Origin of the sequence: uncultured Actinomyces sp., assembly GCF_963526355.1 — a bacterium.
In the GTDB taxonomy this organism is placed as follows: domain Bacteria; phylum Actinomycetota; class Actinomycetes; order Actinomycetales; family Actinomycetaceae; genus Actinomyces.
In genome coordinates, this window is record NZ_CAUROW010000015.1 from 1 (window position 1) to 48,490 (window position 48,490).

The following is a 48,490-nucleotide window of genomic DNA, read 5'->3' on the forward strand; positions in this document are numbered from 1 at the left end:
CGGCAACCATACCCGACGTGACCGGCAAGAGCGAGGACGAGGCCAAGAAGACCCTCGAGGACGCCGGACTCAAGAAGGGCAAGGTCATCCAGGACCACTCCGACTCCGTGGCCAGGGGGAGGGTTATCGCCTCCTCCCCCATCGCCGGGGCGTCGGGATACTACAAGGGCGACTCGGTGGACCTGACCATCTCCAAGGGGGCGGAGAAGATGACGCTCCCCGACGTGACCGGCAAGAGCGAGGACGAGGCCAAGAAGACCCTGGAGGACGCCGGACTCAAGGTGGAGGTCAATAGGCGCCTGGGCGGCCCGTTCGGAACCGTGCGCTCCACCGACCCCGCACCGGGTTCCAGTGTCAAGACAGAGTCCAAGGTCACCATCAACGTCTTCTGAATCAACGTCTTCTGACGACACCGCGCCAGCAGGTCTCCACGCTGGCCGGCACCTTCAGCCCTTGAGCATCTCGGCGATCTCGAAGGCGACCTCGAGGGACTGCTGGTGGTTGAGGCGGGGGTCGACGAGGGTCTCATAGTGCTCGGCGAGGCCTGCCTCGTCGATGTGCTCGCCCCCGCCGAGGACCTCGGTGACGTCGTCGCCGGTGAGCTCGACGTGGATGCCCCCGGGTACGGTGCCCAGGGAGCGGTGGACCTCGAAGAAGCCACGGATCTCGTCGAGGATCGTCTCGAAACGGCGGGTCTTGTAGCCATTGTCCGAGGTGATGGTATTGCCGTGCATGGGGTCGATGATCCAGGTGACGGGTCGGCCGTCGGCGTGCACCGCCTCCACCAGCGGCGGTAGGGCATCGCGGATGCGGCCCGCGCCCATGCGGGTGATGAGGGACAGGCGCCCGGAGACGCCGTCGGGGTTGAGCCGATCCACGAGCCGGGCGATGTCGTCCGGGGACGTGGTGGGGCCGATCTTGACGCCCACGGGGTTGTGGACGCCGGAGAGGATGGCGACATGGGCGCCGTCGGCCTCGCGGGTGCGCTCCCCCACCCAGAGCATGTGGGCGGAGGTGTCGTAGAGGCGTCCGGTACGGGAGTCCTCACGGATCATGGCGTCCTCGTACTCCAGGAGCAGAGCCTCGTGGGCGGCGTAGAAGTCGACCTGACGCAGGGCCTCGAAGTCGACGCCGGCGGCCTCCATGAAGCGCATGGCCCGGTCGAGCTCGTCGGCGAAGGACTCGAAGCGCTTGTAGGCGGGGTTGGCCGTGAAGCCTCGGTTCCAGGAGTGGACCTCGCGCAGGTCCGCGTAACCGCCCATCGTGAAGGCGCGGATGAGGTTGAGGGTGGTGCCCGAGCGCAGGTAGGCGTCCAGCATGCGCGTGGGGTCGGGAATGCGGGCCTCGGGAGTGAACTCGTGGCCGTTGACGGAGTCACCGCGGAAGGCGGGCAGGGTGACCTCACCGCGGGTCTCGGTGTCCGAGCTGCGGGGCTTGGCGTACTGGCCGGCCATGCGGCCGATCTTGACCACGGGCGTGGAGGCGCCGTAGGTGAGGACGGCGGCCATCTGGAGGATGGTCTGGACCTTGAGGCGGATGTTGTCGGCCGTGTTGTGGGTGAAGGACTCGGCGCAGTCCCCGCCCATGAGCACGAAGGCGTTTCCGGCGCTGGCCTGGGCGATGAGGTCACGCAGGGAGTCGACCTCTCCGGCGAAGACGAGCGGGGGCCGGCGGCGCAGGTCCGCCACGACGTCGGCCAGCGCGGCCTCGTCGGGGTAGGCGGGCTGCTGGAGGGCGGGCAAGTGACGCCATGCGGGAGCCTGGGCATCCGTGCGGGCGGCGGAGAGCTCGTTCATCACGCCCGTCAGCATAGGCCAGCCGGAAGTATCACCCGGCATCGGCGCCGCATGGCGAAACAGAGCGGCCGGCGCCGTCAGGAGGACGGCACCGGCCACAGTGCTAGGGGTGCGGGCTCGGCCTCAGTGCTCGGGGGCGACCTCGGCGGGCTCGACCTTCTGGCCCAACTCGGCCATGAGGTCGGTGAACCACTGCTGGGTGATGTCGAAGGGCTTGGCGCCGGCGATGCGCGGGAAGGCGATGGCGGTGAGCTCGTCGTTGTTCTCCTCGTCCTGGCCGATGACGCCGGACTCGCCGCGCAGGGCGCAGTCGACGGCCAAGTCGCACATCTTCTTGATGAGGGCGAGGTCCTCGGCGTTGGCGTGGGCGGCGCGCGAGTAATAGCCGGACTTCTGGACCATGACCTTCTCAGCGCCGATGAGCTCGGCGAACTGCTTGGCGAACCACTGGCCGGGGTTGATGGTGTCGAGCTTGACATGGCCGAAGGGGTCGCGCTGGACCTCCTGGCCGGCGGCCTCCATCTCCGCGATGATCTCGGGGACGCCGGCGCCCTCGGACAGGAAGATGTTGACGTTGCCCTGCTCGTCCATGATGGCCTTGAGGCGCTCGGCCTCGGCGGCGATGTCGAGCTTCATCTCGGGGACGAAGACGGCGTGGACGTCCCAGCGCTCCTTGGTCAGGCCGAGGGAGGGGGCCCACTGCTTGGTCTGGAGCAGGTCGTGGTAGCGGCGGGCGGTCTCGGCGGTGAGGTAGCCGCAGTTGCGGCCCATGCACTCGTGGACGATGAGCATGCGGGGGTTGGAGCGGTGCTCGCCGATGACGTTGAAGGCGAAGCCGGCGCCCTCATCGGCCGCGGTCCATGCGCCCAAGGACTGACGGATCGGGACGACGTCGTTGTCGATGGTCTTGGGCAGGCCGACGACGGTGAGCTCGTAGTCGTTCTCATGGAGGTATGCGGCCAGGTCCGCGGCGGTGGTGTTGGTGTCGTCGCCACCGATGGTGTGCAGGACATCGACGCCGTCCTTGCGCAGCTGCTCGGCGGCGAACTCCAGAGGGTTGACGCCCTCCTCGACGAGGCCTCGCTCGACGAGGTTCTTGGCGTTGGTGAGCTTGACGCGGGAGTTGCCGATCGGCGACCCGCCGAAGTCCCGCAGGATGCCGGCGTTCTTACGGGCCTCGTCGTCGATGACGATGTAGTTGCCGGTGAGAAGGCCGTGGTAACCGTACTGGTAGGCGATGATCTCGACCTCAGGAGCGACCTGTGTGTAGCGCTCGATGAGGTCGCCGACGGCGGCGGACAGACAGGGGGCGAAACCGCCGGCGGTGAGCAGTGCGACGCGACGAATCGACATCGGGAACCTTTCGGATTGTGGGTACTCGGGGTCAGCGCCCCGGCCGGATCGTGCGGCATGCGCCGCATCGCGCGCCAGTCTACGTGCCATCGACGGCGGCTGACAGGGACCGACGGGGATGGATTCGGACGAGGACCCGTCCGAGGCAATCAGCCGGCACCGACTCCATAGAGGATGCCCTGCATGAGGGCCGGGTCCCCCAGGAAGTGAGTCATGGCGTGAGCGATGAAGACGGGAGTGAGGCTACGGCCCCCGTAGACGTAGATGGCCGAGAGGATTCCGAAGATGACGAAGGAGGAGACCATGTAGGAGGGCCAGATGCTGTGTCCGACGACACCGTGATAGACGGCCATGATTGCCGCCGTCACCACGATCTGGAGGAGTCGGGAGGTGCCACAGCGCGCCAGCCGGTCCAGGATGAGCCCGCGCACCGCGATCTCCTCGGCGAAGGCCAGCACGAGGCCGATGGCCATCATGATCGGCCGCTGCCAGGGGAAGGCCAGCGGATCGCCCCCGCGCATGTAGCTCATCGAGGTCCAGGCCAGGCCGTAGACGACGGCGATGATGACCACCGGCATCCGGGCCGGGCGTCCCCACCCCAGCTCGGCGATCCCCTCGCCCTGTCGACGCTGGCGCCAGAGCACGAAACCGATGACGACGAGACAGCCGATCAGGAACACGACGTCAAGGATGAGAGTCGCGTTGAGGCTCTTACCCCAGCGATCATGGATCCACTGGGCTCCGAGGAAGAAGCAGGCCCCACCGAGCACCAGCCACAGGATGGCCGCGGTCAGTCCCACCTCACGCCATGCCGCGGCCTTGGTCAGGGGCGGGCGCTGCGGGCTCGACGTCGACATCATTCATCTCCAATACGTTTCGTTCTTCAAGTAAAGCGAATCGTAGCGGATGGACGCACCGATCGCACATTCCCAGCCTCATCGGCACCAACAGCATCCGCTGGGAGACCGCGCGAGAGACAATGGCTGACGTGTTCTCACCACAGCAACCGGCAGGAGGTCCACCTCACGGGACGTCGCGCGCCCATACGGCGACGGTGGGTTTCCTGTTCGGGCTGGCCGAGGTCCGCGAGCTCCCCGGCTCCTTCATCATCAAGGCGTTGCAGGCGCTCGGTCTGACGACTGCCGGCGCACGCTCCTACATCACGCGGGCGCTCAAGGAGGGGCGCTTGACCAGCCGCAGGCGGGGACGTATCTCCTACTACGCCATGGCGGGCGACTACCTGGAGCGCTTCGACGCCATTGAGCACCGTTTCGCCGTCGAGCCGGTCTGGGAGGGCTCTTTCCACGCCGTCATCTACGATCTGCCCGAGTCCCGCCGCTCGGAACGAGACAATCTACGCTCCGCCGCCTTCGCCCAGGGGTGGGGCTGCCCGCGGCCCGGCCTGCTGATCGGCATGGAACCGCCCGGTCCGTGGGCGCAAGACGGCTGGCGGGCACGCCTCGTCATGGACCTGACAACGGCCAGGCACCTGGCGGCGGCGAGCTGGGACCTTGACGACGTCGCCACCCGGGTGGCGCAGACCGTCGCCCATCTACGCACCAACATGGAACGTCCCGACAGCGGCGATCCATCTCCATCACGAAGCCGAGCGGTGTCGGCGCCAACCTGGGGACCGCTCATCCGGGCCCATGACCTTCTCAGCGACGCCATCTACCTGTGGGGCCTCATGCCTCCCCTGCCCGGCGAGCTCCTACCGGACGGTTTTCCGACGACGGACCTGACCTGGCTCAGTGCCCAGATGTCCGGGCCGCTCATGCTCGACGGAGTGTCCGCCGCCCGGACCCTCCTGGCCGCGGAGCTCGGTGGTCAGTGACACAACGACGAGACCCCCGGGAGCACGACCCCACGGGCTACTGCTCGGCGGCGGACACATCCTCGTCATCGGCGGGCTTCTTCTTGCCCTTACCGTCCCTGCCGCTCTTTCCCTCGGGCGGCTCGGGCACGGAGGCCTCGGGGGCAGGGCGACCACCGGGGGCGGCCACGGGCGCCACCGAGGGCCGTGCCTGCGCCTGGGCGGCGAGCATCTCGGCAACGACCTCGTCGGCGCTCTTCTTGTCCGTGTCCATGGCCTTCTTGACATCGGCGGCGTAGAGGTCCACGTACTCCTGACCGGAGAGCGCCATGAGGGCGTACATGATCTCGTCGGTGATGGAGCGCAGCACGAAGCGGTCGTTCTCCAGGCCCTTGTAGCGGGAGAAGTCCAGCGGCTCGCCGATAACGATGCCCACGCGGTGGCGGGTGGAGGGGATGGACTTTCCGATCGGCTGGGCCAGGTTGGAGCCGATCATGGCCACGGGCACCACGGGGGCGCCGGTGGCCAGGGCGATACGGGCCACCCCGGTCTTACCGCGGTAGAGGCGCCCGTCGGGGCTGCGCGTGCCCTCGGGGTAGATGCCGAACAGCTCGCCCGAGCGCAGGCGGTCGATGCCGGCCTGAAGCGCCGCCTGGGAGGCCTTGCCGCCGGAGCGATCCACGGGGATGGTACCCACGGTCTTCATGAAGTTCTTCACCGCCCAGCCCTTGACGCCCTTGCCGGTGAAGTAGTCGGCCTTGCCGATGAAGGCGACCTCGCGGTCCACCAGCAGCGGCAGGAAGAAGGAGTCGATGACCGCCAAGTGGTTGGAGGCCAGGATCGCCGCGCCCTCGGTGGGAATGTTCTCCTCACCGCGGATCCAGGGCTGATAGAGCATCTCCAGGGCCGGGCCGACTGTTGCCTTGATGGGTCCGTATCCCACGCGGGGCCTCCTGTGATCTGCTGACTGGGCGGCCACCGCAGGACCCTGCACCGTCGGAGACGGACGGCACCGGAGTCGGCGGTGCCGCTCGGGTATGGGGATGATTCTAGGGTGCTCGGCGCGCTGCCCGCACCGACTTCCCGACGGGTGAAGGCGATGCGTGTCATCACCGTCCTCTAGCCTGCATCAGTGAGCACCGCCAGTTCCCCGAGCGCCGAGATCGTCCCGGGCACCGTGGACACGGTGAGGACAGGCCGCACCGGCACCCAGGCGTCCTTCGCCGACATGGGCACGCCTTTGGAGAGGGTGACTTTCGTCGTCGTGGACCTGGAGACAACCGGTGGGGCACCGAGCGCACGTGCACTCACCGAGATCGGAGCACTCAAGGTGCGCGGCGGGACGGTTCTGGACGACTTCTCCACCCTGGTCGATCCAGGTGTCGCCATCCCCGCCCAGATCACGATGCTCACGGGTATCACCAACGCGATGGTGGCTGGAGCGCCCGACGTGCGCACCTGCGTGGAGGCCTTCCTGTCCTGGGCGGATCTGGTGGCCGACGACGTCGTCCTCGTGGCGCACAACGCCCGTTTCGACGTCGGTCACATGCGTGGCGCCGCGGCGGCCCTGGGCCTGGAGTGGCCCGAGCCCCGTGTGCTGGACACGCTGGGGCTGGCCCGCAAGGCCTGGACCCGCAGCGAGGTGCCCAACCACAAGCTGGGGACGCTGGCCGCCTTCGTGGGCTCCCAGACCCGCCCCACGCACCGTGCCCTGGATGATGCTCGGGCCACCGTGGACGTGCTGCACGCGGCCCTGGAGGTCATGGCGCCGCTCGGCGTCACGCACCTGGAGGACCTGGCCACCGCCTCCGACCCGGTCCCGGCCAAGCGCCGCGCCAAGAGCCGCCTGGCCGACGCCCTGCCCAGCGGCCCCGGCGTCTACCAGTTCCGCTCGGCGGCCGACCAGGTGCTCTACGTGGGCAGCGCCGTGGACCTCAGACGCCGGGTGCGCTCCTACTTCACCGCCGCCGAGAAGCGCCGCAAGGTGGCACAGATGCTGGACACCACCGTGAGCGTGCGGCACATCGCCACGCCCACGCTCATTGAGGCGCGGGTGCGCGAGCTGCGGATGATCGCCGAGCTCGACCCGCCGGTCAACCGCCGCTCACGGGCCCCGCGCCGCCGACCCTGGCTCCACCTGGACGAAGGCGCGGGGCCGGGCGCCGAGCCCCGGTTGGCACTCACCACCGTGCTGCCCACTGAGGAGGTCGGACGCGCGATCGGGCCCTTCGCCTCGCGCGGCCGCGGGCAGGAGGCCCTGCGCGCCGCCGAGTCGGTACTGCGTCTGCGCCGCTGGGACGGTCACGAGCTGCGCCGGGTGCGAGTCGACGACGTCCCGGCAGAGCCCGCGGAGGCACTGGCATGTCTGTCGGGCGAGGTCGATTTGGTGGCCACTCCCCTACTGACGCGCATTGCGGCTTTGTCGCGGGACGAGCGTTACGAGGAGGCCGGCCTCTGGACGAGTCGTCTGCGCCGCCTGCTGCGCGGGGTGGCGTGCGCCGAGCGGGTGCGGCCTCTCCTGACCTGCCCGCATCTCATGGCGGCCCGCCGGCGCGAGGCCGGCGGCTGGGACCTGGTGGTGGTGCGCTGGGGCGTGCTGGCCGGCTCCATGACGACCGCTCCGGGGGCCGACCCACGTCCCGCCGTCGAACTGTTGCGCACCAGCGCACAGGTCGTCGAGAGGCCGGGCCTCGTCGGTGAGGCGGCAAGCATCGAGGAGACCGCCCTGCTTGCCGACTGGGTCCTGGACACCGGTGCACGCATCGTGGAGGTCGACGGCGACCCCGCGGGGCTCACGTGGCCGATCAGAGCGGCCGCCCGCCATCGCAAGGTCCTGACCTCGGAGGAATGACGGCTTCGCTCCCTATAGGCTCAGCGCTATGAGCTCCAGTCATGTGTGGTCGGCGTACAGCGCTCGTGCCGAGGAGTACACGGAGGCGCTTGGTCACATGGCGGCGACGGCGCGAGAGGACAGGGAGCTCATCACCCGATGGGCGCGAGGTGTGCAGGGACGGATCCTCGATCTGGGGTGCGGGCCGGGGCACTGGACCGCTTATCTTCATGATCTGGGCCTCAAGATCGAAGGGGTGGACCCGGTCGAGAGGTTCATCAAGATCGCTCGCGAGCAGCACCCGCACGTGATCTATCGGCAGGGTTCCCTCACGTCTCTATCGGCGGGGTCCTACGGGGCCGTCTTGGCCTGGTACTCCCTCATTCACATCCCGCCTCAGGACCTGCAAGGAACGCTGACGTCCTTGAGGGACAGTCTCAAGCCACAAGGGAACCTGCTCGTCGGGTTCTTCGCCGGGGACCGGATCGAGAAGTTCCCCCACGGGGTCGCCCCGGCCTACTACTGGCCGCCACAAACCCTGGCCTCGCTTCTGGAGCGCAGCGGATTCAGCATCCTGGACGTGGAGCACCGCCGTATCCCAGATGCGCGCGACCACGGAAGCATCTCGTGCCGCACGATTCCGAGGCCACTTCAACGCATGCGGACGCAAGCGAAGCGGTGATGGCCGGGCAGAGATCCGCTCCCGGCCCTCTGATCAGGTGCCGATGTCCGAATCTGCCACAAAGGAGCGGATCCGCCTCGCCTCTCATCTAAGAGAACTGCGGAATCATGCGGTTTTCTCTCGTCCGAGTGGGGCTGGTCGAGAGCTTTGTGGCAGATCTGGACACAATGTCGCTTCCACCCTCGGCCGTGCCTGTGGCGGACCCGCTCCGGCTTCGGGCGGGTGCAGCAGGAGGCAGGAGTCCGGCTCAGCCGGCGGGGGTGACAGTACCGCGGCGGGCGGTGAGGGCCTTGGTGACGCCCTCTTGGAGGCTCAGCGGGTCCAGGGGCCGGGGCACGACGACCTCGGCCTTGGCCCAGGCGGCCAGCCAGTCGTCCTGGGGACGGGCCGTCAGCAGGACGACGGCGGGGCGCTCGTCGAGCTCGGTGAACAACTCGTGGGCCAGGCCCATGCCGCCGAGCTTCTTGGCCTCGGCGTCCAGGACGAGCGCGTCGAAGGGCGGCCGGCCCTCCTTCTCCCGGTCCTTGATGGCCATGCGCACGCCCTCGGCGGTGGCCGTCTCGGTCCAGGTCACCAGCGGCAGGCCCTTGGCCGGTCGGCGCCCGACGCCGTCGATGACCTCCTGACGCACGGAGGCGTCGTCGGAGAAGACGAGGAGCTCGAGGCGGACGGAAGCAGCCTGATCAGTCATGGCGGATCCTTCGTGGACGGGTGCGGACAGCAGTGTTTCCGCGGTCAGTGTAATCACACAGAGGCTCGCTACCCCTCCTCCGACCCTCCCGTCTAGCATGGACCATGTTCAGGACTTCAGTCCTATGAGCCCCTCTGAGACAGGACTGGAGCCACGTCACCCACCGAAAGGCAGTCCTTGATGGCCGTGTACACCCTTCCCGAGCTCCCCTACGACTACGCCGCCCTGGAGCCTCACATCTCAGGCAAGATCATGGAGCTCCACCACGACAAGCACCACGCCGCCTACGTGGCCGGCGCCAACGCCGCTCTGGAGGCCCTGACCGCCGCCCGCGACGCCGGCGATCTGGGCGCGATCAACCTGTGGGAGAAGAACCTCGCCTTCAACCTGGGCGGCCACACCAACCACTCCATCTTCTGGAAGAACCTCTCCCCGGCCGGCGGCGGCCGGCCCGAGGGCGAGCTCGCCGAGGCCATCAAGGACTCCTTCGGCTCGTTCGAGAAGTTCCAGGCGCAGTTCACCGCCACCGCCCTGGGCATCCAGGGCTCGGGCTGGGCGGTGCTCGCCTACGACTCGATCTCCGGTGGGCTCGTCATCTTCCAGCTCTTCGACCAGCAGGGCAACGTGCCCGTGGGCACCATCCCGCTGTTCATGGTGGACATGTGGGAGCACGCCTTCTACCTCGACTACCTCAACGTCAAGGCCGACTACGTCAAGGCCGTCTGGAACATCGCCAACTGGCAGGACGTTGCCGAGCGCCTGGCCAACGCGGTTGCCAAGACCCGGGGACTCATCGTCCGCTGACACGCAGCTCTTATAGAGCAGCGCCGGGGACGTGGCCCGCATCCTTCACGGGGTGCGGGCCACAGTTGCGTCTGGCGGATGCCTGTACGCCTCGGGCTAGAGGACCTTCTCAATGTCCATGACGAAGGCCGACGCCGGCGCCCCCGGCTGCTGACCGACCGCCTGAGTCGGCGGCAGAAGCACCACGACCCGGGACCCTTCCGGTACACCGATCAGCCCCGGAACCGACTGCTGAGCCTGCGCCATGTTGATCGTCTCGGCGGCATGCTGCTCCCAGGTGTTGGACGGCTGGGAGCCGTCCCAGTAGTTTCCAGCGATGTTCATCACGGCCGTGGAGGTCCCAGTGATGGCGGGACCGGTTCCCCGGGCCAGCACAATGACCTCGGACTGGGTCGGCTGAGCGGCATCGGCACCGATAGAGATCGTCGCCGGCTGGCCGAGCTCACCACTCACCGCCATACCGCGTTGGCTCACGGCCTCCTCGCCCTCCATCGTCGCCGTGGCCGAGGCGCCGGAGATCTTGCCGCTGACGCCGTCGACGATCTCGACGACGAACACGAGCGTCCCGGCCGGATTCTGCTGCCTCTGAGCACCGCCCGCCTGGGTGGCCTGAGCGTCTTGGGCCGCCTTGTTGCCATAGGCGAGCTCCGGAGGAATCGACATGAGCACTCGGTCACCCACGTGATGCCCGGCCAGGCCGCACTTCCACCCCTGAATGACGTTCCCCAGGGGGAAGGTCACCGGAGCGCCGCTCTTGAAGGAGGAGTCGAAGGGATCAGTGCCATCCCACTGCCAACCCGCGTAGTTGGCCTTGACCACGCCGTCGGCGTCGATCTCGGTTCCCGTTCCTTGCGTCAGTGTCTTGACGGTGAGGTTCTTGGGTGTCTGGGCATCCTTCTTCCAGGACACGGTGGGCTGCGTGCCGGCATCGCCGCCGATGGTCGGCAGTGACTCGGAGTCGGAGTCGATCGTGAGACTCGAGCAGTCCACGGGATCCGTGGCCGCCGGGACCGGGGTCTCAGAGGCGGCGGACTTGGACGCCGAGGAGGAGGACGACCCCGAGCACCCGGCCAGCGCGAGGCAGGCGGCCGCGGCCAGGGCGGTCAGGCTGATGGATGTGCGGCGCACATGGGCTCCTTGCTTATATGGAAGATCGCGGGGCGGGATCCGTAGCAATCAGTGGAAGGACTCACCGCAGGCGCAGCTTCCGGCGGCATTGGGATTGTCGATGGTGAAGCCCTGCTTCTCGATGGTGTCGGCGAAGTCGATGGTGGCGCCCGACAGGTACGGCACGCTCATGCGGTCAACGACGACCTCGACGCTGTCCATCTCACCGTCCCCGGTGGGGAAGGCGCGCACGGCATCACCGTCCAGGAGACGCTCGTCGAAGTAGAGCTGGTAGACCAGGCCGGAGCAGCCGCCGGGCTGGACGGCCACCCGCAGGCGCAGGTCGTCACGCCCCTCCTGGGCAAGAAGGCTGGCAACCTTCGCCGCGGCGGTCTCAGTGAGGATGACCTCGTGCTCGGGGGTCTCGGTGTCAGTGGTGTCGGTCAGGGAGGTCTCTGCCATGGTCATCTCCTGGTCTCTTGTGCCTGCGTTTGCCTGCGGTGCGTCGTGCGGCACCGCAGATGGTCCTACGGCGACTCTCTCAGCGAGAACCGAAGGGCTCCACCGGAGCCAACGCTCCAGCCAGACGCCTTGTTCCTGGCGACAACCCTACGCGGTCCTCACCCCAAGACCTCAGTGACGGGCCTCACCGTGTCTGAAGGCGTCCGCCTGTCCGGGCCCGGCATCAGGCCAGCGCCACCAGTTCCAGGTACTCCGGTCCCCACAGGTCCTCGTCGCCGTCGGGAAGCAGGAGGACCCGGTCGGGGTTCAGGGCCTCGACGGCTCCCTCGTCGTGGGTGACCAGGACGACGGCGCCGGCGAAGGTGCCGAGCGCCCCCAGGATCTCCTCGCGGCTGGCGGGGTCGAGGTTGTTCGTGGGCTCATCGAGCAGGAGCACATTGGCACTGGAGACCACGAGCATGGCCAGGGCCAGGCGGGTCTTCTCCCCGCCGGAGAGGACCCGCGCGGGCTTGTCGGCGTCCGAGCCGGAGAAGAGGAAGGAGCCCAGGACGCTGCGCACCTGGGTGTCGTCCATACCGGGGGCGGCGCGGCGCAGGTTCTCCACGACGGTCGCCGCGGTGTCGATGGTCTCGTGCTCCTGGGCGTAGTAGCCGATCTTGAGGCCGTGTCCGGGGATGACCTCACCGGAGTCGGGCTCCTCCACCCCTCCGAGCAGGCGCAGGAGCGTGGTCTTGCCGGCGCCGTTGAGGCCCAGGACCACGACCCGGCTGCCGCGGTCGATGGCCAGGTCCACACCGGCGAAGACCTCCAAGGAGCCGTAGGCCTTGGACAGCCCGGCGGCGCGCAGCGGGGTCTTGCCGCAGGGCGCGGGGTCGGGGAAGCGCAGGTGGGCGACCTTCTCCACGGCGGCCTCCTCCTCCAGGTCGGCCATGAGGCGCTCGGCGCGCTTGAGCATCTGCTGGGCGGCCACGGCCTTGGTGGCCTTGGCCCGCATCTTCTCCCCCTGGGCGCGCAGGGCGGCGGCCTTCTTCTCGGCGTTGGCGCGCTCACGACGGCGCCGGTGCTCGTCATCGGCACGCTGCTTGAGGTAGGCGTCCCAGCCCAGGTGGTAGACGTCGAGGACCCCGCGGCCGGCATCGAGGTACATGACCTGGTTGACGGTGTCGCGCAGGAGCTCGACGTCGTGACTGATGACGATGAAGCCCCCGGCGTAGGCACGCAGGTGATCGCGCAACCACAGGATCGAGTCATGATCGAGGTGGTTGGTGGGCTCATCGAGCAGGAGCGTGTCGGGCTGTTGGAACAGGACCCGGGAGAGCTCGACCCGACGGCGCTGACCACCCGAGAGCGTGCCGATGGGCTGGTCGAGGACGCGGTCGGGCAGGCCCAGGGCGGCGCTGATGCGGGCGGCCTCCGAGGCGGCCGCATAGCCGCCGGCCATGGTGAACTCGTGGTCCAGGCGCGTGTAGCGGTCCAGGGCCTTGGCCTGGGCCTCACCCTCGGAGACGGCGATGCGCTCCTCGGCCTTGCGGATGCGGGCCAGGAGCGCGTCGATACCTCGGGCGGACAGAATGCGGTCGCGGGCGATCTCACTCAGGTCCCCGACCTTGGTGTCCTGGGGCAGATAGCCCACCGAGCTGGTGCAGGTGATCGTGCCCTCGTGCTCGACGGCCTCCAGACCGTGGCGCTCATCAGCGTCGTTGACGGCGCGCCCGGCGCCCTGGGCCACCGAAGCAGCGGCGAGCAGCTTGGTCATGGTGGTCTTGCCGGCGCCGTTACGACCCACGAGACCGATGCGCATCCCCTTGTCGACCCGGAAGCCGGCGTGAGCGACGAGCTGGCGGGCACCGATACGCATGGTGAGGTCCTGGACATTGATCACGCGCGCCATCGTACGGGCCCGCCGCCGTAAACCGTCGCGTCGGACCTATCAGTCCCACCACATCCACCAGCCGACCCCACCGCCTGCCCACTCGGGGCGGGTGCGCACAATGTCATCAGGGATGCACCGGGCATCGAGCTCGTAGCGCTCCTTGACCCGCTCCCACAGCGCGGAGCACTGGCATGCGCGCCTGTGCTCAGCAAAGACCTCGTAGCCCTGCAGGTCGGCGTCGGCGACCCACAGGGCCTCGACACTCAGGCGCTCGTCGTCGCGCTGAGGACCGATCCCGTAGCCGGACAGACGTACCCGCCCGTCCGCACCGGCACAGGCCCTCAGCATCGTCTTCAGACTCGGGGAGAGGTTCTGGCGATCGGCTAGCGCCAGGGCCGGGAGGCGAGCGAGCAGATCGGCCGCCGTGGCGGCATCCATCCCGCGGAACGGCACGTAGTCGCTCATCGGGGCGCCGAGGGCGTCCGTACGCAACGGCGTCTCCCTCGGCAAGCAGCGCGGAGCATCGAGCCAGGGCTCGAGCAGGTGCCACAGGCCGATACGCACCGTCCACCCCGGCGGTCCGTAAAGGCGTTCCGAATCGGGAGCGCCCATCGGGGACGGGGTGTGAGACAGGGTGGTTGCCGACGGGCGGACCGCAATGGTCGATGCGGTCTTCGGTGCCGGTGACGCTGCCGGGGAGGTCTGTAGGCTCATGTCGAGCTCCTTGCATTTGAAACGGGCCGGGCTTCCAGCGTGTGAGAGCCTCTCGACCCACGCATCCGCTGACCACGTCTCCTGTGAATAAAAGGGGCTTCACCTGAGCGAACTCAGCACAGTGGCGCCTGGCGCACCGCGAGTTCGCAGGCAGTGGCACCTTGAACGGGTCCGACCGATATCCCGTATGCCCCTCACGCTCGTCACTCGTGCAAGCAGCACGCCGACGCTCGGCACCAGCCGGACGGACTGTTGCCTTTCGGTTCTGGGTCGTGAGGCAGTAGCCTCTTCCCCGAGCACCTCCACTGCACCACGCACGAGGTGACGAAATTCCCCCCTCCACCACCGAGAGCGAGCCCACCGAGGACCCGGAGCGCACCGACGTGCATCCATCGTCATCGTCCACCTCGCTCAGTAGGAAAGGGCCCGAATGGCAACCACGACCTCAACCCCTGAGGCAATCCTCGACGCCGTCGGCGGCGCCGAGAACATCATCCATTTCACCCACTGCGCCACCCGACTGCGCTTCGAGCTCAAGGACGCCTCCGGCATCGACAAGACCACCGTCGAGGCCATCCCCGGTGTCATGGGCGCTGTCCCCCAGTCCGGGGACCGCTACCAGATCGTCATCGGTGGTGCCGTACAGAGCGTGTACGACGAGATCAACAACCTGCCGGCCATGAAGAGCCGGGGCGGGTCCTCCGACTCGGGGCAGTCCGACGCCGACGTCAAGGCGGCCGCTCGAGCCAAGGCCCGCGGCAAGAACGCCCTGGTCGACGCCTTCTTCGAGTACCTCTCGGACTCCTTCCGCCCTCTGTTGCCGGCGCTGCTGGGCGCCTCGCTCATCATCGCGGGCGAGGCCATCTGTGAAGCCTTCCACCTCATCAACACCCACGCGGACGATGCTGACAAGCCAGCCATGCTGCTGTTCGTCGACGCCATGTTCCGCAGCGTCTTCTACTTCCTGCCGATCATGGTGGCCTATAACGCCTCCAAGAAACTCAAGATCGACCCCTGGGTCGGCACCGCGATCATGGCTGCGCTGCTCACGCCCGAGTTCCTCAAACTAGAAACGCACCCAAGCACCACCTGCGTCCAGAACGTGACGCTGAACTCCAAGCTGTGCACGGCTCATATCGCCGGACTGCCCATGCAGCTCAACGGCTACGGCGGTCAGGTCTTCGTCCCCCTCATGATGGTGGCCATCCTGGCCCTGGTCTACAAGGGACTGGTCAAGATCGTTCCGTCCAACGTGCAGATGGTCTTCGTGCCCTTCCTGTCCTTCGTCATCATGATGCCGGTAACGGCCTTCCTCATCGGCCCCCTGGGCGTGTGGATCGGCACCGGCCTGGGCACGGCCCTGTTCTGGCTCAACTCTCACGCCCCAATCATCTTCGCGATCCTCATCCCCATGGTCTACCCCTTCCTGGTACCGCTGGGCCTGCACTGGCCGCTCAACGCCCTCATGCTGGCCAATATCGCCTCGGACGCCACGCACCACACCGACTTCATCCAGGGCCCCATGGGCGCCTGGAACTTCGCCTGCTTCGGCGCCACCGCCGCCGTCCTCGTGTGGTCCGTCCGCGACAGGGACAACGAGATGCGCCAGACCGCCACCGGTGCCCTATTCGCCGGTCTGCTCGGCGGTATTTCCGAGCCGAGCCTCTACGGTATCCATCTGCGCTTCAAGCGCATCTACCCGTTCATGCTCGTCGGCTGCGCCGTCGGTGGCCTCGTCGAGGGCATCGGCAGCATGATCGGAGGCATCGAAGGCGTCACGACCAAGACCTTCGCCTTCACCTCGCTGCTGACCATTCCGGTCTTCAACCCCATGGCTCTGTACGGCATCGCCGTCGCTGCGGCCTTCGCCACCTCCTTCTTCCTCATCGTCTCCTTCGGCTACCGCACCAAGGAGGAGCGGGCCGAGGCGCTCGCCGCAGCGGGCGTCGTCGAGGCCGGCGAGAACACCGTCTCCGACCCGGCTGAGGTCACCAAGGAGCCCAAGTCCGGCAGCCCCACCTCGGCTGCTACTACTGAGGAGGGCGACCGGACCGCCAAGGCCCCCACGCCCAAGCCGGCCCTCGTTCCTGGCGCGGTCACCGAGATCGCCTCGCCGCTCAAGGCCACGACCATGGACCTGGACAAGGTTCCCGACCCGGTGTTCTCCTCGGGCGCCGTCGGCCAGGGCGTCGGTCTGGAGCCCGAGGGCGACATCGTCGTCACGGCTCCCGCGGACGGAACCGTCGTCGTCGCCCCCTCCTCGGGGCACGCCTTCGGCATCACCCTGGACAACGGCGTGGAGATCCTCATCCACGTGGGTCTGGACACCGTCAACCTGGAGGGCAAGGGCTTCGACGTCAAGGTCTCCCAGGGCGACCGCGTCAGCGAGGGCCAGGAGCTCGTCCGCGTGGACCGCTCCGTCATCGAGCAGGCCGGCTACCCGCTGACCACGCCGGTGCTCATCACCAACACCGCCTCCTTCGCCTCCGTTGAGGTCGTCGGCGGAGACTCGGTGAAGCCCGGCGACACCCTCATCAAGGTCACCGCGCCCGGGGCCTGATCCTGAAGTGATGCCGCCGACCTGATCGGCCATCGAGCAAGACGTCGGGGTCGGATCCGGGGACAGACTCGGCCCCCCCCCCCCCAAAGTGTTGACTGGGGCCCTGGCGGGGGGGGGGGGCACCCGCGGGGGCGGGGCCCCCCCCCCCCGCTTGGGGGGGCCCCCCCCCCCCCCCCCCGGGGGGTGCCCCCTCCCTCTGGCCCCCCCCCCCCGCCCCCCCCGACCTCGCGGGCGGGGGGGGGGGCCCCACCCACCCCCCCCCCCCCCCCCCCCGACACTTTGCTTTTCAGTCGCCATAGGCGGCGTTGGATCACCGCCGGATCATGGCAGCCGCAGCGCCCAGAAGGCCACGGCGGCCGCGGCCGCCACGTTGAGGGAGTCCACTCCCCCGGCCATGGGGATGCGCACCACTTCATCAGCCGCGGCAATCGTCCGGTGGGACAGCCCGTCGCCCTCCGTGCCCAGGACGACCGCGACCCGCGAGTCCGGTTCCGTACAGGTCGGCGAGGCCGCGAACTCGTCCAGTGCCACCGAGACGTCCGACAACGCCAGCGCTGCCACGGTGAAGCCCTGCGCGTGGAGCTCGTCCATGGCGGGCCAGCGCTCGATCCGGGTCCAGGGGACCTGGAAGACGGTGCCCATGGAGACGCGCACGCTGCGGCGGTAGAGCGGGTCGGCGCAGCGCGGGGTGACCAGGACGGCGTCGAGCCCCAGGGCCGCTGCGCTGCGGAAGGCGGCTCCCACGTTCGTGTGGTCCACCAGGTCCTCCAGGATGGCGACGCGCCTTGCTCCCGCTCCTGCGCGCGCGGAGGCCAGCAGCTCGGCCACGCCGGCGAGCTCGGGCCGGTTCATGGCGGCCAGCGCCCCGCGGTGCAGGTGAAACCCGGTGATGGACTCCAGCACCTCCTCGGGGGCGATGAAGACGGGGACCTCCCCGCCGTCGTCGCTTCCCCCGCAGCCGGCCGCCGAGGCGATGACCGGACACATCTCGTCCAGGTGGCGCGGTGCCATGAGGAAGGAGCGCGGGGCGTGCCCGGCGGCGACGGCGCGGGTGATGACCTTGGAGGACTCGGCCATGTACAAGCCGCGCCGGGTCTCCAGCCGACGGCGCAGTGCCACGTCCGTCAACCGGGTGTAGTCCGCCAGGCGCTCGTCGGCGCCGTCGGCCAGCTCAATGATCATCGCCCGTCACCTTCTGGGTCCGTCCTCGCTCAGCACAGCACTACGGCGGGAAGAATAGGCCGATCCTGACGAATCACCTACTCCTCCCACCGCAGTGCGTGCCGTGAGGCTTATGAGGTTCCCGATGCCGGCGGACGGCGCGGTGGATGCGTCTCAGGCCCCGTTGGGTCCCTGAGGCGCTCCGGGAGACATGCCGTATCCGGGCTGGGGCTGGATGCCGTAGCCACCACGCGGCGGTACGGTACCGGGCCGGTCAGACCGCTGCTCCTTGGAAGTGGCCTCATGGCCGCCGCGCGAGGAGTGTCTCCCCTTGACGTCGTCGGACATCGGGACGGTCACGGTCGGTCCTCCGTCCGCCTCATCAGCGGGAGCCTTCGGAGCGGCGCTCCCCTTGGGGGCGGGCTCCTCACTGGCCTCCTGGGAGGCCGACTCGACCTCGCCACGGGCCTGGGCAAGAGCCTCCTCAGGGGCCTGGAGGCTGGTGCTGGCCAGGTCCGAGGCGATGTCCAGGTCGAGTTCGCTGCCCGCCAGGTCGACTCCCGGGCCGGAGTCGGAGTCGTCGTCGGAGCCACCTGAACCGCCTCCGGATCCCCCGCCCTTGCCCCCGCCGAGGGCACCGGCGATCCCATCGAGGGCCGCGGTGAACTCGGTGGGCACGATCCACATCTTGGAGGAGGAGCCGTTAGCGATCTTGGGCAGGGTCTGAAGGTACTGGTAGGCCAGCAGCTTGGAGTCGGCGTTGCCGCGGTGGATGGCGTCGAAGACCTGGAGGATGGCCCGGGACTCACCCTGCGCCTTGAGGATCGCGGACTGCGCCTGTCCCTCGGCGCGCAGGATGGCGGACTGCTTGTCACCTTCGGCCGTGAGGATCTGCGACTGCTTGACTCCCTCGGCGGTCAGGATCGCGGCGCGGCGGTCACGCTCGGCGCGCATCTGCTGCTCCATGGAGCCCTGGATGGAGGCGGGCGGGTCGATGGACTTCAATTCGACGCTGTTGACGCGGATGCCCCAGCGGCCGGTGGCCTGGTCCAGAACGCCGCGCAGCTGCCCGTTGATCTGATCGCGACTGGTCAGCGTCTGCTCCAGGTCCATGGAGCCGACGACGTTACGCAGCGTGGTGACGGTCAGCTGCTCGATGGCCTGCAGGTAGTTGGAGATCTCGTAGGTCGCACGCGTCGGGTCGGTGATCTGGTAGTAGACCACCGAGTCGATGCTCACGACGAGGTTGTCGGAGGTGATGACCGGCTGAGGAGGGAAGGAGACGACCTGCTCGCGCAGGTCCATGACGTTGCGCACCCGGTCGACGAAGGGCACGAGGAAGTGGAGTCCGGCAGTGTAGGCCGCCTGGAAGCGCCCCAGGCGCTCAACGATGATCGCGGTGCTCTGCTTGACGATCCGCACCGCTCGGAAGATGGCGGTGATGACCAGTAGTGCCAAGAGAAGCAAGATGATGTAGGTGAAGTCCACGAATTTCCTCCTGCGGGGTTGAACGGGTGACCAGGACGGCTGTGAGCCGGCCACGGGAACTGGGAGCTGGAACGTACGGATGAACGGATGTGGTGCTGACGACATCAACACCCTAAGGCACCACCGGCCGGGTCGAAACCGCCGCGGACTTCGCGGACGGATCCCGGTATCAGGATGCGGAGGAGCCGGCGGGCGCAACCGGGGAGACGAGGACCACTGCCCCGTCGATCTGAGTGACGCTGACGCGGGCTCCTGCCTCCAGACGGGTCACGCCCCCTGGGGTAACAGGGGCCAGGCGAGCGCTCCACTCCTCACCGCCCAGGCGGACTCGGCCGCCGCCGCCGTCCACCGCGGTGATGGTGGTGGCTGACCTGCCGATGAGGGCATCGACATTGGTTTTCATCTGCGGAGTGGTTGCCGCCAGGCGCCGCTTGGCCCAGGGGCGCACGGCGAAGAGCAACAGGGTGGAGATGCAGGCGAAGACCATCACCTGGGCCCACAGGGGGCCGCCGAAGAAGCCCGTCAGGCCACCTCCCAGCGCACCGCCTGCGATCATGAGGAAGGTGAGATCAGCCGTTACCGTCTCGACGACGACGAGGAGCAGGGCACCTCCGATCCAGAAGAGCCATTCCATTGAAACCTCCTGATGAATGCGGTTGGTGACTGTGTGGTCCGATGCTGGGCCGGGCCGGCGCGACTGTCTGCGCCCGGCGCCGATCAGCCCCGGGCCTCGGCGGCGCGCCCGCCATGACCGGTGCGCCGGCCTCGGGCGGTATAGCGGCCGCGGTCGTGAGTGACCTCCAGAGGCATACCGAAAGTGGTGCTGATGGTGTCCTCGACGAGAACCCGCTCCAGCGGACCGGAGCCCACGACCTGCCCCTGGCGCAGTGCGAGCGCGTGGGTGAAGCCCTCCGGGATCTCCTCGAGGTGATGAGTCACCAGGACCATGGAGGGCGAGTCGGGCGAGGAGATGATCTCCGAGAGCGCCACCAGCAGCTGCTCACGACTGGCCAGGTCCAGGCCCGAGGCGGGTTCGTCGAGGAGGAGCATCTCCGGATCCGGCATGAGGGCGCGGGCCAGCTCGACACGCTTGCGCTCCCCGGAGGACAGCGTCCCCCAGAGGCGCTGGGCCAGGTGCCCTGCATCCAGTGCGTCCAACAGGGCCTGGGCCCGCTCGACGTCGAAGTCGTCGTACTCCTCGCGCCAACGCCCGATGCGCCCGTAGGAGGCCGACAGGACCACGCCCAGCACCTTCTCGCCGTTTTGGACGTTCGCGGCCAGGGCCGAGGACAACAGACCGATACGGGGGTGGAGTTCGGAGACGTCGACGCGCCCTAGCCGCTCGCAGAGAACCTCCACCGTCCCCGAGGAGGGGAAGAGCCTGGCCGACGCGATCCTGGCGATAGTGGTCTTGCCGGCACCGTTGGGTCCCAACAGCACCCAGTGCTGCCCCTCCTCCACCGTCCAGCTGATGTGACTGAGTATCTGGTTGCTGCCGCGGTGCAGCGAGACATCGTCGAGGCGCAGGACACTGGTCATGAGCCGATCCTATCGTGCCGCCGTTGCCGCACCGGGCAAATACCGAGCGCTGGGGGAACGAACCGGATGGTGAATGGTCCCCATTCGACTCCGGGCCGGAACGGCACCATTCACTATGGTTGAGCACTATGGATCCCCTCGACCCGCCCATCAGCATCGTGCTGGCCCTGTGGGTGCCGGTTCCCTCCTCCCACGGACTGTCGCTCGTTCAGGGACCCGACGGCGTTCACGATGTGATCGGCGCCCCGGCCGACGACGGGGGCGCAGAGCGTGTCGACCTGGAGCGATGGCTCACCGGTGCCCGCCCGCTCAGCCGGGTCACGGCGGTCCTTCCCACCGCCGGCTCCGGCACCTGGGGCATCCTCCCCGATGTCGAGGAGGGGGTCGTCGTCGAGGGCGCGCCCGGGCGGGTGCTACTGGTTCCCGAGGACTCCGGCGCCTCCATGACCTGGCGCGCCGAGCCGTTGACCGGCCCGCTGCCGCCGCTGGACGCGGCGCACGCCCGCAGACAGGTGCACGCCGCCACGGAGGAGGCGATCGACTCGCTCATCGAGCTCGACCTGGCCCGCGAGCACCCGGAGGTGGCCGACGCCCTCAACGACCTGCTCACAGCCGTGGCGGACCCGCGCCTCATCCCGCCCTGGCTGCCGGAACGCAACCGGGAGCTGCTGGAGCGCTCATTGCGGCTGGTTGGGATCTGCGAGCTGGCCTTGGACGATGACGGCGCGGCCACGACGGCTCTTCAGGCGCAGCGTCGCTCCGACGTGCTGCGTCCACTGCTGGCAGTGGCCCGCCACGGCGCAGCGGCGGCCACCGAGTGGTGGGCCCGGTAACAGAGACTCAGAGGCTCAGAGCCGGACCGCGCCGTACCACTCGGCGGAGCGCGACGACCTCGACGACTCCGGCCAATGCGAGCTGCGGCGGCCGGGATCAGCCGTGCATCAGCCCTGGGCCAGGACCCAGTTGTAGACCTCCATAGTGCGCTGGGCGATGGCCTCCCAGGCGAAGTGCTCCTCGACGCGGCGCCGGGCGGCCTGCCCCATGGTCCTGGCGGCGTCGGTGTCGGTGACCAGAGTGGTCAGGCGCTCGGCCAGGTCGGCCTCAAAACGGGTCGGGTCGGTTGGGGTACCGGTTCCGTCCTGGACCTGCTCGATGGGGACCAGGAGTCCGGTCTCGCCGTCGACGATGACGTCGGGGATGCCCCCGGTGGCCGATCCGACCACTGGCAGGCCCACGGCCATGGCCTCGAGGTTGACGATGCCCAGGGGCTCGTATACCGAGGGGCACACGAAGACGTCGGAGGCGGCCAGCACGGCGATGAGCTCGTGGCGCGGCAGCATCTCCTCGATCCAGACCACGCCGGTGCGCTTCTCGCGCAAGCGGGCGACGAGGCCCTCGACCTCGACCTTGATCTCGGGGGTGTCGGGGGCGCCGGCGCACAGGATGACCTGGACGTCGTCGGGCAGCTGCTCGCAGGCGCGCAGCAGGTGGGGCAGGCCCTTCTGGCGGGTGATGCGGCCGACGAACACGACGGTGGGGCGGTCGGGGTCGATGCCGAGGCGCTTGAGGGCGGCGGCGGCCGCGGCGTCGGCATCCTCACCCTGCGGGTGCCTCCAGGCCTCAAGGTCGATGCCGTTGTGGACGACCTTGACGCGGTCGGGGTCGATGGCCGGGTAGGAGCGCAGGATGTCGGCGCGCATGCCGTTGGAGACGGCGATGATGCCGGAGGCGGCCTCGTAGGCGGTCCTCTCCGCCCAGGAGGACAGGGCATAGCCGCCGCCGAGCTGCTCGGCCTTCCAGGGACGCAGGGGTTCCAGGGAGTGGGCGCTGATGACGTGGGGGACGCCGTGGAGGAGGCCGGCCAGGTGACCGGCGAGGTTGGCGTACCAGGTGTGGGAGTGGACGAGGTCGGTTCCCTCGGTGCCCTGGGCCATCTCCAGGTCGACCCCGAAGGTGCGCAGGGCGGCGTTGGCGCCGTCGAGCTCGGCAATCTCGGGGTAGCCGGTGACACCGTCGTCGGCTCCCTCGGTGCCGGGCTCGCGGGGGCCGCCGAAGGCGTGGACGCGGACGTCGGCCAGGGGGCGCAGGACCTTGGCGAGCTCGTTGACGTGGACCCCGGCGCCGCCGTAGATGAAGGGTGGGTACTCCTTGGTCAGCAGGTCGACCCTCATGGGTGTGCTCCTCTGTCTGCTGGATGGACCGACCGCGCCGTCCTCGGCGCAGGACGGGCGCCCGCGGTGGGTCGGGCGCCACACCCGACGGTATACGCACGTGCCTCGCAGTGGGACTGTTCGACGTCGGTGGTTTCCTCCGACTCTCGCACCAAGGCCCTGCGAGAGCCCGGACGGATGAGGATCTAGATCGAAGGTCCGGGTTGAGTCGGGGTTACCCCAGATTGTGATCTGTTTGGCCCCATAAATCCCTCGAGCAACGTAAGGTAGACCACATGGCTCAACCTCGCGTTCTCGCAATCGTCCTCGCCGGTGGCGAGGGCAAGCGTCTCATGCCCCTGACCGTCGACCGCGCGAAGCCCGCCGTCCCCTTCGGTGGCATCTACCGGCTCATCGACTTCTCACTGTCCAACATGATCAACTCAGGCTTCCTGAAGGTCGTGGTGCTCACCCAGTACAAGTCCCACTCGTTGGACCGCCACATCTCCAAGACATGGCGGATGTCCGACATGCTGGGCAACTACATCGCCCCGGTACCGGCACAGCAGCGCGTGGGCAAGCACTGGTTCCTGGGGAGCGCCGACGCCATCTACCAGTCCCTCAACCTGCTCGACGACGAGCGGCCCGACTACGTGGTCATCACCGGGGCGGACAACATCTACCGCATGGACTTCTCCCAGATGCTGGACCACCACATCGCCTCCGGGCTGCCCTGCACCGTGGCGGGCATCCGTCAGCCCCGATCCCTGGCGGACCAGTTCGGCGTCATCGAGACCGACCCGGCCGACCGTGGCAGGATCAAGGCCTTCGTCGAGAAGCCCGAGGAGACCCCCGGCCTGCCGGACTCCCCCGACGAGGTCCTGGCCTCGATGGGCAACTACATCATGGACGCCGACGCGCTCCTGGAGGCCGTCACGGTGGACGCCGCCGACGAGGCCTCCAAGCACGACATGGGTGGCAGCATCGTGCCCTGGTTCGTGAACCGGGGTGCCGCAGGCGTCTACGACTTCAAGGACAATGACGTTCCCGGCTCCTCCGAGCGCGACCGCGACTACTGGCGCGATGTGGGTACCGTGGACGCCTTCTTCGACGCCCACCAGGACCTCATCTCGGTGACACCCGTGTTCAACCTGTACAACGATCGCTGGCCGCTGTTCGCCGGCTACCAGGCGGCCATGCCGCCGGCCAAGTTCGTCTACGGCCACCACGAGCGCCTGGGTCACGCGGTCGACTCGATCGTCTCGCCGGGCGTCATCGTCTCCGGTGGTGAGGTGATCTCCTCGGTCCTGTCCCCCGGTGTGCGCGTCAACTCCTGGTCCTCGGTACGCGAGTCCGTCCTCATGGATGGCGCCGAGGTCGGTCGCAACACCGTGGTCAACCGCGCGATCCTGGACAAGTACGTCCGGGTCGAGGAGGGCGCCATGGTGGGTATCGACCCCGAGCACGACCGTGAGCGCGGCTTCACCGTGACCGAGTCCGGCATCACGGTAGTGGCCAAGGGACAGGTCGTCACCCGCTGACCCGGGCGGCGCTCACCGCCCGCCCCGGCTGCACCCGCTGCAGATCCACTGCCTGCTGCGCCGTCTCCCGGTTCATCCTGGGCGACGGCGCAGTCGCGTGCGCGGCTAGCATGACGCCATGAGCAATATCTCCCCCGCCCCTGTAGACAGACTCAGCGGGGCACTGACCGATGGCCCCCTGGTGTCCAAGGGGCCGGGTCTGCTGGTGATGGATGTCGACTCGACTCTCATCGAGCAGGAGGTCATTGAGCTCATCGCCGAGCGCGCCGGGACGCGCGAGCAGGTCGCCGAGGTCACGGCCCGGGCGATGCGCGGGGAGCTGGACTTCGCCGCTTCACTGCGCGAGCGGGTGGCGACGTTGGCCGGGGTGTGCGAGAGCGTCTTCGCTGATGTCCTGGCCGAGGTGCGCCCCACCGGGGGCGCGGTCGAGCTCATCGAGACGCTGCACGCGCGCGGCTGCCGGGTCGGGGTCGTCTCTGGAGGCTTCGAGGAGGTGGTGGCGCCCCTGGCCGAGCGTCTCGGTATCGACCACGTAGCGGCCAACCGTCTGGAGGTGGACGGCGGTGTGCTCACCGGTCGGGTGCTGGGAAGGATCGTGGACCGTCAGGAGAAGGTCCGCTGCCTGCGCACCTGGGCCGAGCAGGACGGGGTGCCCATGGATCGCACCATCGCCGTCGGCGACGGGGCCAACGACTTGGGGATGCTGGCGGCCGCGGGTCTGGGGGTGGCGTTCTGCGCCAAGCCGGTCGTCGTCGAGCAGGCCGACGCCGCTGTTCACGTGCGTGACTTGCGGGCCGTCCTGCAGCTGATCGGCAACTGACCGCGGGCTGGCGGCGCGGATCGGGAACCGGCTGCAGGACGCGGGGCTCAGTTGCGCTCAGTCGCGCTTGCGGGCGGTGAAGATCTCGCGGATCCGAGCGCTCTTGGGCTCCAGCTCCGCCCAGCTGCCGGGGACGTCGATGATGACGGCCGTGGCCGTGGGCACTCCGAAGGAGATCTGGGAGGCCAGCTCGTCGTCGACGTCGTGAAGGATGTGGGCCAGCACGGAGATCGTGGGCTCGTGGCCGACGACAACGACCGTGCCCGCGTTACCACCGTCCTCGGCCAGGACCCGCAGGATGCCGTTGGGGCCCAGGTTGTAAATCTCCTCGCGCACCAGGGTGTCGGCGGGCTCGAGGCGGTCGCGCAGAGGGCGGGCGGTCTCACGGGCACGGGCGGCCGGGGAGACCAGGAGCAGGTCTGTGGTCTCCAGGCGCTTGCGCAACTCCTTGGCCAGCAGGTCCGCCAGGGCAGCACCCTTGGAGGTCAGGGGACGTTCCAGGTCGGTGACGGCGTCGTGTGAGGCCTTGGAGTGGCGGACGAGCACGAGCCGGCGCATGGGATCCGTTGTCACGGCCCTACCCTATACGGCACCGCGGCGGCCCCGACACAGTTCTTTCGTACCGTCCTCTCCGCGTGACTGCCGGTGACAAGCGCAATGCGTTCACTGCGCCTGCCAGGAGGATCCAAACCCCTGGACGTGCCGTACCCGTCGTCCGTCTATCGGCCCATGCCCATGCCGCCGTCAACGCCGAGGATCGCACCAGTGACGTATGAGGCCGCCGGGGAGGCCAGGAACAGGACGGGGCCGGCGATGTCTGCGACGTCGGCGAAGCGGCCCAGGGGGATCTGTTCGAGGTAGGCGGCGCGGATGTGATCGGGCAAGGTGGCGGTCATGGCGGTCCTGACGTATCCGGGAGCCACGGCGTTGACGGTGATGCCGCGCGGCGCGAGCTCACGGGCAAGGGATCGGGTGAGGCCTTCAACCCCGCCCTTGGCGGCGCCGTAGGCGGACAGGCCCACGCCTCCACGGGCGGCGATCGCCGAGGAGACCAGGACGATGCGACCCTTGCGGGCCCGCATCATGGCGGGGGTGACGGCGCGCACCGTGTTGAAGGTGCCGGTCAGATCGGCGGAGATGACCTCGTCCCACATCTGGGAGGAGGTGCGGGCCGCCAGGGACTCTCGGTTGATGCCGGCCGAGGCCACGAGGACCTCGATGGGGCCGTGCGCCTCGGTGGCGGTGCGAAGCGCCCGGGCCAGAACGTCGGGGTCGGTGACATCGGCGGCCAGGGCCAGGGCTCCGTCGGGGGCATCACCGGAACGGGAGATGCCGGTCACCCGGTCGCCTTGTGCGAGGAACGCCCTCGCTACGGCCTCCCCGATCCCTCGGGAGGCTCCGGTCACGACGACGGAACGCGATATCGATGGTTCGGTCTCTTCCTTCATCAGCACAAGCACACAAGGTAACGCGCGAGAGCATTCATCATCAGTAGTTCGCCGTGCGCCAACCTTGATCGCCCTGTGTTATTCACCCCATAGGTCGTCCATCCCAAGGCTCTCTCCGAGTGGAGCCACCGGGAGGGGCGGTGTCCGTGCGGCGGCCTTGTGTCGGCCGTGTGCCAACATGGCGGGGTGACCACGACCGAGACCTCCCCCTCACCCGACGGCGCCGACGCATTCGACCGCAGGCCCGCGCCGCTGCGCATCGGCCCACTGGAGGTCGCCACTCCGGTCGAGCTCGCCCCCATGGCCGGTGTCACCAACGCCTCCTTCCGCCGGCTGTGCCGGGAGATGGCCGAGGCTGCCCTGCCGGAGGCCCTGAGGCCCTCCGCCACCGGCCCGGTGGCCGGCGCCGACGGCGGCCTGCTGGCCCCGGCGGGCCTGTACGTCACCGAGATGGTCACGACCCGGGCCCTGGTGGAGCGCAACGAGCGCACCCTGGCGATGGTGCGCACCGACCCGGCCGAGCGGGTACGCTCCATCCAGCTCTACGGGGTCGATCCGGCCACGGTGGGCTCCGCGGTGCGGATCCTGGTGGAGGAGGACCTGGCCGACCACATCGACCTGAACTTCGGCTGCCCGGTGCCCAAGGTGACGCGCAAGGGCGGCGGGGCGGCGCTGCCGTGGAAGCGCGACCTGCTGGCCGCCATCCTCACCGAGGCGGTGCGTGCCAGCGAGGCGGCCGTCCGCGCCGTCGGGCGCACACGGGAGGTGCCGGTGACCATGAAGATGCGTCTGGGCATCGACGAGGAGCACGAGACCTTCCTCGACGCCGCCCGGGCCGCCGACAACGCCGGGATCGCGGCCGTGGCCCTGCACGCCCGCAGCGCGCGCCAGCACTACTCGGGGCAGGCCCGTTGGGAGGAAATCTCCCGGCTCAAGGAGGCGTCCGTCCTGCCGGTGCTCGGCAACGGGGACATCTGGCTGGGCGACGACGCGGTGCGCATGATGGAGACCACCGGCTGCGACGGCGTCGTCGTGGGACGCGGTTGCCAGGGACGGCCCTGGCTGTTCGCCGACATCGTGGAGGCCATGCACGGCTCGAGCATGCGCACCCGACCGAATCTGGACGCCGTCGTCGAGGTGATCCGTCGCCACGGGCGCATGCTGGCAGCCGAGATGGGCGAGGACCGCGGCGTGCGCGACCTGCGCAAGCACGTGGGCTGGTACCTCAGGGGCTACCCGGTCGGTGGCGCCGCGCGCGCCGACCTCATGGGGATCCGGACTCTGGATGAGCTCGACGCCGGCCTGGAGAGGATGCGCTCACGCCTGCCGGAGGTCGTCGACTACCCCGGCGACATCGTCGAGGGTCCCCGGGGCCGGGCCGGCAGCCCCAAGACTCCCCGCCTGCCCGACGGCTGGCTGGACTCCCCCGCTCTGGATGAGGCCCATCGTGAGATGCTCAGCCAGGCCGAGTCCGACGTGTCCGGCGGCTGAGAGCACCACCCCACTGCGTCTGAGGTCAGTCGTCAGCTATTCGTCGAGGACCGGGGTGACGCGGCACAGGGCCGCCGCGATCGCCGTGGTCGCTGGGATCGCCAGGACCAGGCCGATGGAGGAGATGAGGGTGCGCACGATCTCCTCGGCGATCTCGCCCGAGAGCATGGTGTCGAGCACCGCCCGGTCCATGAGGGCGGCGGCCAGGATGAGCGGCAGCGCCGTGCCGGCGTAGGCGAAGGCCAGGGTGTAGACGGTCGAGGCGATGTGGTCCCGGCCGATCCTCATCCCGCCGGTGAACAGGCGCGTGCGCGACAGCAGCGGGTTGGCGGCGTGCAGCTCCCACACCGAGGAGGCCTGGGTGATGGTGACGTCGTTGAGGACACCGAGACCGGCGATGACCATGCCGCAGGTCAGCAGCGTCTGCAGATCGATATGCGTGCGGGAGGCAAGCAGGCGGGCGGTCTCGTCGACGTCGCCGGTCAGATGGGCGGCGTCGGTCCCCCACAGGGCGAGCAGCACGGTGAGCACGATGCCGGCCACCGTTCCCAGCAGAGCCGTCGTCGTGCGGATGGACACGCCGTGGGCCACGTAGACGGCCGCCAGCATCATTGCCATCGAGCCGACCAACGTCACCGCCAGCGGGTGGGAGCCGGACAGGAGCGCCGGGATCATGAAGAAGGCGAGCACAGCGGTGGCCACCAACAGGCCCAGAACGCTCAGGACGCCCTTGCGCCCGGCCACGGCGACGACGAGCACGAGGTAGACGATCGTCAGGGCCCCGACCGGCAACTGGCGCTGATAGTCGATGAAGGAGTACGGGGAGCCGGACAGGATGGCCTGGGGCGAGTAGAGGACGACGAGCCGGTCGCCGGTGTGGGCGAGCTTGCGGGGCTCGCCCACCAGCTGGACCGGCATGACCAGGTCCTTGCCCTCGCCCTCGGTGATGCGGGCGCACACGTGGCCCTTGGCGAAGGCGTCCTCCTTGATGCCGTTGACCTCCGTCAGGGCGCTCACGGCGCTCTGACAGCTCGACAGGTCCACGGAGGTGATGGTGGCCTTGCCCACCGAGCCGCCCTCGGCGGTGAAGGAGCGCGAGCCGATCAGCGAGCTCTTGCCCGGCCAGAGCGCGAACAGCCCAACGACGGTGACCAGCACCAGGGCGCCGACAATGACCCCGAGCACGATCCTTACCCGACGGACCTCGCCCGCCTCCAGGTCCAGGGGGGCGGAGTGGGAGTGGCTGTGGCCGCTGTGAGGGCCGGCCGGTCCTGCCGACGGCTCGGGAAGGCCCTCGGCGGGGACAGACTCGTGGCTCGGGGAGGTCGAGTTGGTGCTCACCATCCCATCATGCCCGCCCCACGCCCTTGACGTGAGCCAGGGACACGGGGCGGGCGTGGGACGTGGCATCGTCGGCTGAGGGACTCACGCCCCTCGGCGTCGTCAGCAGCCGATGAGACGCTCGGCCAGGTAGCGCTCCACGCCCTCGAGCGGGATGCGCTCCTGGGCCATGGTGTCACGCTCGCGCACGGTGACCGCACCGTCCTCGGGCGAGTCGAAGTCGTAGGTGAGGCAGAAGGGCGTACCCACCTCGTCCTGGCGGCGGTAGCGACGGCCCACCGCACCGGCGTCGTCGTACTCCACGTTCCAGGAACGACGCAGGCGGGCGGCCAGCTCCTTGGCCGGGCCGGTGAGCTCCTCCTTACGGCTCAGTGGCAGGACGGCGGCTTTGACCGGGGAGATGCGCGGGTCGAGCCTGAGCACGATGCGCTTGTCCACCCCGCCCTTGGTGTTGGGGGCCTCGTCCTCGGTGTATGCCTCCACGAGGAAGGCCATGAGCGAGCGGGTCAGTCCCGCCGCCGGCTCGATGACGTAGGGGGTCCAGCGCTCGGAGCGGGACTGGTCGAAGTAGGACAGGTCCTTGCCGGAGTGCTCGGCGTGGGTGGACAAATCGAAGTCAGTGCGGTTGGCGATGCCCTCGAGCTCGCCCCACTCCGAGCCGGCGAAGCCGAAGCGGTACTCCAGGTCCACCGTGCGCTTGGAGTAGTGGGAGAGCTTCTCGGCGGGGTGCTCGTAGAGCCGCAGGTTGTCCTCGCTGATGCCCAGGTCGGTGTACCAGGCCTTGCGGTAGTCGATCCAGTACTGGTGCCACTCCTCGTCCGTACCCGGCTCGCAGAAGAACTCCATCTCCATCTGCTCGAACTCGCGGGTGCGGAAGATGAAGTTACCGGGCGTGATCTCGTTGCGGAAGGACTTGCCGACCTGGCCGATGCCGAAGGGCGGTTTCTTGCGGGCCGCGCTCATGACGTTGGCGAAGTTGATGAAGATGCCCTGGGCGGTCTCGGGGCGCAGGTAGTGCATCCCGGCCTCGTCGTCGACGGGGCCCAGGAAGGTCTTGAGCAGGCCGGAGAACTCGCGCGGCTCGGTCCAGGAGCCCGGTTGGCCGGTGACGGGGTCGGGAACCATGTCGAGAGTGACAGTCTCAGGGTCGAGGCCCTTGCGGGCGGCGTACTCCTCGATGAGCTGGTCGGCGCGGTAACGCTTGTGGGTGTGCAGGGACTCCACGAGCGGGTCGGTGAAGGCGCCGACGTGGCCGGAGGCGACCCAGGTCTCACGCGGCAGGATGACCGAGGAGTCCAGCCCGACGACGTCGTCGCGGGAGCGGACCATGTACTGCCACCACTGGCGCTTGATGTTCTCCTTGAGCTCGACGCCCAACGGCCCGTAGTCCCAGGCAGAGCGGGTTCCGCCGTAGATCTCGCCGCAGGGGAAGACGAACCCGCGACGCTTGGCGAGGTTGATGACGGCGTCAAGGCGTGAAGGGGTGGATGCCAACGGAGTGCTCCTTCAGGAGTGGTCGTGGTCCCGCCTGGTTGGTGGGGACGAGTGGGGACAGTCTAGGCGTATGCCCGTCATACTTCGGTGAGGGGCCCATCGCATCGCGCCCCCACGAGGCGGCCACTGACGCATTCACAGGGACAGCCCCAGAAAACCGACTTTCAGCAGCGCACACACGGATTCGCTGCGGTTTGACGCCCGCCATCAAGAGTATGAGAATGATTCGCATGAATGTTTCGTCGATTCGTTCCCCTCACCTCCGTCGTATTGTGGCGCTCGGAGCCACTCTGTTCCTGACCGCCGGCATGACCGCGTGCAGCGCCCTGAAGAGCGACGGCTCGTCGACCTCCTCCGCCCACACGATCGCACCGGGAAAGACCTTGACGGTCTCGACGTCCTTCTACCCGATCCAGTACCTGGCAGAGGCCATCGGTGGCGACCTCGTCAAGATCTCCACCGTGACCCCCTCCAACGTCGAACCGCACGACTTCGAGCTCTCCGGCAAGGAGACCGCCGAACTGGGCAAGGCCGACCTCATCGCCTACGTCCCCGGCTTCCAGCCCTCCCTGGACAAGGCCGTCAAGGAAATCGGCTCCGGCCCCACGGTGGTGGACCTGAGCAAGCCGGCCGACCTCGTCCGCCACGAGGGTGTCGAGGAGGGGGACGAGCACGGGCACGAGGCCTCCGATGACGCGTCCGCCGCAGCGACTGACGCCGCCACCGCGGAGTCCAGCGAGGCCGGACACGACGAGCACAGTCACGCCGAGGGAGAGGAGCATGGACACGACCTCGACCCGCACTTCTGGCTCGACCCGCAGCGCATGATCACGGTGGCCGAGGCCCTCGAGGCCTCCTTCGCCAAGATCGACCCGGCCAACGCCAACGACTACAAGGCGGGACTCGACAAGCTCAAGACGGCACTGACCAACCTGGACACGCAGTACAGCACCGGCCTGTCCACCTGCCAGCGCACCACCTTCGTCACCTCCCACGCCGCCTTCGGCTACATGGCCGACCGCTACAAGCTGACCCAGACCTCCATCTCCGGCATCGACCCGGAGACCGAGCCCAGCCCCGCTGAGCTGGCCAACATCAAGTCGGTGGTCCAGAGCACGGGAACGACGACGATCTTCACCGAGGAACTCGTCTCCCCCACCACGGCCCAGGCGATCGCCGCGGAGACCGGGGCAGGGACCGATGTCCTCAGTCCCCTGGAGTCCAAGCCCGAGAGCGGTGACTACACCGACGCCATGACCACCAACCTGGATCGGCTCAAGGTCGCTCTGGCATGTCAGTAGAGTCAGACTCGGGCGACCGCCCCGAAAGACCCATCCAGCTGACATCCAACCAGATCGGCATGATCACACCGGTATGACCTCACCACCTTCCTCATCATCGTCACTGACGACGCCGTCCGAATCACCCCGGGCGGCGTCGTCCGCGCTCGCCATCAGGGTCCGGGACCTCAAGGTCGTCCTGGGGGCCTCCCTCATCCTGGACGACGTGAGCCTCGCGGTGGGCGGCGGCGAGTCCGTGGCACTGCTGGGTGCCAACGGCTCGGGCAAGTCCACTCTGGTCAAGGCGGTCCTGGGACTGGCACCCATAGCCGGCGGCGGCATCGAGGTGCTGGGCGCCCCCATCACTCGGCGCCGCAGAATCCCCTGGGAGCGCATCGGCTACGTCCCACAGCGGATCGGTGCCGGCTCGGGCGTCCCGGCCACTGCCCTGGAGGTGGTGCGCTCCGGGCTCCTGGGGCCGCGCCGTCCCTGGGCGGACCGGGGCCGGACGGCCAGGCGGAAGGCGATGACCGCGCTCGACGCCGTCGGGCTGGCTCACCGGGCCGGTGACCACGTCCAGGTCTTCTCCGGCGGGCAGGCCCAGCGGGTCCTCATCGCTCGTGCCCTGGTGCGCTCCCCCGAGCTGCTCATCCTCGATGAGCCCCTGGCCGGGATCGACCGTGCCAGCCGCGAGTCGCTGGCCATGATCCTGCAGGACCTGCGCGCGCAGGGGCTGACCCTGGTGACGGTTCTGCACGAGATGGGTGAGTTGGTCGACGTCGTCGAGCGGGCGGTCCTTCTGCAGGACGGAAGGCTCGTCGCCGACGGGCCGGCCGACGAGGTCGCTCACCTGCGCGACGGCAGGGGCGGTGCCTCCATCGGTGGTGGTGACCACGGGGACCATGACCACCATCACCCGGATGCCGCCGGCCCTCCGGCGCACCACGCCCCGGTCCTCGACCATCGGCTGCCCAAGACGCGGCCCGGCACCAACAGGAGCATCCGACCATGATCGAGCTCATCTCCGGCATGCTCGCCAGCCCCCTCATGCAGCGGGCCTTCATCGTCGCGGTGCTCGTGGGACTGGCAGCGCCGGTGGTGGGCACCTACCTGGTTCAGCGGGGCCTGGCGCTGCTGGGAGACGGGATCGGGCACATCGCCCTGACCGGCATCGCCCTGGGCTGGCTGGCCGGGGCCGCCGCCAACGTCACGCCCTATGACGCCTGGGCCGTGCCCGGAGCGATCATCATCAGCGTGCTGGGCGCCGTGACGATCGAGATGATCCGCGCCAGCGGCCGCACCCGCGGCGATGTGGCCCTGGCGATCCTGTTCTACGGCGGGATCGCCGGGGGCGTCATCCTCATCCGCCTGGCCGGCGGCACGACGACGAACCTCAACTCCTACCTGTTCGGCTCCATCTCCACGGTCTCGGTCTCGGACGCCTGGTTCACCATCGCCTTGGCAACCCTGGTGCTCCTGGTGGGGCTGGGGCTGCGCGGGCCACTGTTCGCCCTGTGCAACGACGAGGAGTTCGCCCGCGCCTGCGGGCTGCCGACCAGTGCCCTCAACGTCCTGGTGGCGGTGGTTGCGGCACTGACGGTCTCGGTGTCCATGCGAGTGGTGGGCGCCCTGCTGGTCTCGGCCGTCATGATCGTGCCGGTGGCCATCGCCCAGCTCGTCTCCCACTCGTTCTCGCGCACCATGTACCTGGCGATGGGGCTGGGGGTGATGGCCTGTGTGTCCGGATTGACAATCACCTACCTGGTTGCCGCCTCCCCCGGCGCCATGATCGTGGTACTCCTGGTAGTGGGCTACGCCGTCGTCGCTCTCCTGTCCGGCCTGTGGCAGCTCATCAGCCGGTCCCGACGGCACCGCATCACCTCAGGAGGTAGTTCATGAGCGCACGCAGTACGGCGCGGCGCCCTCGCGCTACACGTCAGCGCGCCGCGGTCGCCGACATCCTGGCGCGTACCGATGAGTTCCGCTCGGCCCAGCAGATTCATTCAGCCCTGGAGGCCGAGGGCACCAAGGTGGGGCTGGCCACCGTCTACCGGAACCTGCAGACCCTGACAGACAGTGGCGCAGTGGACCAGGTGCGCAGCGCTGAGGGCGAGGTCCTCTACCGGGCCTGCGAGCGGCAGGAGCACCACCACCACATCGTGTGCCGCCGTTGCGGTTACACCGTGGAGGTCGCCGGTGGCGAGCTGGAGGAGTGGATCATCCGGGTCTCCGCCCAGCAGGGCTTCACCCAGATGGAGCACACCGCGGAGTTCTTCGGCCTATGCGCCGCCTGCTCGGCCCAGGAGGCTTCCTGAGACATCACGCAGAACTGGGCTCGAGCCGGCCGCGAACCGGAGTCGGCCGGCCCCTCACCGCCGCTGCTCGTCGTCCTGCGGGTCCCCGGTCTCGCCGGGCTCCTCGTGCAGCACCTTGTCCACGGCGCCGCCGTAACGGCGCTCGCGCCCGGCGTAGGCCTCACAGGCCCGCCACAGCTCGGTGCGGTTGAAGTCGGGCCAGGGCAGGGGCGAGAAGTAGAGCTCGGCGTAGGAGGAGGACCACATGAGGAAGTTGGAGGTGCGCTGCTCGTCGCCGGTGCGGATGAACAGATCCACGTCTTGCATGGTGGGTGAGTACAGGTAGCGCTGAATGGTCTTCTCATTGATGAAGGAGGCCTTGAGCCGGCCGGCGGCGACGTCCTCGGCGATGGCGCGGGTGGCGTCGGCGATCTCAGCGCGCCCGCCGTAGTTGATGCACAGGTTGAGGACCAGGCCCGTGTTGCCGGCTGTGAGGCGCTCGGCCTCACGCAGTTCGCGCAGCACGGACTTCCACAGGCGTGGGGTGCGCCCGACCCAGCGCACCTTGACGTTCCAGGAGTGGAGGATGTCGCGCTGGGCGCGCAGCACCTTGCGGGCGAAGCCCATGATGAAGCGGACCTCGCCGGGTGAGCGGCGCCAGTTCTCGGTGGAGAAGGCGTAGGCGCTCAGCTCACTCACGCCGATCTCGACGGCGCCGGCAACGACGTCGAGCAGGTTGGCCTCCCCCACCCGGTGTCCCTCGGTGCGAGGCAGCCCGCGGGCGTTGGCCCAGCGGCCGTTACCGTCCATGACGACGGCGATGTGCCGGGGCAGGGAGGCGGGCGGCAGCGACGGGGGCGTGAGGTCCGGGCGGTGCAGGGGCGGGGCCTCCTCAATCGTCATGTCCCGGGTCGCACCTGCAGCCGTGCCTCTCGAGGCGTCTGTCATGGTCATGCCCTTTCCACCAGTACGAGGGAGCGCAGGCGCCGCTCCAGGTACCAGGTCGTGTAGGCCGAGACGAGCCCTGAGGCCTGCGAGCGCTCGCGCTGGCCGGAGGTGTCGGCCACGGCCCAGTCTCCGGAGAGCAGGGCGCCCAGGAGCACCATCGTGGCCGGCTCGACCTCGACGGCGCCGGCCGAGCGGCAGGACCCGCACACCGCGCCGCCGACCTGCACGTGGAAGGCCCGGTGCGGTCCGGGCGCGCCGCACAGGGCGCAGTCGTAGCACGACGGTGCCCATCCCCCCAGGGCCAGGGCACGCAGCAGGTAGGAGTCCAGGACGAGTCCGGGCGCGTGGCGCCGGTGCGACATGGCGGTCAGGGCCCCGGCCAGCAGCAGGTACTGCTGGGGGCTGGCCTCGGTGCCCAGGTCCCCGTCGTCGGCGCTGAGGCGCTCGGCGGTCTCCACCATGGTCGAGGCGCAGGTGAACATGGCGTAGTCGGCGCAGATGGCCCGGCCGAAGGGGTCGATGATCTCGGCCTGGGTGACGACATCGAGGTTGCGTCCGGCGTGGAGCTGGACATCGATCATGGAGAAGGGCTCCAGGCGCCCGCCGAAGCGGGAGCCGGCGCGGCGCACGCCCTTGGCGACGGCGCGCACCTGCCCGTGGTGGCGGGTGAGCAGCACGATGATGCGGTCGGCCTCGCCCAGCTTGTAGGTTCGCAGGACGATCGCCTCATCCCGGTACAGCCTGCTCATCACGGAGGCAGTCTCTCACGCCCCCTCAGCGCAGGGCACGATTGAGGGCGGAGATGACGGCCTTGAAGGAGGATGTGGTGATGGAGGGGTCGATGCCCACGCCCCACAGGACCTGGCCGTCGATCTCGCACTCGACGTAGCTGGCGGCCTTAGCGTCGCGTCCCTCGCTCAGGGCGTGCTCGACGTAGTCGAGGATCCGCACGCTCAGGCCCGTGCCCTCCAGGGCGGTGACGAAGGCGTCCAGGGGCCCGTTGCCGACGGCGGTCAGGTGCCTGTCCTGTCCGCCGTCGACCAGGGTGACGGCGAGGGTGGAGTCCTCGTCGTCACCGGTGGAGGTCAGGGTGGCCCCCCGCAGCTCGAAGCGGCCCCAGTGGTTGAGCTCGGCCTCGGGGGCGGCCGCGGCGGGCAGGTACTCGTCGGCGAAGATCGACCACAGGCGGGCGCCGTCGACCTCGCCGCCGTAGGTGTCGGTGTGGCGCTGGACGATGCGGGAGAACTCGATCTGGAGGCGGCGCGGCAGCTCGAGCTTGCGGGTGGTGCCCAGCAGGTAGGCGACCCCGCCCTTGCCGGACTGGGAGTTGACGCGCACGACCGCCTCGTAGGAGCGCCCCACGTCGTGGGGGTCGATGGGCAGGTAGGGCATGGACCAGGGCACGGCGATCTCGGCGTCGGCCTCGGTCAGCCCCTCGGCCTTCCTGGCATCGACCTGCTTGGCGCGCGCGGCGAAGCCCTTCTTGATGGCGTCCTGGTGGGAGCCGGAGAAGGAGGTGTAGACGAGCTCGCCGGCGTAAGGGGTGCGCGGAGGCACGTCCATGCCGGTGGCCCGCTCGACGATGCGGCGGACCTCGTCGATGTCGGACAGGTCGAGCATGGGGTCGACGCCCTGGCTGAAGAGGTTGAGGGCCAGAGTCACCAGATCCACGTTGCCGGTGCGCTCGCCGTGGCCGAACAGGCAGCCCTCGACGCGGTCGGCGCCGGCCATGAGGCCGAGCTCGGCGGCGGCCACGCCCGAGCCGCGGTCGTTGTGGGTGTGCAGGGACAGGCACACGGACTCGCGCCGGGGCAGGTGGCGGCTCATCCACTCGATCTGGTCGGCGTAGACGTTGGGAGTGGCGCGCTCGACGGAGGCGGGCAGGTTGAGGATGATCTCGCGGTCCCCCTCGGGCTCCCACACGTCCATGACGGCCTGGCAGACCTCGAGGCTGTAGTCGAGCTCGGTGTCCACGAAGATCTCCGGGGAGTACTCGAAGCCGAAGATCGTGTCCTCGGTGAGGACCTTCTCGGCGCGAGCCATGATCTGGCGGGTGCCGTCGACGACGAGCTCGCGGATCTGGTCGCGGTCCATGCGGAAGACGACATTGCGGAACAGGGGCGACAGGGCGTTGTAGAGGTGGACGGTGGCCCGGGGGATGCCGACGCAGGCGTCCAGGGTGCGGTCGATGAGCTCGCCGCGCGACTGGGTGAGCACGGAGATGGTGACGTCCTCGGGGATCGCGCCGTCGTCGACCAGGGAGCGCACGAAGTCGAAGTCGGTCTGGGAGGCGGCGGGGAAGCCGATCTCGATCTCCTTGAAGCCCGTGGACACGAGCAGGTCGAAGATGGCGCGCTTGGCCTGGGGGCCCATGGGCTCGATGAGGGACTGGTTACCGTCGCGCAGGTCGGTGCTCAGCCAGCGAGGGGCCCGGGTGATGCGCTTGTCCGGCCAGGTGCGGTCGGGCAGGTCGATGCTGACGACATCGATGAAGGGCCGGTACTTGGCGAAAGGCATGCCGGAGGGCTGCTGGGGGGCGGGGCGGGCGTTACGCATCGGGGTTCTCCTGGGATCGGATGCTTCGTGGTTCCGACGGCGGTTCCGGCAAGACCCCGGAGGGCTCCGGGGGAGCCGTGGGGAAGCAGGGAGGCACGGTCGGCAACGTGGCCGAGCAGGACGAGTCGGCCGCGGTCGGGGTGCCGGCCTGTCAGGCCCCGCCGCGGCGACTAAGCAGAAGGCTCGCCCGCTGCCAGACCTGAGGCCGTGGAGTCGCTCGCACGGGGTAGACCCTACCCCGATGGCGACCCGTCGTCAAGTAAGGCGACCGCGCCGGACCGCAGTATGAGACACGCGCCGAGGCGACCAATCACGCAGAACACCCCTCAGTGTGTCGAACACCAACACCATGATATAGTATCTCTACTATACTTAGTTGTGCTTCTACTGAGGAGTGTTTGTGTGATGTCTCCAGTCATCACCACGGAAAGTCTCGAGTTCTCCTACGGGGCCGCCCCGGTCCTGCGCAGCATTGACCTGTCGGTCGAGGTCGGCGAGGTCGTCTGCCTACTCGGTCCCAACGGCGTGGGCAAGACGACCCTCGTGGAGAACCTGCTGGGTTCGCTGACGCCGACGAGCGGCAGGGTGCGCGTACTCGACACCGATCCGCGCCGGGCGGGCGCCGACTTCTGGGCGAGGGTCGGACTGGTGCAGCAGAGCTGGACCGATCACGCCAAGTGGAGGGTGAGGGACCAGCTGGAGTGGATCCGCTCGGTCCAGCTGACGGCGGCGAGCCGGGTGAGCAGCGTCGACGAGGTGCTCGACGCCGTCGGGCTCAGCCAGAAGGCCGACTCCCGCCTGTCCCGGCTCTCCGGAGGGCAGCGGCGCACCATCGACTTCGCGGCCGCCCTCATGGCCTCACCCGAGATCCTCATCCTGGATGAGCCAACCACCGGACTGGACCCGGCATCGAAGGCGCGCCTGCACGATCTCATCCTGGCCCGGGTCGACGACGAGGCCACCATCGTCATGACCACCCACGACCTGGCCGAGGCCGAGCGCCTGGCCTCACGGGTCCTCATCATGAACGAGGGGCGGATCATCGCCGACGGCACGGTCACCGCGCTGCGCGAGCACCTCGACCGCGGCGCCGAGGTCACCTGGGTCCAGGACGGCGCCCATCACGTCCACACCACCCACTGTCCCGAGCGCTTCATCAAGGGGCTCGACCTCGACGCCATCACCGGGCTGACCATCACCCGTCCCACCCTGGAGGAGACCTATCTCTCCCTCGTCAGCAAGGAGCCCCACGCATGAGCACCCGCACCATCCAGGCCGTCCTGCGCGCGGCCTGCCGCCAGGCGGCCACGGACCTGAGAGCAGGCCTTGTCGGAATGAGCGTCGCGCTGCTGATATCCGTGAGCATTATCGTGATAGTCGGCAGGAGCACCCAGGCGACCGCCGAGGCCCACGCGACCTTCGGCCCCATGTTCCTCGCCAGCAGCATCGGCACCATCAGCTGCTTCATCACCTTTCAGATCGCCGGCGAGACCTATACCGACCGTATCGGCGGCGCCCTGTTGAGGGTGCGCATCCTGCCCCATGGCCCACTGACGTGGGCGATCGGTAAGACGATGTCCTCGATCACTCAGACCGTCACGTTCCAGGGGGCCATTCTTCTCGGCGGGGCCCTGTTTGTTGAGGACCTTCCCCTGAGCCCGTCCCAGGTGCTGGCCTGTCTGCCGCTCATCGTGCTGTCGGCCGTTGCGACGGCCCCACTGGGCTTCTTCGTGGGCGCCTTCGTCCGCGGCGTCTACAGCTTCATGATCTCCTACCTGCCCATCTTCACCCTCATCGGGACGAGCGGTTTCTTCATGCCCATGAACCGGCTCCCCTCCTGGGTGCAGGCGGTTCAGCTGGCGCTGCCCACATACTGGTCGGGGCACCTGACCCGGTGGGCGCTGGTCGGCGATCCCTCGTGGGAGGTGGGTCGAGCCTTCTTTCCAGTGCTCGCCGTCGGAGTCCTGGCGGCCTGGACCGTCATCGGCTTCGCGGGGGCCTCGTTCGTCGTGCGGCGCAGCTTCCGCAAGGAGACGATCGGTAGCCTGGCGCGCGTGCAGTCCACCATCCGTTCCCAGACCGGCCTGTGAACATGCCCGACGACGTCGTCCACAACCGGATCGCGGTCCTGCGCGCCGACCGCAGGGTGAGTCGCCGAGAGCTTGCCGAGGCCCTGGGCGTCCACTACCAGACGGTGGGCTACCTCGAGCGCGGGGAGTACTCCCCCTCGCTGCACCTGGCCCTGCGCATCGCCCGATACTTCGACGTGCCCGTGGAGTCGGTCTTCTCCCTCGAGAAGTTCCCCCGACTGACGTGAGGCACACCCCCGCCTTCACGCTCTGACCGGGCCGTCAACCTGAGGTGCTATCGGCCTCGATCCCGGCAATGATCCGATCGAGGCCGTAGTCGAGCTCATACCCCTGTCCATCATCGAGGGCCCCGGCCTTGAGCACCTGCGCCATGGATGTCAGCCCGTCGGCTTCGAGGCGGGTCAGGAGCCAGGTCGCGGACGCACTGCGGCGCGTACCGTGCTCCACAGCCCCCAGGGAGCGCTTCAGCGCGGCGACGGTGCGCACGTGGCCGTCGACGAGCAGCGCCGCATTGAGCCGCTCCTGCAGCTCGAGCCCCGCACCGGCGAGCACCTGGAGGACTGTCTCCATCCATCGCAGACGATGCGGTCCGGTTGGCATGCCGTGGACCGGGGCGTCCAGGAGCCAGGGATGCGCGTCATAGCGGGCGTGGACGGCGAGCGCCCAGCATCGCAGTCCGCCTGCCCAGTCCTCGGAATCACCCGAAAGGACCGGAGGCGGCCCGAAGGCGACGTCGACCATGGCGGCGATGACCTCATCGCGGGAGCCGATGTGCCGATACGCCGCCATGGTGCTCACGCTCAGGCGCTGGGCGAGCTTGCGAACCGACACGCCTTCCAGGCCCTCATCATCTGCGAGCGCGATACCCGCGCGGACGATCTTGCCAACGCTCAGCCCTTTACCCTCCTCCCGCCCTTCAGCCACCTCAGAGGCATCGACTTCCCACAACCACCGCACCCACTTGGGCGGGGCGTCCAAATCGGTCTGCATCACTTTCTCTCCCTCTCCTCGCCGTTCCGCCGAGATTCAAATTGCTCCAATCACAATACATGCGTACAGTGTACTCACATCAACGTGTACGACGTACACATTTGGAGTCTGAGAGGGCAAGAGTATGAAGAACGAGGCAAGATCCCGGGACCGAGGCGCCACAAGGTCACGCACCGTTGCCACCACCGTGCTCATGGTGGCGACGTTCATGGATCTGATGGACTCAACGATCACCAACGTCGCACTGCCCACGATCGGCAAGGACCTCAATGCGACACCGGAGCAGCTGGAGTGGACTCTCGCCGGTTACGTCATCGCCTTCGCGACGCTTCTCATCACGGGCGGTCGACTGGGCGATATCTTCGGGCACCGGCGCATGTTCGTGATCGGGATGGTGGGATTCACCCTCGCCTCCCTCGGGGCAGCACTGTCCCAGACAGGCGAACTGCTCGTCGCGGCCCGCGTGCTTCAGGGCGGGTTCGCCGGGATCATGATGCCTCAGGTGCTCTCCAGCGTGCAGGTGATGTACGCGCCGGAGGAGCGCGCCCCTGTCCTGGGCATCATTGGAGCACTGAGCTCGCTGGGGGCCATCGGGGGACTGATCCTCGGTGGCTGGCTCGTCACGGTCAACCTTCTTGGTATGGGCTGGCGCAGCATCTTCCTCGTGAATGTGCCGGTCGGAGTCGTACTTGTCGTTGTGGCGCTGCTGTTCGTGCCGAGGAGTCGTTCGGAGCATCCGCTCAGACCCGATCCGGTCGGGGTGCTGCTGGGGGGTCTCGGTGTCTTCCTGGTCGTCTTCCCGCTCACCGACGGCCGCGCCGCGGGGTGGGCATGGTGGATCTGGGCGATGCTGGCGGCGGCTCCCTTCGTCATCGCCGCATTCATTTGGCAGCAGAGGCGCATGCTCAAGGCGCACGGTTCCCCGCTGCTGCCGCTCCCACTGTTTCGCGATCGAGGTTTTGCGAGCGGACAGCTGGTGCAGGTGCTCTCCTCGATCGGCAACGGCGGGTACGTGCTCATCCTGCTGTACTACGTTCAGAGCGCACTAGGCTTCACCGCATTGGCTGCGGGGCTCACGCTTCTGCCTTTCGCACTGGGCTCCATGGTGGCCGCGCCGTTGGCGATCGTCGCGACGAGGCGGATCGGCAAGTGGGCCGTGCTGCTGGGCGGGATGGTGCAAGCAGCTGCGCTGACATGGGTCCTGTGGACGATCTGGACCGCCGGAGCGTCCCTGTCGGGTTGGGACCTCACCGCCCCGCTGGCGCTGACAGGTGCCGGGATGATGACACTCATCATGCCGCTCACGACTATCGCGCTTGAGTCGGTGCCCACCCAGGACGCCGGAGCGGCATCCGGCACCCTGACCACATTCGGTCAGGTCGGTATGGTGCTGGGGGTCGCTCTTGCCGGAACAATGTTCTTCGGGATCCTTCAGGACACGGCCGACGCTCGCGACGCCGTCACAACCGCCCTGTGGGTACCTATCGCGGCATACGGACTCGCCGGCCTCACCGCCTCAGTGACCATGCCTGATCGCACCAAGGCGTTACCGCAGGACGCGTGACTCTGTCCCCGGCCCGTCCGCCCTGATCCCCAGCGATATGGAAACCGGGTGGTGCTCTCCCGATCGGGAGGGCACCACCCGGTTGATCGCTCCTGTCACTCGGTCCTGTCGGGACGCCGCCCGGCCTACAGAAGGCCCTCGGCCAGGTCGAGGGGGGTGCCGAAACGGTGGTTGGTGATGGCCACCGCCTGCTCGCGCAGGAAGGGCAGCAACTCGGAGTGCGGGCAGGCCGTCACTGCTCCTGTGTACAGGGCGATGTCGGGACTTCCACCGGTCACCCGGCTGGCATGGCTCCAGCGGGTGGCCGAGCCCTCGCCACGCGGACCGAGGATGCGCACACGCGTTCCCAGACCGCCGGAGGCGGCCAGCTCACCCAGGCGGATGTCCCAGGCGCCCTGGTCCTCGACCGCTACCTGGACACCGGCGGCCAGCAGCGCGTTCTGCAGCGGCTGAGGCAGCCGGTCCGCAACCGACAGACTGATGAATCCGCCAGTACGCACCCCGGCCGCCATGACGCGCACGACGTCGGCCAGGGCGGTGCCCTGCCCGGCGCGCACGACGACGTCGACCGCCCGGTAGCGCAGGATGTTGCGCTCGCAGGCCAGGCCCGTCACGTCGCGGTTGGCGCCGTAGGCGGTCCGCCAGGCACAGGCATCGGCCACCAGGGCGCGGCGCAGCTCGGCCAGGTCAGCGGCGTCCAGCTGACCGCTCACTGCGTCGCACAGGCTCGCCACGCGTGGGTCGAGGGCCGCGGTTCCCTGGTCTGCCTCTCCGCCCTGGCCGCGGGCGGGCTCGACCTCGCCGAGCCCCAGCAGGTAGGAGGGTCCACCGGCCTTGGTGGTGGAGCCGATGGCCGAGCGCTTCCATCCGCCGAAGGGCTGGCGACGCACGATGGCCCCGGTGATGCCGCGGTTGACGTAGAGGTTTCCGGCCTGAACACCCTCGAGCCAGATCGCCAGCTCGGTGGCGTCCAAAGTCTGGATCCCGGAGGTGAGTCCGTAGTCGACGGCGTTGACCGCCTCGATGGCCTCCTGAAGCGTGTCCACGCGCATCACCCCGATGACGGGGGCGAAGTACTCGGTGAGGTGGAACTCGCTGCCGGGCACGACCCCGGCCCGGATGCCTGGGGTCCACAGGCCGTCACCGAGATAGCGGGGCTTGAGGACCCAGTGCTCGCCGGATCCCAGGGTGGTCAGGCCGCGCACGGCCTTCTCGTCGTCGGGCACGACGACGGGCCCCATCTGGGAGTCCAGGGACAGCGGCAGACGCACCCGCAGGGAGGCGGTCGCATCCACGAGCTGGCGGGCGATGCGCTCGGAGGTGCCGGCCGAGGAGACCAGGACCAGCAGCGAGGAGGCCGAGCACTTCTGACCGGCGTGGGCGAAGGCCGAGTAGACGGCGTCGCGCACAGCGAGGTCGGGATCGGCCGAGGGGGTGACGATGATGGCGTTCTTGCCGCTGGTCTCCCCCAACAGATGCATGTCCGGCTTCCAGGAGCGGAAGAGGCGGGCGGTGTCGTAGGAGCCGGTGAGGACCACGCGGTCGACGTCCTTGTGGGTCACCAGGTGGCGTGAGACGTCGCCATCCTCCAGCGGGGCGAGCACCACGAGGTCCTCGGGGATCCCGGCGTCATGGAAGGCGCGTACGAGCTCGGCCGCGCAGCGCCGGGCCGGCGGGGCCGGCTTGAGGATGACGGCGCTGCCGGCCGCCAGTGCCGCGGCCACGCCCCCGGTGGGGATGGCCAGCGGGAAGTTCCAGGGAGAGGCGACCACGGTGACGTCCACCGGGGTGAAGCGGGCCCCGACCATGTGCTCGCCATCGTGCAGCAGTAGGGAGGACTCGGCATAGTGGTGACAGAAGTCGATGGCCTCACTGATCTCCGGGTCGGACTGGTCGATGGTCTTGCCGGCCTCGGAGCCGGCGACCTCGATGAGCTCGGCGCGCCGGGCGACCAGGACGTCACCGACCCGGTGCAGGGCGGCGGCCCGCTCGAGCGGATCCAGGGACTGCCAGCCCCCGGCGGCCTTGGCCGTGGCGGCCACGAGGGCGTCGACCTCGACGTTCGTGGCAAGCCGGGCGGCCCCGGCCTCCACCTCGGCCACGCCCCGCGTGGAGCCTGGGATGGCCGCGGCGATGTCCCGGGCCCACTGGCGGTTGGCGGCCAGGGCGGGGTCGGAGTCCGGTTCGGAGACGAAGGGCCTCCTGGCACGCTCCTCCAGGGTGCCGGTCTCCTCCGGGACACCCGCGTCCCGCTCAGCCAGGCGGTCCTGGCGGCGGTTGGGGGGCGGCACCGGGGCGTCCGGGTCGAGATCAGCCAGGGCGGCCAGGAAGCGGTCGCGCTCACGGCCGAAGACCGCCTCATCAGCGGCCAGGTCGAAGACGCCGGACATGAAGTTCTCAGGTGCCGCGTTCTCCTCCAGGCGGCGCACCAGGTAGGAGATGGCGACGTCGAACTCGTGGGGGTCGACGACGGGCACGTAGAGCAGCAGGTGGCCGGTGTCGCGGCGCACGACCTCCTGCAGACCGGTGGCCATCCCGGAGAGCATCTCGAACTCGACGCCGTCCTCGACACCGCGAGCGGCGCGCAGCTCATAGGCGAAGGCGATGTCGAACAGGTTCTGGCCCGCCACACCCAGGCGGATCGCGCGGGTACGCTCCGGGGTCATCGCCCAGGAGAGCATGCGCTTGTAGTTGGTGTCGGTGGCCTGCTTGGAGGGCCAGGTGGTCAGCTCCCAGCCGTGAATCTCGGCGTCGACCCTCTCCATGGACAGGTTGGCGCCCTTGACGATGCGGACCTTGATGCGTGACCCATCCGCGGCCACACGTCGGGAGGCCCACTCCTGGAGGCGCTGCATGGCGCCCAGGGAGTCGGGCAGGTAGGCCTGCAGGACGATGCCGGCCTCGTAGCCGCGCATGTCCTCCTGGTCCAGGATCGCGGTGAAGACGGCGATCGTCAGGTCCAGGTCCTTGTAATCCTCCATGTCCAGGTTGAGGAAGGTGCCGTTGTCGCGGGCCAGACGATAGAGGGGCAGGAGGGCCTGGACGCCGTGGGCGACCACCTCATCGAAGCCCCAGGGGTTGTGCGGGCCCGTCACGGCGGAGACCTTGACCGAGACGTAGTCGACGTCCTCGCGGGTGACCAGGCGGGAGACCTCGGCCAGGCGCCGAGCGGCCTCCTTCTCCCCCAGGACGGCCTCACCCAGGAGGTTGACGTTGAGGCGGTTGCCGCCCTTGCGCAGGCGGGCGAGCGCCGGGCCGAGGCTCTTGTCGGTGGCGTCGACGACGAGGTCGCCGACGATCTCACGGAAGACCCGCCGGGCCACAGCGGTCACAGTGCGCGGGGCGAGACGGGAGGCGGCCGAGCCCAGCCCCATGGCCCCGGCCAGGGCGGGCGGCAGGAAGTCGGTGCGGCCCGAGGACAGGCGCTTGAGGGCGTCGCCGGCGACGTCGAGGTCCGTGGGGCGCACAACGTCGTCGACGAAGCGCGTGGTGAATGTCAGGCCGTCGGGGTCGGCGAGGATCCGGGATAGCAGCTTGGCCGAGCGCGGTACCGGCTCGGATGCCGACTCGTCAGCCCACCGGCGCGCTCGGGCGACGGCCTTCTCCCCTAGTACCCACAGGTCATCAGGGCAACGGCGCCCTGCATTACCTGCGTTGATACGGGGCTGGCTGGGAACGACATTGTTCGTCATGCGTGGGCCTCCAGGCTCGGGTTAGTGTGAGACACACATAGTGTGCGATACAACACCCATGGAGCGCGACCGTTTCGCTGCACGAGTCCCCGGCATTGCGCAAGTCACCTTGGTCCTAGGCATCCCCCGATGCTGGCCCCGCCGGCCCCATCCCCTTCCCGGGCCTCGTCCCGGCCCTCATCGGACCGGGAAGGAGAGGCTAGAAACCGAGGCGGGCCAGGGCCTTGGGGTCGGACTGCCAGTCCTTGGCGGTGCGCACGTGCAGGTCGAGGTAGACCTTGCGCCCCAGCAGCTTCTCGATGCCCTTGCGGGCGTTGACGCCCACCTCCTTGAGGCGCCGGCCGCCCCTGCCGATGACGATGGCCTTCTGGGAGTCGCGCTCGACGACGAGGCTCACGCGCACCTGGAGGCGCCCACCCACCCCCTTGATGCGGCCGACCTCGCGCTCGTCGTCGGGGTCGGCGATCTCGTCGACGACGACGGCCAGGGAGTGAGGCAGCTCGTCGCGCACGCCCTCCAGGGCGGCCTCGCGCACGAGCTCGGCGATCATGACCTGCTGGGGCTCGTCGGTGATCTCGCCGGTGGGGTACAGCGGCGGGGACAGGGGCATGTGCTTCAGCAGGACCTCCTCGAGGACATCGATCTGCTCGTCGCGCTGGGCCGAGACCGGCACGATGTCGGCCCACTCCCCCAACTGGTCGACGGCCAGGAGCTGGGCGGCCAGGGCCTCGCGGGTGACGGTGTCGGCCTTGGTGACCACGGCGACCACGGGGGTGCGCAGCTCGGTGAGATCGCGGGTGATGAAGCGATCGCCCGGGCCGATCTTCTCATTGGCGGGAATGCAGAAGACGACGACGTCAACGTCGGTGAGGGTCTCGCGCACCAGGTCGTTGAGACGCTTGCCCAGCAGGGTGCGGGGGCGGTGGAGGCCGGGGGTGTCGACCAGGACGACCTGCGCCTTGTCCTTGTGGATGACGCCGCGCACGTTGTGGCGGGTGGTCTGGGGGCGCCCGGAGGTGATGGCGATCTTGGCGCCGACCATGGCGTTGGTGAGGGTGGACTTGCCGGCATTGGGGCGGCCCACGATGCAGGCGAAACCGGCGCGGAAGTCCTCGGGAAAGTCGGGGACGACGATCTCGACGCGGGTCGATTCCACAGAGTCGGCTGCCTCGTTCTCGTCGTCCTCCTCGCCCAGGATCGGGAAGCCGTCTGCGTCCAGCCGGGCAGCGACGTCGGAGTCATCGCCGGCCTCGTCTCTGGTCTCGTCCTCGTCGTCGTCGGGATCGGTCAAGGGGTTGGGACCGTCCATGAGCTCGGCGTCGGAGGGGAAGCGGAAGCCGGTCGGGGCGGGGCCGGGCTCGGGCATCTCGAGGGACTCGGTCGAGAGCGCCTCGACGGCCTCCTCGGGCGTCTGGGGCTGGTCGTCCTGGGCGGGTTCAACGGAGTTGTCGGAGCGGTCTGCGGTGTCAGTCATCGGTGTCCTCTTCGGGGGCGGGTGTGCGGGAGGCGAGAATGGTGGAGACCTGGCGGCGGCGGCCGGCGGCCTCCTCGGCCAGAAGGTGGACGCCCTGGGTGTCTCCGGCGGCGCCGGGCAGGGGGACGCGACCGATGGCCTTGGTGAGCAGGCCGCCAACAGTGTCGACATCGTCGTCGTCGATCTCGAGGTCGAAGAGCTCGCCGAGCTCGTCCAGGGCGAGCCGGGCGGGGACGCGGTAGGTGCCGGGGGCGACCTCGACGACCTCGGGCAGCTCGGGGTCGTGCTCGTCAGTGAGCTCGCCGACGACCTCCTCCAGGAGGTCCTCCATGGTGACGAGCCCGGCGGTGCCGCCGTACTCGTCGACGGCCAGAGCCATGTGGAAACGGCCGGTCTGCATCTCGCGCAGGAGGTCGTCGGCGGGTTTCATCTCGGGGACGTACT

Annotated in this window: 44 protein-coding genes; 19 read left to right on the forward strand and 25 right to left on the reverse strand. The window is 68.9% G+C overall.

The features are described from left to right. A partial coding sequence (locus tag RWR81_RS05270) for a PASTA domain-containing protein (RefSeq protein WP_314455485.1) occupies window positions 1-392 on the forward strand: 392 nt, incomplete at its 5' end. A 54-nt stretch (window positions 393-446) separates the two neighbouring features. On the opposite strand, the gene RWR81_RS05275 is transcribed toward RWR81_RS05270, so the two are convergent. The 3 genes from RWR81_RS05275 to RWR81_RS05285 form a co-directional block, all read right to left on the reverse strand. Continuing rightward, complete coding sequence (locus RWR81_RS05275) at window positions 447-1,796, reverse strand: class II 3-deoxy-7-phosphoheptulonate synthase (RefSeq protein ID WP_314455598.1); 1,350 nt, start codon at window positions 1,794-1,796, stop codon at window positions 447-449. Between the two features lie 123 nt (window positions 1,797-1,919). Then, window positions 1,920-3,149, reverse strand: coding sequence for a pyrophosphate--fructose-6-phosphate 1-phosphotransferase (locus tag RWR81_RS05280; protein ID WP_314455488.1), 1,230 nt, complete (start codon window positions 3,147-3,149; stop codon window positions 1,920-1,922). 149 nt (window positions 3,150-3,298) lie between these two features. Then, on the reverse strand, window positions 3,299-4,006 hold the full coding sequence (locus tag RWR81_RS05285) for a CPBP family intramembrane glutamic endopeptidase (protein WP_314455490.1): 708 nt from the start codon (window positions 4,004-4,006) through the stop codon (window positions 3,299-3,301). A gap of 122 nt (window positions 4,007-4,128) precedes the next feature. Between RWR81_RS05285 and RWR81_RS05290 the strand changes: the two genes are divergently transcribed. After that, window positions 4,129-4,983, forward strand: a complete 855-nt coding sequence (locus RWR81_RS05290) for a PaaX family transcriptional regulator (RefSeq protein WP_314455493.1) — start codon at window positions 4,129-4,131, stop codon at window positions 4,981-4,983. Between the two features lie 37 nt (window positions 4,984-5,020). Here RWR81_RS05290 and RWR81_RS05295 read toward each other — a convergent pair whose 3' ends face one another. Continuing rightward, a complete protein-coding gene (locus tag RWR81_RS05295; protein WP_314455496.1) occupies window positions 5,021-5,905 on the reverse strand; it encodes a lysophospholipid acyltransferase family protein in 885 nt (294 codons plus the stop codon). 243 nt (window positions 5,906-6,148) lie between these two features. Between RWR81_RS05295 and RWR81_RS05300 the strand changes: the two genes are divergently transcribed. Both RWR81_RS05300 and RWR81_RS05305 read left to right on the forward strand, forming a co-directional pair. Continuing rightward, window positions 6,149-7,813 (forward strand): DEDD exonuclease domain-containing protein, encoded by a 1,665-nt coding sequence (locus RWR81_RS05300; protein WP_314455600.1) that lies wholly within the window; start codon window positions 6,149-6,151, stop codon window positions 7,811-7,813. Window positions 7,814-7,841: 28 nt separating this feature from the next. Beyond that, window positions 7,842-8,474: a class I SAM-dependent methyltransferase gene (locus tag RWR81_RS05305; RefSeq protein ID WP_314455498.1), complete on the forward strand. Its 633-nt coding sequence runs from the start codon at window positions 7,842-7,844 to the stop codon at window positions 8,472-8,474. A 247-nt stretch (window positions 8,475-8,721) separates the two neighbouring features. Here the strand turns inward: RWR81_RS05305 and RWR81_RS05310 are convergent, their stop codons facing one another. After that, window positions 8,722-9,165, reverse strand: a complete 444-nt coding sequence (locus RWR81_RS05310) for a hypothetical protein (protein ID WP_314455501.1) — start codon at window positions 9,163-9,165, stop codon at window positions 8,722-8,724. 180 nt (window positions 9,166-9,345) lie between these two features. Here RWR81_RS05310 and RWR81_RS05315 point away from each other — a divergent pair, with 180 nt between their 5' ends. Next, window positions 9,346-9,969: a superoxide dismutase gene (locus RWR81_RS05315; protein ID WP_314455504.1), complete on the forward strand. Its 624-nt coding sequence runs from the start codon at window positions 9,346-9,348 to the stop codon at window positions 9,967-9,969. A 96-nt stretch (window positions 9,970-10,065) separates the two neighbouring features. Here RWR81_RS05315 and RWR81_RS05320 read toward each other — a convergent pair whose 3' ends face one another. The 4 genes from RWR81_RS05320 to RWR81_RS05335 form a co-directional block, all read right to left on the reverse strand. Then, window positions 10,066-11,097: an FKBP-type peptidyl-prolyl cis-trans isomerase gene (locus tag RWR81_RS05320; RefSeq protein WP_314455506.1), complete on the reverse strand. Its 1,032-nt coding sequence runs from the start codon at window positions 11,095-11,097 to the stop codon at window positions 10,066-10,068. A gap of 48 nt (window positions 11,098-11,145) precedes the next feature. Continuing rightward, window positions 11,146-11,538, reverse strand: a complete 393-nt coding sequence (locus RWR81_RS05325; RefSeq protein ID WP_314455507.1) for an iron-sulfur cluster assembly accessory protein — start codon at window positions 11,536-11,538, stop codon at window positions 11,146-11,148. Between the two features lie 223 nt (window positions 11,539-11,761). After that, window positions 11,762-13,420 carry an ABC-F family ATP-binding cassette domain-containing protein gene (locus tag RWR81_RS05330; RefSeq protein ID WP_314455509.1) on the reverse strand — a complete coding sequence of 553 codons (1,659 nt, stop codon included), beginning with the start codon at window positions 13,418-13,420 and terminating at the stop codon, window positions 11,762-11,764. A gap of 48 nt (window positions 13,421-13,468) precedes the next feature. Continuing rightward, window positions 13,469-14,125 carry a hypothetical protein gene (locus tag RWR81_RS05335; protein WP_314455512.1) on the reverse strand — a complete coding sequence of 219 codons (657 nt, stop codon included), beginning with the start codon at window positions 14,123-14,125 and terminating at the stop codon, window positions 13,469-13,471. Between the two features lie 430 nt (window positions 14,126-14,555). Between RWR81_RS05335 and RWR81_RS05340 the strand changes: the two genes are divergently transcribed. Continuing rightward, window positions 14,556-16,685 carry a glucose PTS transporter subunit IIA gene (locus RWR81_RS05340; RefSeq protein ID WP_314455515.1) on the forward strand — a complete coding sequence of 710 codons (2,130 nt, stop codon included), beginning with the start codon at window positions 14,556-14,558 and terminating at the stop codon, window positions 16,683-16,685. A 321-nt stretch (window positions 16,686-17,006) separates the two neighbouring features. Here RWR81_RS05340 and RWR81_RS05345 read toward each other — a convergent pair whose 3' ends face one another. The 4 genes from RWR81_RS05345 to RWR81_RS05360 form a co-directional block, all read right to left on the reverse strand. Then, on the reverse strand, window positions 17,007-17,867 hold the full coding sequence (locus RWR81_RS05345; protein ID WP_314455520.1) for an RNA methyltransferase: 861 nt from the start codon (window positions 17,865-17,867) through the stop codon (window positions 17,007-17,009). A gap of 153 nt (window positions 17,868-18,020) precedes the next feature. Beyond that, the gene (locus tag RWR81_RS05350; protein WP_314455524.1) at window positions 18,021-19,334 is read right to left on the reverse strand and encodes an SPFH domain-containing protein; all 1,314 of its coding nucleotides are present in this window, start codon (window positions 19,332-19,334) and stop codon (window positions 18,021-18,023) included. Window positions 19,335-19,503: 169 nt separating this feature from the next. After that, a complete protein-coding gene (locus tag RWR81_RS05355; RefSeq protein ID WP_314455527.1) occupies window positions 19,504-19,968 on the reverse strand; it encodes an NfeD family protein in 465 nt (154 codons plus the stop codon). A gap of 83 nt (window positions 19,969-20,051) precedes the next feature. Next, on the reverse strand, window positions 20,052-20,873 hold the full coding sequence (locus RWR81_RS05360) for an ABC transporter ATP-binding protein (protein ID WP_314455530.1): 822 nt from the start codon (window positions 20,871-20,873) through the stop codon (window positions 20,052-20,054). A gap of 128 nt (window positions 20,874-21,001) precedes the next feature. On the opposite strand from RWR81_RS05360, the gene RWR81_RS05365 reads away from it, so the two are divergent. After that, the gene (locus tag RWR81_RS05365; protein WP_314455533.1) at window positions 21,002-21,706 is read left to right on the forward strand and encodes a hypothetical protein; all 705 of its coding nucleotides are present in this window, start codon (window positions 21,002-21,004) and stop codon (window positions 21,704-21,706) included. A 108-nt stretch (window positions 21,707-21,814) separates the two neighbouring features. On the opposite strand, the gene glgA is transcribed toward RWR81_RS05365, so the two are convergent. Continuing rightward, entirely contained in the window at window positions 21,815-23,044 is a 1,230-nt protein-coding gene (glgA, locus tag RWR81_RS05370) for a glycogen synthase (protein ID WP_314455537.1), read from the reverse strand. 275 nt (window positions 23,045-23,319) lie between these two features. On the opposite strand from glgA, the gene RWR81_RS05375 reads away from it, so the two are divergent. After that, window positions 23,320-24,564: a glucose-1-phosphate adenylyltransferase gene (locus RWR81_RS05375; protein ID WP_314455540.1), complete on the forward strand. Its 1,245-nt coding sequence runs from the start codon at window positions 23,320-23,322 to the stop codon at window positions 24,562-24,564. A gap of 118 nt (window positions 24,565-24,682) precedes the next feature. After that, window positions 24,683-25,384 carry a phosphoserine phosphatase SerB gene (gene serB / locus RWR81_RS05380; protein ID WP_314455543.1) on the forward strand — a complete coding sequence of 234 codons (702 nt, stop codon included), beginning with the start codon at window positions 24,683-24,685 and terminating at the stop codon, window positions 25,382-25,384. Between the two features lie 57 nt (window positions 25,385-25,441). Here serB and RWR81_RS05385 read toward each other — a convergent pair whose 3' ends face one another. Next, a complete protein-coding gene (locus RWR81_RS05385) occupies window positions 25,442-25,942 on the reverse strand; it encodes a histidine phosphatase family protein (RefSeq protein WP_314455602.1) in 501 nt (166 codons plus the stop codon). Between the two features lie 161 nt (window positions 25,943-26,103). Then, window positions 26,104-26,832: an SDR family oxidoreductase gene (locus RWR81_RS05390; protein WP_314455546.1), complete on the reverse strand. Its 729-nt coding sequence runs from the start codon at window positions 26,830-26,832 to the stop codon at window positions 26,104-26,106. A gap of 186 nt (window positions 26,833-27,018) precedes the next feature. On the opposite strand from RWR81_RS05390, the gene dusB reads away from it, so the two are divergent. Further along, window positions 27,019-28,323: a tRNA dihydrouridine synthase DusB gene (dusB, locus tag RWR81_RS05395; protein ID WP_314455551.1), complete on the forward strand. Its 1,305-nt coding sequence runs from the start codon at window positions 27,019-27,021 to the stop codon at window positions 28,321-28,323. Between the two features lie 36 nt (window positions 28,324-28,359). On the opposite strand, the gene RWR81_RS05400 is transcribed toward dusB, so the two are convergent. Further along, complete coding sequence (locus tag RWR81_RS05400) at window positions 28,360-29,667, reverse strand: YibE/F family protein (protein WP_314455553.1); 1,308 nt, start codon at window positions 29,665-29,667, stop codon at window positions 28,360-28,362. A gap of 99 nt (window positions 29,668-29,766) precedes the next feature. Further along, a complete protein-coding gene (locus RWR81_RS05405) occupies window positions 29,767-31,158 on the reverse strand; it encodes a glycine--tRNA ligase (protein ID WP_314455557.1) in 1,392 nt (463 codons plus the stop codon). 230 nt (window positions 31,159-31,388) lie between these two features. Here RWR81_RS05405 and RWR81_RS05410 point away from each other — a divergent pair, with 230 nt between their 5' ends. The 4 genes from RWR81_RS05410 to RWR81_RS05425 all read left to right on the forward strand — a co-directional run bounded on the left by RWR81_RS05410 (window position 31,389) and on the right by RWR81_RS05425 (window position 34,753). Next, the gene (locus tag RWR81_RS05410) at window positions 31,389-32,459 is read left to right on the forward strand and encodes a metal ABC transporter substrate-binding protein (RefSeq protein ID WP_314455560.1); all 1,071 of its coding nucleotides are present in this window, start codon (window positions 31,389-31,391) and stop codon (window positions 32,457-32,459) included. A 73-nt stretch (window positions 32,460-32,532) separates the two neighbouring features. Continuing rightward, on the forward strand, window positions 32,533-33,450 hold the full coding sequence (locus RWR81_RS05415) for a metal ABC transporter ATP-binding protein (RefSeq protein WP_314455564.1): 918 nt from the start codon (window positions 32,533-32,535) through the stop codon (window positions 33,448-33,450). Further along, the gene (locus RWR81_RS05420) at window positions 33,447-34,337 is read left to right on the forward strand and encodes a metal ABC transporter permease (protein WP_314455567.1); all 891 of its coding nucleotides are present in this window, start codon (window positions 33,447-33,449) and stop codon (window positions 34,335-34,337) included. Before RWR81_RS05415 ends, RWR81_RS05420 begins: the two co-directional genes overlap by 4 nt. Further along, on the forward strand, window positions 34,334-34,753 hold the full coding sequence (locus RWR81_RS05425) for a Fur family transcriptional regulator (RefSeq protein WP_314455570.1): 420 nt from the start codon (window positions 34,334-34,336) through the stop codon (window positions 34,751-34,753). Before RWR81_RS05420 ends, RWR81_RS05425 begins: the two co-directional genes overlap by 4 nt. A 54-nt stretch (window positions 34,754-34,807) precedes the next feature. Here RWR81_RS05425 and uppS read toward each other — a convergent pair whose 3' ends face one another. From uppS to leuA, 3 genes are read right to left on the reverse strand one after another with little or no spacing between them, the layout of a single operon-like run. Next, window positions 34,808-35,635, reverse strand: a complete 828-nt coding sequence (gene uppS / locus RWR81_RS05430; RefSeq protein WP_314455572.1) for a polyprenyl diphosphate synthase — start codon at window positions 35,633-35,635, stop codon at window positions 34,808-34,810. 47 nt (window positions 35,636-35,682) lie between these two features. Continuing rightward, window positions 35,683-36,432, reverse strand: a complete 750-nt coding sequence (gene recO, locus RWR81_RS05435) for a DNA repair protein RecO (protein ID WP_314455575.1) — start codon at window positions 36,430-36,432, stop codon at window positions 35,683-35,685. Between the two features lie 22 nt (window positions 36,433-36,454). Then, complete coding sequence (leuA, locus tag RWR81_RS05440; RefSeq protein WP_314455578.1) at window positions 36,455-38,236, reverse strand: 2-isopropylmalate synthase; 1,782 nt, start codon at window positions 38,234-38,236, stop codon at window positions 36,455-36,457. Between the two features lie 20 nt (window positions 38,237-38,256). Here leuA and RWR81_RS05445 point away from each other — a divergent pair, with 20 nt between their 5' ends. From RWR81_RS05445 to RWR81_RS05460, 4 genes are all read left to right on the forward strand, one after another. After that, window positions 38,257-38,439, forward strand: a complete 183-nt coding sequence (locus tag RWR81_RS05445) for a hypothetical protein (protein WP_314455581.1) — start codon at window positions 38,257-38,259, stop codon at window positions 38,437-38,439. A gap of 202 nt (window positions 38,440-38,641) precedes the next feature. Next, a complete protein-coding gene (locus RWR81_RS05450) occupies window positions 38,642-39,493 on the forward strand; it encodes an ABC transporter ATP-binding protein (RefSeq protein WP_314455604.1) in 852 nt (283 codons plus the stop codon). Then, the gene (locus RWR81_RS05455; protein WP_314455583.1) at window positions 39,490-40,326 is read left to right on the forward strand and encodes an ABC transporter permease; all 837 of its coding nucleotides are present in this window, start codon (window positions 39,490-39,492) and stop codon (window positions 40,324-40,326) included. Before RWR81_RS05450 ends, RWR81_RS05455 begins: the two co-directional genes overlap by 4 nt. 2 nt (window positions 40,327-40,328) lie before the next feature. Further along, entirely contained in the window at window positions 40,329-40,553 is a 225-nt protein-coding gene (locus RWR81_RS05460) for a helix-turn-helix transcriptional regulator (protein WP_314455585.1), read from the forward strand. A 34-nt stretch (window positions 40,554-40,587) separates the two neighbouring features. Here RWR81_RS05460 and RWR81_RS05465 read toward each other — a convergent pair whose 3' ends face one another. Then, window positions 40,588-41,316 carry a TetR/AcrR family transcriptional regulator C-terminal domain-containing protein gene (locus RWR81_RS05465; protein WP_314455606.1) on the reverse strand — a complete coding sequence of 243 codons (729 nt, stop codon included), beginning with the start codon at window positions 41,314-41,316 and terminating at the stop codon, window positions 40,588-40,590. A gap of 124 nt (window positions 41,317-41,440) precedes the next feature. Between RWR81_RS05465 and RWR81_RS05470 the strand changes: the two genes are divergently transcribed. Beyond that, complete coding sequence (locus RWR81_RS05470) at window positions 41,441-42,880, forward strand: MFS transporter (RefSeq protein ID WP_314455587.1); 1,440 nt, start codon at window positions 41,441-41,443, stop codon at window positions 42,878-42,880. Window positions 42,881-43,005: 125 nt separating this feature from the next. Here RWR81_RS05470 and RWR81_RS05475 read toward each other — a convergent pair whose 3' ends face one another. The 3 genes from RWR81_RS05475 to RWR81_RS05485 form a co-directional block, all read right to left on the reverse strand. Further along, window positions 43,006-46,572: a bifunctional proline dehydrogenase/L-glutamate gamma-semialdehyde dehydrogenase gene (locus RWR81_RS05475; protein WP_314455590.1), complete on the reverse strand. Its 3,567-nt coding sequence runs from the start codon at window positions 46,570-46,572 to the stop codon at window positions 43,006-43,008. 199 nt (window positions 46,573-46,771) lie between these two features. After that, window positions 46,772-48,046 (reverse strand): GTPase Era, encoded by a 1,275-nt coding sequence (gene era, locus RWR81_RS05480; protein WP_314455592.1) that lies wholly within the window; start codon window positions 48,044-48,046, stop codon window positions 46,772-46,774. Then, window positions 48,039-48,490, reverse strand: a 452-nt coding sequence (locus RWR81_RS05485) for a transporter associated domain-containing protein (protein ID WP_314455595.1), incomplete at its 5' end; no start/stop codon positions are given. The genes era and RWR81_RS05485, both read right to left, overlap by 8 nt.

Coding starts and splice junctions, on each gene's coding strand:
- RWR81_RS05285 (WP_314455490.1), bottom strand. CDS start 4,006: ATGTCGACGTCGAGCCCGCAGCGCCCGCCCCTGACCAAGGCCGCGGCA.
- RWR81_RS05450 (WP_314455604.1), top strand. CDS start 38,642: ATGTCTCCAGTCATCACCACGGAAAGTCTCGAGTTCTCCTACGGGGCC.
- RWR81_RS05360 (WP_314455530.1), bottom strand. CDS start 20,873: ATGACCAGTGTCCTGCGCCTCGACGATGTCTCGCTGCACCGCGGCAGC.
- RWR81_RS05275 (WP_314455598.1), bottom strand. CDS start 1,796: ATGAACGAGCTCTCCGCCGCCCGCACGGATGCCCAGGCTCCCGCATGG.
- era (WP_314455592.1), bottom strand. CDS start 48,046: ATGACTGACACCGCAGACCGCTCCGACAACTCCGTTGAACCCGCCCAG.
- RWR81_RS05425 (WP_314455570.1), top strand. CDS start 34,334: ATGAGCGCACGCAGTACGGCGCGGCGCCCTCGCGCTACACGTCAGCGC.
- RWR81_RS05400 (WP_314455553.1), bottom strand. CDS start 29,667: ATGGTGAGCACCAACTCGACCTCCCCGAGCCACGAGTCTGTCCCCGCC.
- RWR81_RS05455 (WP_314455583.1), top strand. CDS start 39,490: ATGAGCACCCGCACCATCCAGGCCGTCCTGCGCGCGGCCTGCCGCCAG.
- uppS (WP_314455572.1), bottom strand. CDS start 35,635: ATGACGATTGAGGAGGCCCCGCCCCTGCACCGCCCGGACCTCACGCCC.
- RWR81_RS05290 (WP_314455493.1), top strand. CDS start 4,129: ATGGCTGACGTGTTCTCACCACAGCAACCGGCAGGAGGTCCACCTCAC.
- leuA (WP_314455578.1), bottom strand. CDS start 38,236: ATGCGTAACGCCCGCCCCGCCCCCCAGCAGCCCTCCGGCATGCCTTTC.
- RWR81_RS05470 (WP_314455587.1), top strand. CDS start 41,441: ATGAAGAACGAGGCAAGATCCCGGGACCGAGGCGCCACAAGGTCACGC.
- RWR81_RS05410 (WP_314455560.1), top strand. CDS start 31,389: ATGAATGTTTCGTCGATTCGTTCCCCTCACCTCCGTCGTATTGTGGCG.
- RWR81_RS05280 (WP_314455488.1), bottom strand. CDS start 3,149: ATGTCGATTCGTCGCGTCGCACTGCTCACCGCCGGCGGTTTCGCCCCC.
- RWR81_RS05390 (WP_314455546.1), bottom strand. CDS start 26,832: ATGAAGGAAGAGACCGAACCATCGATATCGCGTTCCGTCGTCGTGACC.
- RWR81_RS05325 (WP_314455507.1), bottom strand. CDS start 11,538: ATGGCAGAGACCTCCCTGACCGACACCACTGACACCGAGACCCCCGAG.
- RWR81_RS05460 (WP_314455585.1), top strand. CDS start 40,329: ATGCCCGACGACGTCGTCCACAACCGGATCGCGGTCCTGCGCGCCGAC.
- RWR81_RS05355 (WP_314455527.1), bottom strand. CDS start 19,968: ATGGAATGGCTCTTCTGGATCGGAGGTGCCCTGCTCCTCGTCGTCGTC.
- RWR81_RS05415 (WP_314455564.1), top strand. CDS start 32,533: ATGACCTCACCACCTTCCTCATCATCGTCACTGACGACGCCGTCCGAA.
- RWR81_RS05345 (WP_314455520.1), bottom strand. CDS start 17,867: ATGATCATTGAGCTGGCCGACGGCGCCGACGAGCGCCTGGCGGACTAC.
- RWR81_RS05465 (WP_314455606.1), bottom strand. CDS start 41,316: ATGCAGACCGATTTGGACGCCCCGCCCAAGTGGGTGCGGTGGTTGTGG.
- RWR81_RS05365 (WP_314455533.1), top strand. CDS start 21,002: ATGGATCCCCTCGACCCGCCCATCAGCATCGTGCTGGCCCTGTGGGTG.
- RWR81_RS05340 (WP_314455515.1), top strand. CDS start 14,556: ATGGCAACCACGACCTCAACCCCTGAGGCAATCCTCGACGCCGTCGGC.
- RWR81_RS05445 (WP_314455581.1), top strand. CDS start 38,257: ATGCTTCGTGGTTCCGACGGCGGTTCCGGCAAGACCCCGGAGGGCTCC.
- RWR81_RS05310 (WP_314455501.1), bottom strand. CDS start 9,165: ATGACTGATCAGGCTGCTTCCGTCCGCCTCGAGCTCCTCGTCTTCTCC.
- RWR81_RS05475 (WP_314455590.1), bottom strand. CDS start 46,572: ATGACGAACAATGTCGTTCCCAGCCAGCCCCGTATCAACGCAGGTAAT.
- glgA (WP_314455537.1), bottom strand. CDS start 23,044: ATGAGGGTCGACCTGCTGACCAAGGAGTACCCACCCTTCATCTACGGC.
- RWR81_RS05420 (WP_314455567.1), top strand. CDS start 33,447: ATGATCGAGCTCATCTCCGGCATGCTCGCCAGCCCCCTCATGCAGCGG.
- RWR81_RS05375 (WP_314455540.1), top strand. CDS start 23,320: ATGGCTCAACCTCGCGTTCTCGCAATCGTCCTCGCCGGTGGCGAGGGC.
- serB (WP_314455543.1), top strand. CDS start 24,683: ATGAGCAATATCTCCCCCGCCCCTGTAGACAGACTCAGCGGGGCACTG.
- RWR81_RS05335 (WP_314455512.1), bottom strand. CDS start 14,125: ATGAGCCTACAGACCTCCCCGGCAGCGTCACCGGCACCGAAGACCGCA.
- RWR81_RS05315 (WP_314455504.1), top strand. CDS start 9,346: ATGGCCGTGTACACCCTTCCCGAGCTCCCCTACGACTACGCCGCCCTG.
- RWR81_RS05385 (WP_314455602.1), bottom strand. CDS start 25,942: ATGCGCCGGCTCGTGCTCGTCCGCCACTCCAAGGCCTCACACGACGCC.
- RWR81_RS05305 (WP_314455498.1), top strand. CDS start 7,842: ATGAGCTCCAGTCATGTGTGGTCGGCGTACAGCGCTCGTGCCGAGGAG.